47 protein-coding genes, 1 tRNA gene, 1 other RNA gene and 3 pseudogenes are annotated in these 57,671 nt (G+C 49.2%); 43 read left to right on the top strand and 9 right to left on the bottom strand.

The features are described from left to right. Nucleotides 1-65: 65 nt before the first annotated feature. Nucleotides 66-136 (bottom strand) — tRNA-Cys (locus tag DHL47_RS04945). Between the two features lie 294 nt (nt 137-430). Between DHL47_RS04945 and rpsB the strand changes: the two genes are divergently transcribed. Continuing rightward, entirely contained in the window at nt 431-1,213 is a 783-nt protein-coding gene (rpsB, locus tag DHL47_RS04940) for a 30S ribosomal protein S2 (protein ID WP_128834942.1), read from the top strand. A 145-nt stretch (nt 1,214-1,358) separates the two neighbouring features. Then, a complete protein-coding gene (gene tsf / locus DHL47_RS04935) occupies nt 1,359-2,402 on the top strand; it encodes a translation elongation factor Ts (RefSeq protein ID WP_128834940.1) in 1,044 nt (347 codons plus the stop codon). Nucleotides 2,403-2,997: 595 nt separating this feature from the next. Here tsf and DHL47_RS04930 read toward each other — a convergent pair. Next, complete coding sequence (locus tag DHL47_RS04930; protein WP_209551098.1) at nt 2,998-3,348, bottom strand: hypothetical protein; 351 nt, start codon at nt 3,346-3,348, stop codon at nt 2,998-3,000. A 615-nt stretch (nt 3,349-3,963) separates the two neighbouring features. On the opposite strand from DHL47_RS04930, the gene DHL47_RS04925 reads away from it, so the two are divergent. The 9 genes and pseudogenes from DHL47_RS04925 to DHL47_RS04885 all read left to right on the top strand — a co-directional run bounded on the left by DHL47_RS04925 (nt 3,964) and on the right by DHL47_RS04885 (nt 12,825). Next, on the top strand, nt 3,964-4,422 hold the full coding sequence (locus tag DHL47_RS04925) for a CtsR family transcriptional regulator (protein WP_128834936.1): 459 nt from the start codon (nt 3,964-3,966) through the stop codon (nt 4,420-4,422). A 6-nt stretch (nt 4,423-4,428) separates the two neighbouring features. Further along, on the top strand, nt 4,429-6,858 hold the full coding sequence (locus DHL47_RS04920; RefSeq protein WP_209551097.1) for an ATP-dependent Clp protease ATP-binding subunit: 2,430 nt from the start codon (nt 4,429-4,431) through the stop codon (nt 6,856-6,858). 29 nt (nt 6,859-6,887) lie between these two features. After that, nucleotides 6,888-7,328 (top strand): annotated as a pseudogene (locus tag DHL47_RS04915) (GNAT family N-acetyltransferase). Between the two features lie 103 nt (nt 7,329-7,431). Continuing rightward, entirely contained in the window at nt 7,432-7,914 is a 483-nt protein-coding gene (locus DHL47_RS04910) for an ECF transporter S component (RefSeq protein WP_128834930.1), read from the top strand. Next, nucleotides 7,898-8,302: a DUF4430 domain-containing protein gene (locus DHL47_RS04905; protein WP_209551096.1), complete on the top strand. Its 405-nt coding sequence runs from the start codon at nt 7,898-7,900 to the stop codon at nt 8,300-8,302. The genes DHL47_RS04910 and DHL47_RS04905 overlap by 17 nt, the downstream gene beginning before the upstream one ends. A gap of 765 nt (nt 8,303-9,067) precedes the next feature. After that, on the top strand, nt 9,068-10,126 hold the full coding sequence (locus tag DHL47_RS04900; RefSeq protein WP_209551095.1) for an AAA family ATPase: 1,059 nt from the start codon (nt 9,068-9,070) through the stop codon (nt 10,124-10,126). 20 nt (nt 10,127-10,146) lie between these two features. Beyond that, a complete protein-coding gene (gene pnuC, locus DHL47_RS04895; RefSeq protein WP_209551094.1) occupies nt 10,147-10,971 on the top strand; it encodes a nicotinamide riboside transporter PnuC in 825 nt (274 codons plus the stop codon). A 19-nt stretch (nt 10,972-10,990) separates the two neighbouring features. Continuing rightward, nucleotides 10,991-11,788, top strand: a complete 798-nt coding sequence (locus tag DHL47_RS04890; RefSeq protein WP_128834922.1) for an NUDIX domain-containing protein — start codon at nt 10,991-10,993, stop codon at nt 11,786-11,788. 347 nt (nt 11,789-12,135) lie between these two features. Next, on the top strand, nt 12,136-12,825 hold the full coding sequence (locus tag DHL47_RS04885) for a DUF6287 domain-containing protein (RefSeq protein ID WP_209551093.1): 690 nt from the start codon (nt 12,136-12,138) through the stop codon (nt 12,823-12,825). A gap of 435 nt (nt 12,826-13,260) precedes the next feature. On the opposite strand, the gene dusB is transcribed toward DHL47_RS04885, so the two are convergent. From dusB to DHL47_RS04870, 3 genes are all read right to left on the bottom strand, one after another. Next, nucleotides 13,261-14,238 (bottom strand): tRNA dihydrouridine synthase DusB, encoded by a 978-nt coding sequence (gene dusB / locus DHL47_RS04880; RefSeq protein WP_164828339.1) that lies wholly within the window; start codon nt 14,236-14,238, stop codon nt 13,261-13,263. Continuing rightward, nucleotides 14,225-15,097, bottom strand: a complete 873-nt coding sequence (hslO, locus tag DHL47_RS04875) for an Hsp33 family molecular chaperone HslO (RefSeq protein WP_209551092.1) — start codon at nt 15,095-15,097, stop codon at nt 14,225-14,227. The genes dusB and hslO overlap by 14 nt, the downstream gene beginning before the upstream one ends. Nucleotides 15,098-15,582: 485 nt before the next feature. Then, complete coding sequence (locus DHL47_RS04870) at nt 15,583-16,533, bottom strand: helix-turn-helix transcriptional regulator (RefSeq protein WP_209551091.1); 951 nt, start codon at nt 16,531-16,533, stop codon at nt 15,583-15,585. Nucleotides 16,534-16,765: 232 nt separating this feature from the next. Between DHL47_RS04870 and ptcA the strand changes: the two genes are divergently transcribed. From ptcA to DHL47_RS04830, 9 genes and pseudogenes are all read left to right on the top strand, one after another. Then, nucleotides 16,766-17,779 carry a putrescine carbamoyltransferase gene (gene ptcA, locus DHL47_RS04865; RefSeq protein ID WP_128834914.1) on the top strand — a complete coding sequence of 338 codons (1,014 nt, stop codon included), beginning with the start codon at nt 16,766-16,768 and terminating at the stop codon, nt 17,777-17,779. Between the two features lie 562 nt (nt 17,780-18,341). Then, nucleotides 18,342-19,700: an APC family permease gene (locus tag DHL47_RS04860; protein ID WP_209551090.1), complete on the top strand. Its 1,359-nt coding sequence runs from the start codon at nt 18,342-18,344 to the stop codon at nt 19,698-19,700. Between the two features lie 15 nt (nt 19,701-19,715). Further along, the gene (gene aguA / locus DHL47_RS04855) at nt 19,716-20,825 is read left to right on the top strand and encodes an agmatine deiminase (protein WP_209551089.1); all 1,110 of its coding nucleotides are present in this window, start codon (nt 19,716-19,718) and stop codon (nt 20,823-20,825) included. 1,138 nt (nt 20,826-21,963) lie between these two features. Then, nucleotides 21,964-22,782, top strand: coding sequence for an ADP-ribosylglycohydrolase family protein (locus tag DHL47_RS04850; protein WP_209551123.1), 819 nt, complete (start codon nt 21,964-21,966; stop codon nt 22,780-22,782). A 226-nt stretch (nt 22,783-23,008) separates the two neighbouring features. Then, nucleotides 23,009-23,408: pseudogene (locus tag DHL47_RS13340) on the top strand (SDR family oxidoreductase); the annotation flags it as partial. A gap of 9 nt (nt 23,409-23,417) precedes the next feature. Further along, nucleotides 23,418-23,810, top strand: a complete 393-nt coding sequence (gene nmlR, locus DHL47_RS04845) for a stress response transcriptional regulator NmlR (RefSeq protein WP_209551088.1) — start codon at nt 23,418-23,420, stop codon at nt 23,808-23,810. Then, the gene (locus tag DHL47_RS04840; protein ID WP_128834906.1) at nt 23,810-24,235 is read left to right on the top strand and encodes a cupin domain-containing protein; all 426 of its coding nucleotides are present in this window, start codon (nt 23,810-23,812) and stop codon (nt 24,233-24,235) included. Before nmlR ends, DHL47_RS04840 begins: the two co-directional genes overlap by 1 nt. Before the next feature lie 11 nt (nt 24,236-24,246). Further along, nucleotides 24,247-24,564, top strand: coding sequence for a carboxymuconolactone decarboxylase family protein (locus DHL47_RS04835; protein ID WP_128834904.1), 318 nt, complete (start codon nt 24,247-24,249; stop codon nt 24,562-24,564). Between the two features lie 23 nt (nt 24,565-24,587). Next, nucleotides 24,588-25,574: an aldo/keto reductase gene (locus DHL47_RS04830; protein WP_128834902.1), complete on the top strand. Its 987-nt coding sequence runs from the start codon at nt 24,588-24,590 to the stop codon at nt 25,572-25,574. Between the two features lie 306 nt (nt 25,575-25,880). Here DHL47_RS04830 and gshAB read toward each other — a convergent pair whose 3' ends face one another. Beyond that, complete coding sequence (gene gshAB / locus DHL47_RS04825; protein ID WP_209551087.1) at nt 25,881-28,133, bottom strand: bifunctional glutamate--cysteine ligase GshA/glutathione synthetase GshB; 2,253 nt, start codon at nt 28,131-28,133, stop codon at nt 25,881-25,883. Between the two features lie 373 nt (nt 28,134-28,506). On the opposite strand from gshAB, the gene DHL47_RS04820 reads away from it, so the two are divergent. The 14 genes and pseudogenes from DHL47_RS04820 (at nt 28,507) to DHL47_RS04755 (ending at nt 42,769) form a co-directional block, all read left to right on the top strand. Continuing rightward, a complete protein-coding gene (locus DHL47_RS04820) occupies nt 28,507-29,799 on the top strand; it encodes an adenylosuccinate synthase (protein ID WP_128834900.1) in 1,293 nt (430 codons plus the stop codon). 443 nt (nt 29,800-30,242) lie between these two features. Further along, nucleotides 30,243-30,716 (top strand): tRNA adenosine(34) deaminase TadA, encoded by a 474-nt coding sequence (tadA, locus tag DHL47_RS04815; RefSeq protein ID WP_209551086.1) that lies wholly within the window; start codon nt 30,243-30,245, stop codon nt 30,714-30,716. 36 nt (nt 30,717-30,752) lie between these two features. Further along, nucleotides 30,753-30,838: signal recognition particle sRNA small type (gene ffs, locus DHL47_RS04810), an RNA gene on the top strand. A 367-nt stretch (nt 30,839-31,205) separates the two neighbouring features. After that, nucleotides 31,206-32,555, top strand: coding sequence for a glucose-6-phosphate isomerase (locus tag DHL47_RS04805; RefSeq protein ID WP_128834898.1), 1,350 nt, complete (start codon nt 31,206-31,208; stop codon nt 32,553-32,555). A 137-nt stretch (nt 32,556-32,692) separates the two neighbouring features. Beyond that, entirely contained in the window at nt 32,693-33,544 is an 852-nt protein-coding gene (locus tag DHL47_RS04800; RefSeq protein ID WP_209551085.1) for a hypothetical protein, read from the top strand. Between the two features lie 87 nt (nt 33,545-33,631). Beyond that, a complete protein-coding gene (locus DHL47_RS04795; protein ID WP_245335550.1) occupies nt 33,632-34,537 on the top strand; it encodes a hypothetical protein in 906 nt (301 codons plus the stop codon). Between the two features lie 19 nt (nt 34,538-34,556). Further along, a complete protein-coding gene (locus DHL47_RS04790; RefSeq protein WP_209551084.1) occupies nt 34,557-35,582 on the top strand; it encodes a hypothetical protein in 1,026 nt (341 codons plus the stop codon). A 141-nt stretch (nt 35,583-35,723) separates the two neighbouring features. Beyond that, nucleotides 35,724-37,256, top strand: coding sequence for a glycerol kinase GlpK (gene glpK, locus DHL47_RS04785; protein ID WP_209551083.1), 1,533 nt, complete (start codon nt 35,724-35,726; stop codon nt 37,254-37,256). Nucleotides 37,257-38,064: 808 nt separating this feature from the next. Beyond that, nucleotides 38,065-38,991, top strand: coding sequence for a DMT family transporter (locus DHL47_RS04780; RefSeq protein ID WP_209551082.1), 927 nt, complete (start codon nt 38,065-38,067; stop codon nt 38,989-38,991). Beyond that, nucleotides 38,991-39,511, top strand: a pseudogene (locus DHL47_RS04775) (hypothetical protein); the annotation flags it as partial. The gene DHL47_RS04780 and the pseudogene DHL47_RS04775, both read left to right, overlap by 1 nt. Before the next feature lie 92 nt (nt 39,512-39,603). Next, a complete protein-coding gene (dapD, locus tag DHL47_RS04770; RefSeq protein WP_128834887.1) occupies nt 39,604-40,302 on the top strand; it encodes a 2,3,4,5-tetrahydropyridine-2,6-dicarboxylate N-acetyltransferase in 699 nt (232 codons plus the stop codon). Between the two features lie 110 nt (nt 40,303-40,412). Next, entirely contained in the window at nt 40,413-41,546 is a 1,134-nt protein-coding gene (locus DHL47_RS04765) for an N-acetyldiaminopimelate deacetylase (protein ID WP_209551081.1), read from the top strand. Between the two features lie 19 nt (nt 41,547-41,565). After that, nucleotides 41,566-42,105, top strand: coding sequence for a 5-formyltetrahydrofolate cyclo-ligase (locus tag DHL47_RS04760; RefSeq protein WP_128835346.1), 540 nt, complete (start codon nt 41,566-41,568; stop codon nt 42,103-42,105). Continuing rightward, a complete protein-coding gene (locus tag DHL47_RS04755) occupies nt 42,086-42,769 on the top strand; it encodes a rhomboid family intramembrane serine protease (RefSeq protein WP_209551080.1) in 684 nt (227 codons plus the stop codon). Before DHL47_RS04760 ends, DHL47_RS04755 begins: the two co-directional genes overlap by 20 nt. 263 nt (nt 42,770-43,032) lie before the next feature. Here DHL47_RS04755 and galU read toward each other — a convergent pair whose 3' ends face one another. Next, nucleotides 43,033-43,962, bottom strand: coding sequence for a UTP--glucose-1-phosphate uridylyltransferase GalU (gene galU / locus DHL47_RS04750; protein ID WP_209551079.1), 930 nt, complete (start codon nt 43,960-43,962; stop codon nt 43,033-43,035). A gap of 21 nt (nt 43,963-43,983) precedes the next feature. Beyond that, nucleotides 43,984-45,000: an NAD(P)H-dependent glycerol-3-phosphate dehydrogenase gene (locus DHL47_RS04745; RefSeq protein WP_128834881.1), complete on the bottom strand. Its 1,017-nt coding sequence runs from the start codon at nt 44,998-45,000 to the stop codon at nt 43,984-43,986. 744 nt (nt 45,001-45,744) lie between these two features. Between DHL47_RS04745 and DHL47_RS04740 the strand changes: the two genes are divergently transcribed. Next, on the top strand, nt 45,745-47,451 hold the full coding sequence (locus DHL47_RS04740) for an ABC transporter ATP-binding protein (RefSeq protein ID WP_209551078.1): 1,707 nt from the start codon (nt 45,745-45,747) through the stop codon (nt 47,449-47,451). A 1-nt stretch (nt 47,452) separates the two neighbouring features. Further along, entirely contained in the window at nt 47,453-49,228 is a 1,776-nt protein-coding gene (locus tag DHL47_RS04735; protein WP_128834877.1) for an ABC transporter ATP-binding protein, read from the top strand. Nucleotides 49,229-49,285: 57 nt separating this feature from the next. Here the strand turns inward: DHL47_RS04735 and DHL47_RS04730 are convergent, their stop codons facing one another. After that, nucleotides 49,286-51,253, bottom strand: a complete 1,968-nt coding sequence (locus DHL47_RS04730; RefSeq protein WP_128834875.1) for a peptide ABC transporter substrate-binding protein — start codon at nt 51,251-51,253, stop codon at nt 49,286-49,288. 219 nt (nt 51,254-51,472) lie between these two features. On the opposite strand from DHL47_RS04730, the gene DHL47_RS04725 reads away from it, so the two are divergent. The 7 genes from DHL47_RS04725 to DHL47_RS04695 all read left to right on the top strand — a co-directional run bounded on the left by DHL47_RS04725 (nt 51,473) and on the right by DHL47_RS04695 (nt 57,582). Further along, entirely contained in the window at nt 51,473-52,162 is a 690-nt protein-coding gene (locus DHL47_RS04725; protein WP_128834873.1) for a gamma-glutamyl-gamma-aminobutyrate hydrolase family protein, read from the top strand. A gap of 396 nt (nt 52,163-52,558) precedes the next feature. Beyond that, nucleotides 52,559-53,590 (top strand): S66 family peptidase, encoded by a 1,032-nt coding sequence (locus DHL47_RS04720; RefSeq protein ID WP_209551077.1) that lies wholly within the window; start codon nt 52,559-52,561, stop codon nt 53,588-53,590. 114 nt (nt 53,591-53,704) lie between these two features. After that, nucleotides 53,705-54,148, top strand: coding sequence for a dUTP diphosphatase (locus tag DHL47_RS04715; protein ID WP_209551076.1), 444 nt, complete (start codon nt 53,705-53,707; stop codon nt 54,146-54,148). Nucleotide 54,149: 1 nt separating this feature from the next. After that, the gene (locus tag DHL47_RS04710) at nt 54,150-54,665 is read left to right on the top strand and encodes a histidine phosphatase family protein (protein WP_125342408.1); all 516 of its coding nucleotides are present in this window, start codon (nt 54,150-54,152) and stop codon (nt 54,663-54,665) included. Nucleotides 54,666-54,717: 52 nt separating this feature from the next. Then, the gene (locus DHL47_RS04705; protein WP_209551075.1) at nt 54,718-55,350 is read left to right on the top strand and encodes a methyltransferase domain-containing protein; all 633 of its coding nucleotides are present in this window, start codon (nt 54,718-54,720) and stop codon (nt 55,348-55,350) included. Nucleotides 55,351-55,355: 5 nt separating this feature from the next. Further along, nucleotides 55,356-56,723: a DNA repair protein RadA gene (gene radA / locus DHL47_RS04700; RefSeq protein WP_209551121.1), complete on the top strand. Its 1,368-nt coding sequence runs from the start codon at nt 55,356-55,358 to the stop codon at nt 56,721-56,723. Between the two features lie 142 nt (nt 56,724-56,865). Continuing rightward, the gene (locus tag DHL47_RS04695) at nt 56,866-57,582 is read left to right on the top strand and encodes a TIGR00266 family protein (RefSeq protein WP_209551074.1); all 717 of its coding nucleotides are present in this window, start codon (nt 56,866-56,868) and stop codon (nt 57,580-57,582) included. Nucleotides 57,583-57,671 lie beyond the last annotated feature (89 nt).

Here is a 57,671-nt window from a genome sequence, read left to right as displayed (position 1 = left end):
TTGCTGAAAACAATAGAAAATGAAAGAAAAAGCCCTTTACTGGACTTTTAGAAATACATTTATGAAGGCGGTAGACGGATTTGAACCGACGATCAAGCTTTTGCAGAGCCGTGCCTTACCACTTGGCTATACCGCCGCAACTCTTATTATTCTACCGCAAATCCTCTTTTTCGTCAAGAGGCTGAACCTTTTCTATCTGAGAAAGGCTGGGCCGAAATACCGAACAAGGCTGACAGTACAGCGCTGCCGTTCCTGCAAGAGCGAGAAAGTTCTGTTAAAGTGCTTGTCAAAGGGCTGGGTTTTTGCTATAATAGTGGTTGCCGTGCAAACGGCAAAATACTCATTTTAGATGAATTGTGGGGCTGTTGCCTACGGGTGGTCCTGCAAGCTGAAGTCTGAAAGAGGAAAAAACATAAAGGAGAATTTACTCATGGCAGTAATTTCAATGAAACAACTTCTTGAGGCTGGTGTTCACTTTGGTCACCAAACTCGCCGCTGGAACCCTAAGATGGCTAAGTACATCTTCACTGAGCGTAACGGCATCCATGTGATTGACCTGCAGCAAACTGTAAAATATGCTGATCAGGCTTACGACTTCATGCGTGATGCTGCGGCAAACGATGCAGTCATTCTGTTTGTCGGTACTAAGAAACAGGCTGCTGACGCTGTGAAAGAAGAAGCAGAGCGCTCAGGACAGTACTACATCAACCACCGTTGGCTGGGCGGAACCCTTACAAACTGGGCAACAATCCAAAAACGTGTGGCGCGTTTGAAAGAAATCAAACGCATGGAAGCAGAAGGAATCTTCGACGTTCTTCCTAAGAAGGAAGTAGCGCTTCTGAACAAACAGCGTGCCCGTCTTGAAAAATTCTTGGGCGGTATCGAAGAAATGCCTCGAATCCCAGATGTGATGTATGTGGTTGACCCGCACAAAGAGCAGATTGCTGTGAAGGAAGCTAAGAAATTGGGCATCCCAGTGGTTGCGATGGTGGATACCAATACAGACCCAGATGATATTGATGTTATTATTCCAGCCAACGATGATGCAATCCGCGCTGTTAAACTGATCACCGCTAAAATGGCTGACGCTGTTATCGAAGGCCGTCAGGGTGAGGACAGTGTTGAAGCAGTAGAAGCAGAATTGGCTGCAGCCGAAACAGAAGCAGATTCTATCGAAGAAATCGTTGAAGTTGTGGAAGGCGACAACGCTTAATCAGTAATCAGTATAAAAACCTGAAGGGGCGGGGCTCAGCCCTGTCCCTTTATTGTAAAAATAATCAGTCTAAACCGGAGCGGGAGTCTCAGTGATTTGCAGTGAATCGGGCTCAAGCTCTTCGTATCTTAAAGGAGAAACAAAAATGGCAGAAATTACAGCTAAGCTGGTCAAAGAATTGCGTGAAAAATCCGGTGCCGGCGTTATGGACGCGAAGAAGGCATTGGTCGAAGTGGACGGCGACATCGAAAAAGCGATTGAATTGCTGCGCGAAAAAGGCATGGCTAAGGCAGCGAAGAAGGCTGACCGTGTAGCAGCTGAAGGTTTGACCGGTGTTTATGTGAACGGCAATGTGGCAGCAGTTGTGGAAGTCAATGCTGAAACAGACTTCGTTGCGAAAAATGCTCAGTTCGTTGACCTGGTCAATGCGACTGCAAAAGTCATCGCAGAAGGCAAGCCAGCCAACAATGAAGAAGCGCTTGCCCTGACGATGCCTTCAGGCGAAACGCTGGAAGCAGCTTATGTCAGCGCAACTGCAACGATTGGTGAAAAAATCTCTTTCCGTCGCTTTGCCTTGATTGAAAAGACAGACGCTCAGCATTTTGGTGCTTACCAGCACAATGGCGGCCGCATCGGTGTTATCTCTGTTGTAGATGGCGGTGACGATGCGCTTGCTAAGCAAATCTCAATGCACATTGCAGCTATGAAGCCGACTGTGCTGTCCTACAAAGAGCTGGATGCACAGTTTGTCAAAGATGAATTGGCACAGCTTAACCACGTAATCGATCAAGACAATGAAAGCCGTGCGATGGTCGGCAAGCCAGCTCTTCCGCACCTCAAGTTTGGCTCTAAAGCTCAGCTGACCGATGAAGTGGTTGCGCAAGCTGAAGAAGACATCAAGGCAGAATTGGCTGCAGAAGGCAAGCCAGAAAAAATCTGGGACAAGATTATTCCAGGTAAGATGGATCGCTTCTTCTTGGACAATACCAAGGTCGACCAAGCTTACACTCTTCTTGCTCAAGTTTATATCATGGACGACAGCAAGACTGTTGAAGCCTACCTTGAATCTGTAAATGCTTCTGTTGTTGCTTTTGCCCGCTTTGAAGTTGGCGAAGGTATCGAAAAAGCAGCGAACGACTTTGAAAATGAAGTTGCGGCAACTATGGCAGCAGCACTTGGAAAAGACTAATACTCTTCGAAAGTCCAAAGCAGCCAGCCTTTGTTTTGCCTTGCTTCAGCAGCATGAGAGGCTGAGACAGCCTCTCTGTTAAAAGCAGGCTAAAAGACTGCATAGGATTTTCAGCAGGACTGAGATTGGATTCTCAGTCTTTTTTGCTATCGTTTTTAGGCAGCAAAACCCCTTCAGAATCGGTTGAACTCTGAAGGGGTGGGGAGTAGGCTGCTGTTTTTATGCTCTTTTTGCTCAAATGGCGGTGGGATAGCCTCTTTGAGGTTACAGATAAAAAAGGCAATTCCTGTCCGTCGTGCAGTCCGGAAGGACTGTTGGAGCAAGGCGACGCTGACGCAGTTTGAAGAGCTTTTCAAAGAGTATAAGCTTGCATGCCGTTCGCTTCGGCTTGCTTCAAGAGTCTGTGCTCAGAAGCTAGCGAGTGAGGCGGATTTGGGGACACTCGTCAGTCCGAGCGAAGCATTCGAAAGCGAGGCAGGGAGGCTGTAGACAGAGCAGACGCAGTCTGCCTCAAATGCCCCCTGTTCCTGCTGCTGACTTGGTCAGTCTAATCTGCGGCTTCAAAGTGTGCTTCGCTGTTTTCTGCCTCGTGGTGTTACTTGGCTGCTTTTTTGCTTTCTTCCTTATGGGCGATGAAAGCGTTGGTAAATATGAGAATGGCAAACAAGAAGAGAAGAATGGTGGTTTCGGAATAGGTCAAGCTGATTTGGTAGGTCTTGGTAATAAACAAGACGGGCAGGGTAACAGCTACAATGATGAGGAAGGTATACCACTTGGCTCGGCTGCTGACCGGCTGCTGCTCAAAGAGCAGAGGTATGTAGAGACAGGCGATGATGATGCCGATAGGCACATCGACATAGTCAGCAGAGAAGATCGTAAAGATACACAATGCCATAAAGAGACATTTGAGTACATGGCGGGTATATTTGAGCCAATCCATTTTCATTGGATTATCCTCCTTTGTTTCATTTGCGGCCGGCTTCTTTCTTCCGGTTTCGCTTTATTTTATCCTCTTTGAAAGCTAGGGGGCTGGCTATTGGCCAGCTGGCTTCTGCCTGCTCATTCGGGCCTGCAATTGGCACGGCTGCAGGAAGGACCTGAGCGGCAGCTTTTCATGGGTTTTTTAGTTCGTTTCCACCTATATTATAACGCTTTAACCGCAGAAAGCAAGCGGTTACACTCGCTTTTCTGCCGGACGGACAGCTTTTTCACTAGTTTGAATTGTCAGACTTTTCAGCTATCCCTTTTCCTTTCAAAATAGCGGCTTTTTCGGTATAATAAAAGTCAAAGATAGTCAATGTTAGAGAGACAGTCTTAGGAGCGGCGGATGTTGCCTCTCATACTCCTTCTGTTTTAAATCCACACGTTGTTCGGCTCGACTGACCCCAGTCCAGCAGGCACTTCCTGCCGGAAGCTTCATCTGCCAGCTCACAGCAGTGCTTTTGCTGCTTCCTCTCGGCAGCTTCATCCGCAGTCTCACATCCTCCACTGGAGCTTTTGGGGGCCTCGCTGCCTAGTGTGAATTCAAAATCGTTTGAGTATCAGGATAGAAAGGAAAGCCATGGGTGCGAAAAATACATCAGACAGTATCGAGGAATATATCAAGGCTATTCTGGCGCAGGCTGGTATGGTTGAGCTCAAGCGCAGCGAGTTGGCCGATGTTTTTCAGGTGGTTCCCAGTCAGATTAACTATGTCATTAAGACCCGCTTTACAGAGAGCCGGGGCTATATGGTCGAAAGCAAGCGCGGGGGCGGCGGTTATATCCGGATTGGCAAGATAGAGTTTTCCGACCGGCATCAGATGCTCTGCGATTTGTTTGACAATGTGGGGGAATGCATCAGCCAGCAGGTTTTTACGGATGTTATCCAGCTGCTCTTTGATGAGCAGATTTTAAGGGAGCGTGAGGGCAATCTCCTGCTGGCGGCGGCAGCGGACTCTGTGCTGGGAGAGGAAGCACCAGCCATTCGAGCGCGGATGCTGAAGAAGATTTTGCAACAATTAGACAGAAAAGGAATGTAAGCATTAATGAAATATTCAAAAGCTTTAATAGAAAGTTTAGAGGCTGCTCAGCTCTTGGCAGGCCATTTTGAAACGGATTATCTGGAATCTTGGCATCTGCTGATTGCCTTGGCTAATAATCCTTACAGCGTCGCGGGTTCAGTACTTAATGAATTCCCGATTGAGATTGATGATTTTGAGGAAGCGGCTTTTCATATCACCGGTCAGACCTATCAGCCGGAGGGGCATTTTGAGCTCCTGCCTTTCTCTTACCGGCTGGAAGCACTCTTTGAAGAAGCTGGCAAGATTGCAGAGGCTGTTCATGCTAAGAGTGTTGGCACTGAGCATGTTCTGTTGGCTATGATATTTGACCGGGGAACGCTGGCAGCGCGCATCTTGGAATTTACCGGCTTTAGCTATGAGGACAAGGGTGAAAGTCCTAGAATTAGCGATATCCGCAAAATACTGGAACAGCGGGCTGGATGGGGCAAGGAAGAAATCAAGGCTATCCGCAGTCTCAATAAGGGCATGATGGCAGCTAAGCAGACCATGGCCAATATGATGGGCATGCCGCCTTCGACCAGCGGCGGCTTGGAAGACTATACCCGCGACCTGACAGAGCTGGCCAGAAACGGTCTTTTAGAGCCTGTGGTCGGCCGGGACCAGGAAATTTCCCGCATGATCCAGATCCTCAGCCGCAAGACCAAGAATAATCCGGTCTTGGTCGGTGATGCCGGTGTAGGGAAGACTGCTCTGGCTTTGGGATTGGCACAGCGCGTGGCAGCTGGCCAGGTGCCGGCTGAAATTGCTAAGATGCGGGTGCTGGAGCTGGATTTGATGAACGTGGTGGCTGGGACGCGTTTTCGCGGCGATTTTGAGGAGCGCATGAACAATATCATCAATGATATTGAAGAGGACGGCCATGTCATTCTCTTTATTGATGAGCTGCACACCATCATGGGCTCCGGCAGCGGGATTGACTCAACGCTGGACGCGGCCAATATTCTCAAGCCAGCACTGGCCCGCGGCAGTCTCCGAACAGTAGGGGCAACGACTCAGGAGGAATATCAGAAGCACATCGAGAAGGATGCGGCTCTGTCCCGGCGTTTTGCCAAGGTTAGCATCGAAGAGCCCAATGTGGCTGACAGCATTGCTATTTTACAGGGGCTTAAGAAAAGCTATGAGGAACACCACAAGGTGCTGATCAGCGATCAGGCTATTGAGACGGCGGTGAAATTTGCCCACCGCTATCTGACCAGCAAGCACCTGCCTGACTCAGCCATTGATCTTTTGGACGAAGCCAGTGCGACGGTGCAGAATGAAAGTCCGCAGCAGCATGAGCGGATGGATTTGACACCTGTGGATCAAGCCTTGGCAGCCGGCGATTTTAAAAAGCTTGCCGGACTGCTTGAAGAGGAGCAGCAGCCGGCCGTTTATGAGCTTCGGGTGGAGGAAGATGATATTTTAAGGACGCTCAGCCATCTGTCCGGCATTCCGGTGCAAAAGCTGACACAGACGGATGCTAAGAAATATCTGAATTTGGAAAAAGAACTGCACAAGCGCGTGATTGGTCAGAATGAGGCTATTTCGGCAATCAGCCGGGCTATCCGCCGCAATCAGTCCGGTATCCGCAGCAGCAGGCGGCCGATTGGCTCCTTTATGTTTCTGGGTCCGACCGGGGTCGGCAAGACCGAATTGGCCAAGGCATTGGCAGAAACGCTCTTTGACGATGAGTCTGCTCTGATCCGCTTTGACATGAGCGAATATATGGAGAAATTCGCAGCCAGCCGTCTCAACGGGGCTCCTCCGGGCTATGTCGGCTATGAAGAAGGAGGGGAGCTGACTGAGAAAGTCCGCAACAAACCTTATTCGGTTCTGCTTTTTGATGAAGTAGAAAAAGCCCATCCGGATATTTTCAATGTCCTTCTGCAGGTGCTGGATGATGGTGTGCTGACTGACAGCAAGGGCCGCAAAGTGGACTTCTCCAATACCATTATCATTATGACCAGCAATCTGGGAGCAACCAGTCTGCGTGATGATAAGACGGTCGGCTTTGGAGCCCGTGATCTTCGTCTGGACCATGCGGGGCTGGAAAAACGCATGCTGGAAGAGCTGAAAAAAACCTATCGTCCGGAATTTATCAACCGGATAGATGAAAAGGTGGTTTTCCACAGTCTGTCCAGCCAAGATATGCAGGAAGTGGTCAAGGTCATGGTCAAGCCGCTTATCGCCAGTCTGGCAGAGAAAGGCATTGCACTGAAGTTTCAGGCCAGCGCGCTGAAACTCTTGGCGCAAGAGGGCTATGACATAGAAATGGGCGCTCGGCCGCTGCGCCGGACTCTGCAGACTCAGGTCGAGGACAAGCTGTCTGAGCTGCTGCTGACAGGAGAGCTGACAGCCGGTCAGACCCTCAAGGTTGGTGTCAAGGCCGGCCAGCTCAAGTTTGAAGTGGAGTAAAATTCCAGCTGAATTGAAAGGGTGAAAGAATGAAAATTCGTAGGATGACAGGGGCTGACTATCCAGCGCTTTGTCAGCTGTGGCTGTCCTGTGCCGGGATGGGGCTCAATAATCTGGATGATTCTGAGGAAGGGATAGTTCGCTTTTTGCAGCGAAATCCGGATACCTGCTTGGTAGCAGTGGAGGGATACCGGCTTATCGGTGCCATTCTGGTTGGAACGGATGGCCGCCGGGCTTAGATTTATCACACAGCGGTTGCCCCTGACTGTCGTAGAAGGGGAATCGCTAAGGCACTTGTAGAGCAAGCCTTGGAAGCGGTAAAAAGCCTTGGGCTCCACAAAGTATCGTTGGTCGTCTTTGAAGGCAATGCCGCTGGCAATCAATTCTGGGAAGCGCTGGGATTCGGGCTGAGAGAGGATTTGCTCTACCGTGACAAACCGCTCAGGGACATGGTGCGGATAGATACTTGATAAGCAGAAAGAGCCGAGACTGCCCGGCTCTTTTTGGAAACTTGCTTATATTATAAAAAATATGTTATACTAATAGGGTATACATTTTAGAAAGGAAGCAGCCGTGTCTGTCCGTCAACTTACCCGTATCGCTCTGTTGGCAGCCCTCTGTGTCGTCCTTCGCTACGCTTTTGCCGGTCTGCCCAATATCAAGCCCATCTCAGCCCTTTATTTTTTGCTGGTGGATGCTGAAGATTTGAAGAGTTCGCTTTTGGTCATGTCCATCAGCATCTTTGTTTCTTCTTTTCTTTTGGGAATGGGACCTTGGGTGCTTTTTCAAATTGTGACCTTTGCGGCGGTTATTTGCCTATGGTACCTGCTGTACAGACACTTTAGATTGTTTGGCCAGAGCGTCTTGGCCATGCTTTTAGCCTTTGGCTACGGAATCTTGATTGACAGTATAATGGCTGCTCTGTATCAAATGCCTTGGTGGACTTATGTGGCGGCAGGGGCAGGTTTTAACTTAGCGCATGCCCTGTCGACTCTGCTCTTTTATCCGATTCTTTACCCTATTTTAAGGAGGCTCTATCATGAAAAAACTTTTTAGTTTCGTTACGCTGCTCTTGGCTCTTGCAATGGCAGGCTGCAGCGGCGGTTCCTCAAATACCGACCAGAGCAGTTCAGGCTCAGCCCAGTCTTCGGCCAAAAACGAGCTGTCTATCACGGTCAGTGTTGCCCCGGACGGTCAGGAAAAGTCAGAAAAAACGGTGAAAGTTGAAGAAGGGCAAACAGCCATGGATGCTTTGAAAAAAGCTTACCGAGTGGAGGAAAAAGATGGCTTTATTACCTCTATTGACGGCCGGGCTCAGGATGAAGCTAAAAGCCTCTATTGGATGTTCAAGGTCAATGGCGAAATGGCACCGAAAGCGGCCAATCAAATCACCCTGAAAGACGGCGACAAACTGGAATTTTATCAGGAAGTCTACCAACAATAAAGCTGTTGCATTCTTTCTGTTTTCAATCCAAACAGCTCCTGCAGGAGTTCGAGACATTCCCATAGGATTGCTCGTGACAGGATGGACTTGTTTCCTTCCCCTCCTGTCTGTGTCTGCCTAGTGTGAATTCTCATTGTTTGCTCCTCTTTGAAAATCGAAGATGCTGGTGTTCAAGCGCTTTGATGAAGACAAACTGACACAAACGGGTTTACTTTGCCTGCCAGCTTCACTAGTCCAGAGGGCTGTTGAAGCAGCATCGGTTTACCTGTTTATCTTTGATTTTCTTTGAGTAGAAATATTCGCTCATATCGCAAGGTATGAGTTTTTTTGTGCAGTCGCTCTTCTTTTGAAGCGGTCGGATTTGGGAGAAAGGGGATATAGTCTTTTCGTTTGCTTTTAGTAGTGAAACTGTCTGGGGGACAGCTTCATACCGCGTCAAGATTTTTTTACCAAGACAAAGCGAGGCTGAAGGACTTTCGTCCCAGCCTCACTCCCCCGGACTTAACGAAAGTCAGGAACTGTCTTCCTCTTATCCCCAGCCTCCAACAGTCCTTCCGGACTGTTTTGACACAAACTGCGTTTGTTTTATCTCCAACCTCTCACAGTCCCCCGGACTGTGAGAGCAAGGCGAGCTAACAAAGTAATAAAAAACAGACTAAACAACGATATTTATAAAAAAATATAAAAAACTCTTGACAAAAAGAAAATATAGTTTATAATAAAAACATAAATAAAAAATATAGAAAACAATAAAAAGGTAATGTCATGAAAGAAAGAACTGCGATTGTCTTTGGCACCTTTGCTCCGCTTCATCAGGGGCATATTGATCTGATTCAGAAAGCCAAGCGCCGATATGACCGGGTGAAAGTGGTTGTCTCTGGCTATGAAGGCGATCGGGGGCAGGAAGTCGGCCTGTCTCTGCAGAAACGCTTCCGTTATATCCGTGAGACCTTCTCGGATGATGAGCTGACGCAGGTTTACAAGCTGGACGAGACAGCCTTGCCCCGCTATCCTCTGGGCTGGGACGAGTGGCTGAGCGCTCTGCTGGAGCTAATCGATTATCAGCCGGAGCGGGAGGAGCTGATTTTCTTTGTCGGAGAGGCTGACTATCAGGCTGAGCTGGCTAAACGGGGCTTTGACAGCAGTCTGCAAGGCCGCCAATTCGGGATTTCGGCCAGCATGATCCGGGAAAATCCCAGCAAGTACTGGAAGTATATCGCCCAGCCCTTCCGCAGGCAGTTTACCAAGAAAGTGCTGATTATCGGCAGCGCCAGCAATGGTAAAACGACACTGGCTAAAGATTTGGCTCGCTTCTACGATGCGCCGGTCAGTCTGGAATACGCCCGCGAATACCAGATTCAAAACAATGTCCGCGATGATGAGCTGACTCCCAAGGACTATTATTACCTGCTGCTGGGGCAGTATGCTCAGACTTCGCGCCTGATTGACAGCAGCGCCAATCGCGGTCTGGTAGTAGCTGATACGAATTCGCTGGTGACCAAGGGGTATTATGATTATTATCTGAAGGAGAGTCCGGCTCAAGATGATGAGACAGCTACCTTTGACAATCTCTTTTCCAGCATTCTGGCGAAGGAAAAATGGGATTTGGTACTCTTTGTTCAGCCGGTCGGCTCCTATGTCAATGACGGCTTCCGCGATATGAGCATGGCAGATGAAGCTATCCGTCAGGATTTTTCGGCCTATCTGGACCGGCTTAGACAGCGCTTTCTGCCGCATATTCCGATGGTGTATCTGGCCAGCGATTATCTGGACAACTATCAGGCAGCCAAAGAGGCAATTGATAGCATTTATCAAGCAGATTAGAAAAGAAAGTGGTAAAATAGATGGTAGTAAGAAATATAAACATGCAAAAACTCTCGCCTGCTCAGCTTCGTGCAGCCTTCAAGCAAAAACTGCAGACTTTTGTCCGCAACTTCAGCAATGTCTGGGCGGCAGCCAAGGAGCAGGGGCTGGGCGGAATTGCCAAGCTCATTTGGCAGGATTTGTTTGTCGGGCGCAGTCTTTTTCAGTGGGCCTACCTGCTGCTGCTTTCCAGCGTGCCGTTCATTCTGGAATTTACCAACGGAGAGGCGCAGCATGACTGGCTGGGACTCTTTGCTTCCTGGACGGGGATTGTCTGTGTCATTCTGGTTGCTGAGGGACGGGCCAGCAATTATCTTTTCGGGGCTGTCAATTCGGCGATTTACCTGCTCCTGTCATTTCAGGCCAGCTTTTACGGAGAAGTGCTGACAACGGTTTATTTCTTTGTGATGCAGCCAATCGGCCTGTATACTTGGCTGTCCAACCGGGTCAATGAGCAGGAGAAAACGGAGTCTTCGCATTTTGAGGCTAAGAAGCTGAACTGGAAGGGCTGGCTCAAATATCTGGCTCTGACGGCGCTCATCTGGATTGGCATGGGTTTTGCTTACAAGAGCATTCACAGTCACCGGCCCTTCCGTGACAGCGTGACAGATGCTACCAATGGGATTGGCCAGCTCCTCATGACAGGGCTTTATCGAGAGCAGTGGATTTTCTGGATTGCGACCAATCTCTTCAGTATCTACCTCTGGTGGGGCAGCAACCTCCATATCCAGGCCATGTACTGGGTCTACACGCTCAACAGTCTGGTGGGCTGGTATCAGTGGAGCAGGGCTGTAAGGAAGAAATAATATTTGAAAGGGAACATTTATGAGCAAACTTACGATTCCTGAGGGAATGTCGGAAAAGGAATATTATGAAACGCTGGCTGACGAGTCAGCCTTTTTGGCTTGGTACAAGTCGCAGGACCTGCCCAAATATGAGACGCCCAGTGTGACTGCCGATATGGTGGCCTATTGCTTTGCGGAGGGCCGCATCAGACTGCTGGTCATCAAACGCCGGGCTCATCCCTATCAAAATAAATACGCCTTGGTCGGCGGCTTTGTGGACAGACAGGAGGATGCCTATCAGGCTTGCATCCGTGAGGTGAAGGAAGAAGTGGGGCTGACGATACCGCTGGAAAAGGTGGAACAACTCCTGACGGTCTCCACGCCGGGCCGTGATCCGCGCGGCTGGGTGATTACCATTGCCCATCTGGTATATCTGCCGGCTCAGGTTATGGATCAGGCGGCAGCCGGCGACGATGCTAAGCAGGTCATGTTTTTGGATGTAGACTTTAAGACGGCGACTTTCAGGGACGGCAGCCGGGTATTGACTGAGGATGATTTTGCCTTTGATCATTACCAAATCCTGCTGGAATCCATCAAACGTATACAGGGACGGCTGGACTGGAATCCGACCTTTCTCCATCTGCTGGAGCAACCTTTTACGGTCTATGAGGGGACCGAGCTGGTCAATCTGATCTCACCGCGCCGGCCGATTGTCAGCAATAATTTTCTGGTGAAATTCGGCCATTATCTGGAAGAAGCAGGTGTCAAGCGGGTTCCTAAGAAAAAACCAAGAAAGGTTTACCGTCTGAAAGGAGACCCCCATGGGCAGGAACGATAAAGCTGCTGAATCCGCCCTGCTGTTTTCATGATTTTTTCTGTTTATACACTTCAAAAATCACCACCAATCTTTGTTTAGCTCCAACAGTCGACTGTTGGAGGCTGTAGATAAAACAAACGGAGTTTGTGTCAAAGATTCTAACTCAAGTTAAAGGAGGCTGAGATACTTCTTATACAGTATCTTCCAAAAGATGCATCCCTCTGTGGGTGAGGGCGCAGCCATCATGGGAGTCTGTCCCAGCCTCTTTTTTTTTTGAAAAAATCGCCGATAAATGGTTGACATATTGAATTCAGAGTATTACAATTATATTACAAAAAGATTTCTTTATATTACAAAGGAGAAATACCATGAAAACAAAGACTTATGTTACCCTGATGACTGCAGCCGCATTGGCTTCTCTCTTGCTTTTAGGAGCCTGTGGCAAAAAAGAAGAAAGCAAGACAGCGGATAGTTCCAGCAAGACGGTCCAGACGGCATCCAGCTCTAAAGCAGCGGGCTCTAGTAAAGCCAGCAGTTCGGCTAAAGCCGGCAGCAGCACTGTTTCAGAAAATACAGGCAGCCAGTCTGTGCAGTCAGAAAGCCCTGCAGACCAAGGCCAGTCAGCAGTGGAAGCGGCTCAGCCTCAGCCAGCGCAAAGTCAGCAGTCAGAAAATCCTCAAAGCCGCCAGCAAAGCCAGCAGCAGGCACAGTCCGCTCAGCCGGCGGAAAGCAATCGTCAGCTTCAGAACAAGCAGGCAGCCGGCAATGCACGTTACAAAGGGGTGCTGACGATGGTAGACGGCGACTTTTCAGCAGCTGCCGGATCATGGCAAGACGGGTCTGGCAATACGATGACGGTGTCAGCTGACGGACAGTTTACCCTTCAGTCTGCCAATGGAACGACACAAAATTACTATGTCGCGTCCTACTCTTACACTCTTGATGACGGTAAATACAATGCCCAGCTGGGCGGCGGCCAAGGAGGTAAGAGTCCTGCTGTGCAGATTACGACTGGGGCAGACGGTTCTGTGACGAGCCTTGTCTTTGCTCAGCCTTGATATAGCCGTTTAGTTTATCTTTTATTGCTTTGTTAACTCTGCCTTGCTATACCCCAGCACAGCCTGCGAATCGTTGCCTAGTACTAAAAGCAAACTGAAGGTTTATAAAGACAAAAGAGGCCGGGACAATAGTCCTTAGCCTCTTATTATAGTTCGTATTAAAATCATGACGCAGTAGCCGATTGAACTCTTCGTTCGCTTTTCAAGCTCGGAAGAGCTCCTAATCGGCCTTGCGGGGCTGGGACGACGAAATCGAGACTACGTCTACCGATTTCTGTCCCACCGCCTTTTATTCTACGATAATTTTGGTTTTCTTGTTTGGATACTTCCTAGCGGTCTTTCATCTACAGCTACACATCATTGCTTGAGCAGTCTGTGGCTAGATTCCTAGTTGGCCTGATGATTTTCATTGAGTATGAAAGATGAGAGTGCCTGTTAGACTTGGATCTGCAGGAGTTCTTCAATTTCGGTCAGGCTTTGAGCCTGAGAAATCGTGCCGCGGAGTTTAGCAGCGCCTGCCGTCCCGCGCAGATAATGCGGTGCTAGTCCGCGGAATTCGCGGATAGCGATATATTCGCCTTTGAGGCTGACCAGCCGAGACAGATGGTCATAGGCGATTTTCATCTTGTCCTCAAAGCTGAGGTCGGGAAGAATCTCCCCAGTCTCAAAGTAGTGGTTGATCTGGCTGAAAATGTAGGGATTGCCCATAGCGGCGCGGCCGACCATGACAGCGTCAGCACCGACTTCCTCTATGCGCTGCTTGGCATCCTGAACGCTGCGGATATCGCCGTTGGCGATAAAGGGAATCTTGGTCAGGGCTTGGGCGACTGCATGCAGGGTTTCCAGGTCGGCATGGCCGGTGTACATCTGCTCGCGCGTGCGGCCGTGCATGGCCAGGGCGGAAACACCGGCTGCTTCAGCGGCCAGAGCGTTTTCCACAGCCAGAGAGCTGTCAGACCAGCCGGTCCGCATCTTGACAGTCAGGGGAATATCCAGTACCGACTGGACCTTGTGGATAATCTTATAAATTTTATCCGGGTCTTTGAGCCATTTAGCCCCGGCTTCGTTTTTGACGATTTTATTAACCGGGCAGCCCATATTGATGTCTACCATGTCGGTTCGGGTATTTTTCTGGATAAATTCTGCTGCGCGGGCCAGACTGTCTTCGTCACTTCCGAAAAGCTGAATGGACACCGGATTTTCGCCTTCCTCAATGTGCAGCATGTGCAGGGTCTTGTCGTTATTGTACTGAATGCCCTTGTCAGATACCATTTCCATCACCACCAGTCCGGCTCCCAGCTCTTTAGCAATGGTCCGAAAGGCCGAATTGGTCACCCCGGCCATAGGAGCCAGAACGGTGCGGTTGGGAATCTTGACATTCCCAATCATAAAAGGTGTGTTAAGATTTGTCACGAATCAGTTCCTCCAAGTCCTTTTGGTCAAAATGGTAATGGGTCTGGCAGAATTGGCAGGTAATTTCTGCCCCTTGGTCTTCCTCCCGCATCTCTTCTAGATCTGCCTGAGGGAGGCTGGCCAGAGCGTTTAAGAAGCGTTCTTTACTGCAGTCGCACTGGAAGCGGAGATCTTCCTCAGACAGGCGCTTGTAAGGCTCCTCTCCGTAGATGGCAGCCAAGAGAGCTTCGATGTGGTCATCGGATTCGAGCAGTGCTGAAATGGCCGGCATTTCCTGGATGCGCTTCTCAAAGCGAGCGATGTCTGCTTCCTTAGCACCGGGCAGGACCTGAAGCAGGAAGCCGCCGGCTACTTTGACCTTGTCCTCCTTGTCCAGCAGGACATTGAGCCCGACAGCGGATGGGGTCTGCTGGCTTTCGGTCAGATAGTAGGCTAGATCTTCGCCGATTTCCCCGGAAATCAGCGGGGTCATAGAATGATAAGGGCGGCCGGTACCATAGTCGGTAATGACTAGGAATTCTCCGCTGCCTACAAACGGTCCGACCAGCACTTCGCCGGTGGCTGTTTTTTTGATGTCGACGCCGGGATTTTGCACATAGCCCTTGACATTGCCTGCTGTATCGGCAACGGTGATGACAGCCCCCAGTGAGCTGCTTCCCAGAATCTTGACGGTTATGCGGGTCTGGCCTTTTTCGTTGGCAGCAAGTATCTGGCTGGCAATGAGGGTCCGGCCCAAAGCGACGGTAGAGCTGGCCTGTGTCTGGTGCTTTTCCTGAGCAGTCCGCACCGTTTCTGTGCTGTCCAGCACATAGGCCCGAAAGGCTCCGTTTTCTGCTATTGTTTTGATAATCTTGTCCATACCTATTATTTTAACACAAAAAGGGCGGCAAGCGTAGACCTGTGCTTCAAACCTCAGGACAAAGGCGTGAAAGATGTTTAATCAGAAACTCATGCTTTCTGGATTTCAGCATTCGTTTTTTTGGAAATGAACTCCTCTTTTTATGGTTTTTCCTGCAGTCTCACTTGTCATCAATACAGCTTTTTCAGTTCCGATGGTCGGATAACTGCTTCGGGCACCTGTCCTGTTCAGCCGCTGCGTCTTGTATCGTCATTTCGTTTATCTTTTATGATGTCGTTAACTCGCGCCTTGCCCTACTTTTGAGACTTCCTCACGGTCTTTTATCCGCAACCTAAAAGCAAACTGAAAGACTATAAATCAGACGATAGAAGTATACGAAGCTGGGGGCTTCCCAGCCTCGTTTTCTTTTTGAATGCGGATTTTCATTTGGGGGAGCAAAAGGCGAGCTGGCGAAAAGGAGCAGATTCCGGTTTTTCGAAAGCCTATTAGGAATGGGCTTGCCGATAGTGATGATAGAGGGAAAAAAGCTCTTCTCTTTTTCGGACATCCGTTTTGATGTAGATATTATGGATATGCGTTTTGACCGTTCCGACGGAGAGGTAGAGCTCTTCGGCGATTTCCTGATTGTGCTTTTGCGCAAGGAGCAGCTGGCAGATTTCCTGTTCGCGCTCGGTCAGTCGGTAATTCTGAAAGAAGCTGGTCATAAAGGAGGAGTCCCTGTCTTTTAAGGAATGAGGCGAGCCGGACAGGAGCGGAGAGTCTTTTAGGAAGTAGCGGAGAGCCAGCATGCTCAGACTGATAGAGAAGATATTTTCTGAAAAACTGCGGTTGATAATGTGACTGTGGAGCAGACTGTAGCTGTCCACATGAAAGATGATAAAGGTGTCTTCAGCAAGTATGAGCAGGCTGAAGATGAAAGTTAGGCTGCCGATGATTTTCAGGTATTTCCTGCGGACAGCACTGACTGCTTCTTGTCTGGAACGGTGCCAAGCCCGGATGCCAAGGCAGCCTAGCCAGAGCTGATTGGGCAGGTAATAAAGATAGGTGCGCCAAGAGGAGCTTTGGTCGATGGGAAGCAGCATAAAGAGGAATATAGCGGCCAGCAGCAGGTATTCCCAGCCTTTAATCTTGCTCTTGCTGATAAAATGGAAGAGCCAGAGCTGGCAGAAGTTGCCGGCTAAAAAAATACTGGTTTTGATAAAGGAAGTTCCCTGAAAAGTCTGGTTATAGCCGGAAGCAAAGCTGGCAATCAGCTCAGTCATGGAAATAACAGAGTTGTCCAGAATGAAAACAGCAAAATAAAGGGAGAGTATCAGAAAGAAAGCTTTCATTTTTTTGTTATCTGCCTTGAAGTAATTGACCAAGGAGATAGCCAGGGTAGTAGAATAAAGAATAAGGAGCAGCGTGTTGTAAATATAAACAATGGCAGGGTCCATAATGTCCTCCTTTGTAAAAAGACTATACAAATATTATAACATTCTGCTAAACCTTTTTGATGACGCTGCTGTAACAAAGGTCTAAACCTTGGGTTTATTTTTTGAAAATCCTTGATTTCACAGGGGTTTAGCTCCCTAAACCCGGCCGTTTGCGTTTACATCCCGGGGTTGATAGTCAACTTTTGCTAAAATCGCTATGATAGTCTTATAAAACATTCAGGAGGGCTCAGCTATGAGTGAAAAATTAGACTATATCACAACGGAAGATTTTTCCAAGGAAGAATTGCTTCATTTGGTTGATTTATCCTTGAAAATCAAGGCCTGCATCAAAAACGGTTATTATCCGCCCTTGCTGAAAGATAAAACTTTGGGGATGATCTTTCAGCAGTCTTCAACCCGGACCCGGGTTTCCTTTGAAACAGCCATGACCCAGCTGGGCGGGCATGCTCAGTATCTGGCACCTGGTCAGATTCAGCTGGGCGGTCATGAAACAATTGAAGATACGGCGACGGTGCTTTCCCGTTTGGATGACATTCTCATGGCACGGGTAGAGCGGCATCAGAGCGTGGTGGACTTGGCACGGTATGCGTCCATTCCGGTCATCAATGGCATGTCAGACTACAATCATCCAACTCAGGAATTGGGAGATCTCTGCACGATGGCAGAGCATCTGCCGGCGGGCAAGAAGCTGGAGGACTGCAAGGTTGTCTTTGTCGGTGATGCGACTCAGGTCTGTTTTTCTCTCGGTCTGATTGCGGCCAAAATAGGGATGGAATTTGTTCACTATGGCCCGGAAGGTTTCCAGCTCAATGATATGCACAAAGCAAAATTGGAGGCTATTTGTCAAGTGTCCGGCGGCAGCTACACTGTGACGGATGATGAGGAAGCGATTGTCGGAGCAGACTTCCTCTATACTGATGTTTGGTATGGCCTCTATGAAGCGGAGCTGTCGGAAGAAGAACGAATGGGGATTTTTTATCCTAAATACCAAGTGGACAGCCAGATGCTGGACAAGGCTGGCCGTGATTGCAAATTTATGCACTGTCTGCCGGCGACCCGCAATGAAGAAGTGACTGACGAAGTCATTGACGGGCCTCGCTCTATCTGCTTTGATGAAGCAGAAAACCGGCTGACCTCTATTCGGGGGCTGCTGGTCTATCTTTTGAGAGATTATGCGGCTAAGCATCCTTATGATCTGGCCAAGCAGGCAGCAGCAAAAGCGGATTTGGAAGCCTTTTTGAACTGAGATTCAATAAAAATCGCAGTCAGTGCTGGAAGTGAGATGCTCAAAAATGCCAGTGGAGGCTTTGGGGCTGCGGATAGACTTCCGTAAGGCAGCAAGCAAAAGCACTGCATTGAGGCAGCTGAATGCGTCTGTCCTGCTCTCTCTGATTCTCAAAGAGTATGAACTAGGCTTTTGATGCAATCTGCATTTGCTCTATCTGCAGTTTCCCTGCCTCGCTTCCGGGTTTCCGGGCTCATTCTGCAAAGGTCCCCCGGACCTGCCTCGCTTTCTTGTTTTTAGGCTCGGGCTGAAAAGGTCCCCCGGACCTGCCTCGCTTTCTTGTTTCTAGGCTCGGGCTGAAAAGGTCCCCCGGACCTGCCTCGCTTTCTTGTTTTTAGGCTCGGGCTGAAAAGGTCCCCCAGACCTGCCTCGCTTTCTTGTTTTTAGGCTCGGGCTGAAAAGGTCCCCCGGACCTTTTCACTCCCTCAGATTGTTGGAGCAAGACAGGGTTAGCAGTGAAAGGAGCGGGCTTTCGTCAGACTGGGCCCGCTAAGGTCCGCCTATCTTCAGAAAGGGGAAGATCATGGAAGGAAAGAAAAAATTTAGTTTGTTCAGTGCGGTGCTGTCCGTTATCTGTGTAGTATTTGTGGCAGAAGCCGCCGCGCCGGTTGCGGCCATTGGCAATTCCCAGTTTTTCTGGTGGCTGTTTCTCCTGCTGGCTTTTCTGCTTCCCTATGGGCTGATTTCTTCAGAGCTAGGAACTGCCTACATCGGAGATGGAGGGATTTACGACTGGGTGACCAAGGCCTTTGGCCACCGTTGGGGAGCTCGGGTATCTTGGTATTACTGGATTAATTTTCCGCTCTGGCTGGCTTCGCTGGCGGTCATGACGCCGGGCCTGATGGAGACCATCACAGGCTTCAAATTGGCCCCTTGGGCTGGCATTGCCATTGAGTTAGTCTTTATTTGGCTGATTATTTGGATTAGTTTTTATCCGGTCAGCGACAGCATTTGGATTCTCAATGGAGCGGCGGTCATTAAGATGCTGCTGGCTCTTCTGGTCGGCGGTCTGGGTCTTTATGTTGCCTTCACTAAAGGCATGGCTAATGATATGAGCTTCTCTTCGCTGCTGCCCAGCTTTGACTTGAACAGCCTGTCCTATGTCTCGGTCATTATCTTCAACTTGCTGGGCTTTGAGGTCATCTGCACCTTTGCCGGTGACATGGAAAATCCCAAGAAGCAGATTCCTCAGTCGATTATTGCAGCAGGACTGGTGATTGCAGCTATCTATATCTTTTCAGCCTTTGGGATTGGCGTGGCCATACCGGTCCATAAGATTTCAACCAGCAGCGGCATGATGGACAGCTTTAAACTGCTGACGGGGACTGGTACCGGATGGTTTATCATTGCTATGGCCTTTCTCTTCCTGCTGACTCTCTTTGGCAATATGATTTCCTGGTCGCTGGGCGTCAATAACACGGCTTCTTATGCGGCCGAAAACGGCGATATGCCTAAATTTTTTGCTAGGAGGAGCAAGAGCAAGGATATGCCGGTAGGGGCTGCTGTAGCCAATGGTCTGGTAGCCAGTCTGGTGGTGGTGCTGGCTCCTATTCTGCCGAATCAGGACTTGTTTTGGGCTTTCTTCTCCCTCAATCTGGTCATGTTTCTCCTGTCTTATGTTCCGGTTTTTCCGGCCTTTTACAGGCTGAGAAAGATAGATCCTGACACACCGCGGCCTTTTAAGGTCGGCGGGAAAGATGGCTTTCTGAAATTAATGGTCATCCTGCCTATGATTCTGATTGTCATCTCTCTGATTTTCACCGCTCTGCCGCTGGCATTTGATGCTGAGACACTGACAGCCAAGCTTCCGATTACGATTGGCTCCCTTATCTTTATTGGCCTTGGCGAGCTGATTATCCTGGTCAAAAAAATCAAAGATTAGAAATGAGGTCAAAAAATGGCAAAACGTATCAATGATTCTACTCCTAAGCAAGACGGATTCCGCATGCCGGGAGAATTTGAAAGGCAAGAGCAGATTTGGATGCTTTGGCCTTGGCGCAATGACAACTGGCGTCTGGGAGCGAAACCGGCCCAGCAGGCTTTTCTCCAAGTAGCACAGGCTATCAGTGAGTTTGAACCAGTCTCCCTCTGTGTGCCGCCTACTCAGTATGAAAATGCGCTGGCGCGTGTGGCAGCGCTGGGCAGAGACAATATTCGCGTTATTGAAATGACCAGCGATGACTCTTGGATTCGGGACTGCGGGCCGACTTTTCTGGTCAATGATCAGGGGGATCTCCGGGCAGTAGATTGGGAATTCAATGCTTGGGGCGGTTTGGCTGACGGGCTGTATTTCCCTTGGGATCAGGATGCGCTGGTTGCCCGCAAGGTCTGCGAAATCGAGGGCGTGGACTCTTACAAGACGGCGGATTTCGTGCTGGAAGGCGGATCTATCCATGTGGATGGAGAAGGAACGGTTCTGGTGACGGAGATGTGTCTCCTGCACCCCAGCCGCAATCCGCATTTGTCTAAGGCAGAGATTGAGGAAAAGCTCAAAGATTATCTCAATGCTGAAAAGGTCATCTGGGTCAAGGACGGTATTGACCCTTATGAGACCAATGGGCATATTGACGATGTTGCCTGTTTTGTTCGGCCGGGAGAAGCCGCCTGCATTTATACAGAAGACAGGAGCCATCCTTTCTACAAGGAAGCTCAGGCTGCCTATCATTTTCTGACAGAGCAGACGGATGCCAAGGGGCGTCGGCTGAAAGTTCATAAGCTCTGTGTGACCAAGGAGCCTTGCTATCTCAGGGCAGCAGACAGCATTGATTACGCCGAGGGCAGCATTCCTCGGGAAGAGGGAGAAATCGCCATTGCTTCCTATCTTAATTTTCTGATTGTCAACGGGGCTGTTATTCTGCCTCAGTATGGTGATGAGCATGATGCTCTGGCTGTGGAGCAGGTTCAGGCCATGTTTCCTGACAGAAAGATTGTCGGCGTGCAGACGGCTGAAATTGCATACGGCGGCGGCAATATCCACTGTATTACCCAGCAGCAGCCAGCGGTTTAAAGCTCCTTCGGGACAAGGCCGGGATAAGATGTCTCGGCCTTGCCATATTTTATCATCATTTCGTTTATCTTTTATGATGTCGTTAACTCGCGCCTTGCCCTACTTTTGAGAATTCCTCACGGTCTCTTATCCGCAACCTATCATTTTCTTATTTCAAAATGATAGGCTGAAACTGTCCCCCAGACAGTTTCACTGCTAAAAGCAAACTGAAAGACTATACTCAAGCTTTTTGAAAAATGAAGATGGCGGGTCTGATATGGGATCTTTCAAAAGACAGATCCTCTGTGGGTGAGGTCGCAGCCATCATGGGCGTCTGTCCCACCGCCATCGGTTTGAGGCCGGTACAGTCTCCAGCTGGCTTTCCAGTGTGCTTTTTGATTTTCGTTGAGCAGAACATAGAGAGATGGTTCGCCTGCTGGTTCTTGAGCAGAACATGGTATAATAGACTTGTTCGGAGACCGGCTGTCTTTTTGATGCCTTACCTTAAGCAGTGGCCTGCAAGCAATTGGCTCTATTATCGTCATTTCGTTTATCTTTTAAGACGTCGTTAGCTCGCCTTGCTTTAACAGTCCGGGGGACTGTGAGAGGTTGGGGATGAGGAAAACAGAGTTTTCCTCAATGCAGGAGCTTTTTGGAGTCTAAAAGACGAACAGTCTTGACACATCCTAACGGATATTTCATCCATAACCTCAAAGCAGTGCTTTGAGCAATCAGCTACCGCGTCAAAAGTTTTTTACCAAAACAAAGTGAGACTGAAGGACTTTCGTCCCACCCTCAGCCCGAACCTAGAAACAAGATAGTGGGGTAGAAAGGTTGTGGATAAGGCAAGCGAAGCTTGCATCAGCCGTACCCCACTACAGCCTGCGGCTTGTTACCTACTATTAAAAGCAAACTAAAAGACGATATTCATTGCGAAAGGGAAAAACTCAACTCTGTTCGTTTTTTATTCATTCTATTCTGGCTTTCCATCTTTTTTCTCAAGTGATGGCGGACTGGTAGAGCGGGCCGAAGCGAACGATGTGCGGGTTTCAATAGAAAGAGCAGCAGATTCTGCCTTTTGCGCCTCACGGCTAAGGTAAGTCAAAAGAAGAATCGTCATCTCTTTCCGAACAAGACTGTAAAACGAGGGAGGCGTATGATGAATCAATATTTAAAAGCAGCGGTTTATGGCCTGGCTGTGGCAGATGCTCTGGGGGTGCCTTATGAGTTTCGGGAGCGAGGCAGTTTTACGGCGGACGCTATGGTTGGCTACGGCAGCCACCAGCAGCCGGCTGGCACTTGGTCGGATGATACCAGTCTTGTCCTAGCGACCTGTGCATCTATCAGGGATCGAGGAGTCATTGACCCAGCGGACATGCAGCGGCGTTTCAGGAGCTGGCTGTTTGAGGGGGCCTATACAGCAGATGGCCAGACCTTTGATGTGGGCCATGCAACTCGTCAGGCTCTGATGCTAGGCTACGGCCTGTCTGATGTGTTTTCCAACGGCAACGGCTCTCTGATGCGAATCCTGCCCTTGGCATTTACAGCAGCTGATAGGGCTGACATTCAGGCGGTTTCCAGCATTACCCATGCCCATGCTCTTTCGATAGAAGCCTGCCAGATTTATATAGACATTGCCAGACAGCTGCTGGCTGGTCGGCACTTGCCCCAAATTTTGACTGGTCTGCAAGTCAGTTCGGCTTTCAGCCGCTTAAAAGAGCTGGCCCGGCTGCCGCAGACTGCTATTCGCTCCAGCGGCTATGTAGTGGACACTCTAGAGGCGGCTCTTTGGTGCCTGCTGCAGACTACGGCTTACTCGGAAGCAGTCCTGAAAGCGGTCAATCTGGGCGATGATACCGACACGGTAGCCTCTGTGACCGGCGGCTTAGCCGGTCTTATCTACGGTCTGGAGGCTATTCCGCAGGTTTGGCTCCAGCAGCTGCGCAACAGAGAATTGCTGGACAGCTGCTTGTTTTAGCATTTCTCTCATTCTGAGAAGCGACGTGGTTTGAAGGGATTTTCGAAGAGTATGAAGCATCAAAGATGACTGAATCAACTGTGAGGGGTGGGAAGACGAACTCTTTTATTTGGCGTTCTTTCCCGCTCCTTTATTTTGCAGACGATTTTTTTCTAAAAGGGCTTGACTTGGAGTCCACTCCAAGGTTTATAATGGATTTATACAGATTGCAACAAAGGAGGTCCAGATGACACCGGCAGATGAATTGCTGGGCTTGGATTTTCTGCATATTGATAAGATTGAAAATAGTCTCCACGCATATCAGCCGGCTAAGCGCGCCAATGAAAAGCGGACCATGTATGAGGCGGTTGAATGAGGCAAAATAGGAGCTCGGATCAATGACATTGCACCGGGCATTGTCGTTACGCCGCTGGCTGTTGATGAGTTGAGCGGCATTCGCGGAGATTTTTTATAAAAATATATTTGCAGAGTCGCCCGCAGGACGTCCGGGAACGACAGACGAAATTGCCAATCTGGCGGAACTGCTGCTTGGCGAGCGCGGCCCATGTATAATGGACTCTACCTTTTTGATCGATGGCGTCGCGACAGCTTCGTATTTTTACGGACCGCTGCAGCCAGAAAAATAGGAGGAAAAGATGAACATAAAAAAAGTAAGTGAACGAACCGGTATCAGTGCGGACACGATTCGCTATTATGAGCGGATTGGACTGATTCCGCCGGTGACGCGAAATGCTGCAGGAATCCGGGATTTCAGCCAGCACGAGATCGAGGTGCTGGAGTTTGTCCGCCTTTTTAAAACAGCCGGCATGTCTGTTGAAAGCCTGATTGACTATATCAAGCTTCTGGACAAGGGGGATGAGAGCATTCCGGCCAGACTGTCTATCCTGCAGGATGAAAAGGATAAGCTGGAGGGACGGCTGGGAACCCTGCAGGCTGCTCTCAATCGGCTGAACTATAAGATTGAGAATTATGAAAATAAGGTGGTTCCCAGAGAGCGAGAATTATTTACAGAAAGAGAGGCAGACTAATGGCGCAGTTTGAAGAAGTGCAACAGGGGATTATTTTTCCGGTTGGAGAGGAAAATGAGGCTTACCAGGATGTCTTTACGGGCCGGTCTTATCTGGCTGTATTAGCCCAAGCGCCCGGCGGCCGTACAGGAGTTGCCAATGTGACCTTTGAGCCGGGCTGCCGCAATCATTGGCATGTTCATACAGAGGGCTATCAGATCCTTCTGGTTTTAGGCGGACAGGGGCTTTACCAAGAGGAGGGAAAAGCTGCGCGGCTGCTGCAGGCCGGGGATGTTGTGGTGACGGATAAAGGAGTCAAGCACTGGCACGGTGCTGTTAAAGATGCTTGGTTTGAGCATATTGCTATCACTGCTGGAGCCAGTGAGTTCTTTGAAGCAGTGACAGATGACATTTATGAGTCGGCTCATAGAGATCATGGTTTATAAGGAGACAGGAAATGGCAGAAAAACAAACAGCCGGTCGTGATTTGTTGGGAGAATTTGCTCCTGCATTTGCAGCCTTGAATGACGATGTGCTTTTTGGGCAGGTCTGGTCCAGAGAGGCAGAATTGTCCCCTAAAATCCGCTCCATTGTCACCGTCACGGTGCTGATGACGGCGGGCAATTTTGAGCAGCTGGCATTTCATTTGACGAAGGCCAAAGAAAATGGAGTCAGCAAAGACGAAATCGCAGAAATTATCACCCATGCTGCCTTTTATATGGGCTGGCCCAAGGCTTGGTCGGCTTTGACCAAGGCAAAGGAAATCTGGGAATAGCACAGGCTAATGGAGGAATCATCATGGAATATACAAGATTAGGCCAAACCGGCCTCGACGTTTCGAAAATCTGTCTGGGCTGTATGAGTTTCGGCGATGCCAGCCGAGGGTTTCACTCAGGCTGGCTCTTGGATGAGGAAAAAAGCCGGCAGATTATTAAAAAAGCGCTGGATATGGGCGTGAACTTCTTTGATACGGCCAATGTCTACGCGGCCGGCAGCAGTGAGGAGTACCTCGGGCGGGCTATCCGTGACTTTGCCGACCGGGAGGAGGTCGTTATTGCCACCAAGCTTTTCTTTGGTGACGGTCAGCACGAAGGCCGAAATACGAGGGGACTGTCCCGCAAGGCAATTTTCAGTCAGGTCAATGCCAGTCTGGAACGGCTGGGGCTGGACTATATCGACCTGCTCTATATTCACCGCTGGGATTACCAGACGCCGATTGAGGAAACAATGGCTGCCCTCCATGACTTGGTCCGCTCTGGCAGGGTCCGCTATTTAGGAGCTTCTGCCATGTATGCCTGGCAGTTCCAAAAGGCTCAGTATGCCGCTGAAAAGAACGGCTGGACCAAATTTTCCGTCATGCAGAATCACTATAATCTTCTCTACCGGGAAGATGAGCGGGAAATGATTCCTTTCTGCAAAGACTCCGGTGTCGGTCTGGCTCCCTACAGTCCTTTTGCCGCTGGCCGGGTGGTCCGCGACTGGACGGCAGATACAGCCAGAAGCCGCACCGATGAAACAGCTAAGTCCAAGTATGACAGCACCGAGGAGCAGGACCGTCTGATTGTCGAGCGGGTCGCTCAAGTAGCCGAGCGCTGCGGCCGCACGCGGGCGCAGGTAGCCTTGGCTTGGCTCTGGCAAAAAGGGATTGATTCGCCCATTGTCGGTGTCACCAAGGAAAGGTATCTGGATGATTTCGCCGGGGCCTTTGACCTGACCCTGACAGCAGCAGACATGGCTTACTTGGATGAAGCCTATGTCCCCCATCGAATTGTAGGAGCACTGTAAAAAAACCGCATGCTCTTTGACAATCTCTTCAAACCGCTAGTTCCAACAGCCTTGGGGGCTAAAAATAGCAAAGCAGGGAAGGTTAGGAGAATCTTTTTAGCCTGATTCTAGTTTTCTGCCGCTCTTCCTTGAGTATACATGCAGACAAAAATCGCAGCCGTTTTGTGCTGCGATTTTTTAATAGAGAAAGTTCTGGATGGAACAGCTGGCTGTGAAAGAAAGGTCGGCTGGTTCGTTTATCTTTCTAGTTCGGTTTGGTTCCGCCGGGACGGTCGGTGCTTTGCTGCTTAGCACGAAAAGCCTAGATTACTCCAGCTCCGGAAAGAGTTTGGCCAGTATTTTCGGTGTGATGGGCTGACCCGGTCCCTGAGCGCAGTAGGTGTGCATATACATGGAGGGGTTAAAATTGAGCTCAATGCAGGTGCAGTTGGGCTTTTCCTGGGTAGAGGGAAGGGTGCAGTCCGGGATAATCAAATCTACACCGCAGACCCAGGCCCCTATGGCTTTGGCCATATCTGCGGCCAGCTGCTTGTAGGAAGGGTGCATGCTTTCGGTCACATCGATGGAATCTCCCCCAGTCGAGATATTGGAGTTGCGGCGCAGCTCCACCTTGACACCAGCTGGCAGGATATGGTCAGGTCCATAGCCCTGCTGGTCCAGCATGAGCAGTTCAATGTCTCCCAGTTCGATGATTTCTAAGGGAGAACGGTGGTCACGGCCGCGCAGGGGGTTGTCATTTTTAATAGCAACCAGCTCTCGCACCGTATGCCGACCGTCTCCGATTACGTTGGCTGCTACACGCAGAAGGACCGCTTCACAGCAGCCATCTAGGATAAAGAATCGATACTCGGTTCCTGGGATAAATTCCTCTACCAAAACGGCCCTGTCTTCTGCAAAGGCGATTTCCAGAGCTTTCCGGTAGCTTTCCCGGCTGGCCGGTTCTTGGAAGATAGAAATGCCTAGACCGAAGTTGGTGGACTTAGGTTTGACAACAATCTGCCGGCCTTTGATAAGCGGATAGTAGGCCAAGCCCTCCTCTATGCTGGAGAATTCCGCTCCGGCAGGCACTGGAAAATCAGCTGCTGCTAAGATTTTCTTGGTCACGGTTTTATTGGCCATAGCCAGCGGGATGACATAGTTATCTTTGGAAGTCATGTTGCCGTTTTTGACAAATTCTACATGATTTCCCCGCCAGAGTTTGAGGAATTGGTCATTTTCATCTAAAATCTCAACATTCAGCCCCTTCTGAATGGCGTCAAAGAGCAGCATTTGGGTGGATAGTTCCATGTTTTCATAGCCTTTAAGAGCATAAGGAGCTATCCAGGCATCATCGTGGAATTGCTCCGCTTTCGCCAAGCCAAACTCTTCTAAAGAATTATTTTTTATGTAAGGCAGAAGCCGGCCGGACAGGGTCTGCCTAGGGTCCAGCAGAGCTGCTTTGATGTTTTGGAGCAGCTGACTGTAGTAGACGGGGAGGTCAAAGTGGCAGATAAGAGCCTCCATGGCTTGGATAAGAGCAGAGCTGTCGGCCTCGTCCGGCAGAGGAGTCAGCGGATGGCTGCAGGCAACCCGTTGGTTGAGAGCGTGCGCAGCTTCTAAGCTTTCGTCTGCCTCCTTGACATCCTCCAGCCACAGCAGGGCTAGAAGAAAGAGATGGACACTATCCAGAGTTTCCTGACTGATTCCCAAAGCATCAAAGGGATTGAGATCAAAGCAGCGAAATTCCAGATAAGTCACACCCTTGTCCAGATAGCTGCGGTTGTGCTTCTGCCCGCGGAAACGGACAGCAGAGTAAAATTCCTTCTCCGCACTCAGGTCGCCTGCCTGAACATAGCCTTCAATATCCGCGGCATACTGTTCCAGAGAAGCGTAGGAAACATGGATGTGGGGATCATTGACATAGCCATAGTCGCTGTTGCGAAAAGAGCGAATGGGCTGGGGAATGTCCTGGTCATAGAAACCAGCCTCCGCTAAGGGGGCTGCTCCGTAGAGATAGGTCAGCAGCCAGCGGAAGCGCAGAAAGTTGCGGGCCAGCTTGAGATAGAGATCGTTTTTAAAATCTCGGAGGGAAGCATAGCCGCTGACGGCAAAGAGAGCCGCCACTAAGTCCTTGCCCAGCTCTATATTGTAATGAATGCCTGAGATCGCCTGCAGACGTTTGCCGTATTTGGCGGCCAGCCCTTCCCGGTAATGGTGTTCGTATTCATTTTCCAGCCGGGCGATGACAATCTCTTCCTCTGTCAGCCGGGGCGGCATGGAGAGCGGCCAGAGTCGCTCATTGGGGTCGATGGAGCGCTCGGCTACGTCTGTGATGGCTCCCAGCAGGCGCCGCGCTTCACTGGCTGAGTGGGCGACAGGGGTGATCAGCTCCAGCTGCTGCTCGCTGAAGTCAGTCTGGATGGTCGGGTGGTAGTTGCGGGAGCCCAAGATCTGCGGATGGTCTGTCTGAGCCAGACTTCCCTCTGCTGTCACCCGCAGGCTCTCTCTTTCAAGGCCGAAGGTTGCCTGCAGAATCGGACTTGCTGCATCTAGTTTTTCTAATAAATGGTCAATGGTCATCGGTTTTCTCCATCCCTGCTATGATAAAATTAGTCTATTACAAAAACAGCCAGAAAACAACTATCTGCTACGTTTTTAGGAAATTTCCGAACCTTTTCGGCCTATACTCTGCTTTGTTTCGGGAAAATAAGAGATTTGCAGCAATTAAACCCTTTTCAAAAAAGAAAAACCAAATCAAAAATCTGCCCAACCTTGAAAAAAAACTCATTTTTTCTTATAATGAAGTGTAAGATATACCGCAGGTGAGATTCCTGCCATAGATGCAAGAAAGGAAGAGCTGTTTCTTACTCTTTCTATTTGAATTCACTGCCTGAGCTGCAGCCTGCAGCCAGTCTGAATTTAAAATAGTCTGAGTAGAGGCTCAGACAAAGATATGACATCAGTAGTTGTTGTAGGAACCCAGTGGGGAGATGAAGGCAAGGGAAAGATTACCGATTTTCTCTCTGCCAATGCGGAAGTCATTGCCCGCTATCAAGGCGGAGACAATGCCGGCCACACCATTGTCATTGACGGCAAAAAGTACAAGCTGCACCTAATCCCGTCAGGGATTTTCTTCCCGGAAAAAATCTCTGTCATCGGAAACGGTATGGTTGTCAATCCTAAGTCTCTTGTAAAAGAGCTGGCTTATCTGCATGGAGAAGGCATTACCACCGATAATCTCCGTATTTCAGATAGGGCGCATGTCATTCTGCCTTATCATATTGAGCTGGACCGCCTGCAGGAAGAAGCCAAGGGCGAACATAAGATCGGTACCACCATCAAGGGGATTGGACCGGCTTACATGGACAAGGCTGCGCGTGTAGGGATTCGCATTGCTGATCTTTTGGATAGAGACATTTTCAGAGAGCGCTTGGAGCGCAATCTGGCTGAGAAAAACCGTCTCTTTGAAAAGCTCTATGACAGCCGGGCGATGAGTGTTGAGGATATTTTTGAGGAATATTACGCTTACGGTCAGCAGATTAAGCAGTATGTGACTGACACTTCCGTCATTCTCAATGATGCTTTGGACCATGGCAAGCGCGTGCTCTTTGAGGGGGCTCAAGGGGTCATGCTGGATATTGATCAAGGAACCTATCCTTTTGTAACGTCTTCTAATCCGGTAGCCGGCGGTGTGACCATTGGCTCCGGTGTCGGGCCCAGCAAGATTGACAAGGTTGTCGGCGTCTGCAAGGCCTACACCAGCCGGGTCGGCGATGGTCCCTTTCCGACGGAACTCTTTGACGAGATTGGCGACCGGATTCGCGATGTGGGTCATGAATATGGTACCACGACTGGCCGTCCGCGCCGGGTTGGCTGGTTTGACTCAGTGGTCATGCGCCATAGCCGCCGGGTATCAGGGATTACCAATCTCTCCCTCAATTCGATTGATGTTCTGACCGGTCTGGATACGGTGAAGATCTGTGTAGCTTATGACCTTGACGGTCAGCGCATCGATCATTATCCGGCGAGTCTGGAGCAGCTTAAACGCTGCAGGCCGATCTATGAAGAGCTGCCGGGCTGGCAGGAGGACATCACTGGTGTCCGCAGTTTAGAGGACCTTCCTGAAAATGCCCGCAACTATGTCCGCCGTGTCAGTGAGCTGGTCGGTGTCCGTATCTCAACTTTCTCAGTCGGTCCCGGTCGGGAACAGACCAATATCCTGGAAAGTGTTTGGTCCAGCCTGTAATAGATGAGTCTGATACCGTATAGCCCTTTCGTTTGCTTCTAGCAGTGAACTGGTCTGGGAGCATAAAAAGGTTCGGGGAACCCTTTTAGCCCTGTCCAGAAATTGAAAAGCAGGGAAAGTTCCAGCTATCGTCTGGAAATAAGAAAATGATAGGCAGCAAGGCGGTGGCTGGCAGACAGCATATGGGAGTCTGTCCTGCTGTCAGCCTTTGTCTTTGCAAGCCTTTAGCGTCTGGGCAAAATCAACCTTTTAAAAAAACGGCTCTTAAGTTTCTTTTAAGTCGGGTTCTTTATAATGAAATCATAAACAAAGATCTCCTAACTTTGTTTAGAAATCCTAAAACTTTTTCATAATAATCTCCTGAAGGCCACCCCAGCGGTGGCTTTTGTTTTGCCTGAAGGCATGTTATAATGGAGAGGAAGAGTGGAAAGGGAAAAGGGATCATGGACTACAGTCAGGAAGAAAAAGAATTTTTTATGAGGGAAGCTCTGAAAGAGGCAGAAATCGCTCTGGCACATGATGAAATTCCCATCGGCTGTGTCCTGGTCAGGGACGGCGATATTATCGGCCGCGGCCACAATGCCCGAGAGGAACTGCAGCGGGCGGTCATGCATGCGGAAATCATGGCCATTGAAGAGGCCAATCAGCATGAGCAGAGCTGGCGTCTGCTGGATACCACGCTCTTTGTCACCATTGAGCCCTGTGTCATGTGCAGCGGGGCTATCGGTCTGGCCCGAATCCCTCGGGTTGTCTATGGTGCCAAAAATCAGAAATTCGGTGCTGCCGGCAGCCTCTACGACATCTTGACTGATGAGCGGCTCAATCACCGGGTTGAGGTGGAAAGCGGGCTTTTAGAGGAAGACTGCGCTGCTGTGATGCAGAATTTTTTCAGAAACCGCCGGAAAAAAAGTGAGTAAATGTCTAGAGTTTTGAGAAAGTTTGTGTTATACTGATTAATGGAGCAACAGTTTTGCGTGAAGCGGGTCAGGGGAGGAATCCAGCAGCCCTAAGCGAAGTAAACTGTGTGCTCTTTTTCTATATCTCTTAGCGAGACTAACTCAAAGAGTGACGTCGAGCTTAGAGATATGGATGCCCAGCCGCTGGTCGGCGTGGGTACGGAGCTCTTGACGAATCCAGTCCCAAGGACGCAGATACGTTATAGTACAGCCTCCCAGCCTTCTCGGGAGTTTTTTCTTACTGTTTCCTGCGGAGTTGCAGAGAAAGAGAATGCTTTTTTACAGATTGGCAGCCGAATGCAAACGATTGCGTCTAAGCCTGCTCTGCTTTGAAGGCTGTCTTTAAAATAGAGCAGGGAGATAAATGTAAACGTTTTAAAATGGTAAAACTACTTGCGTATTTGTCTTTAAAGCGTTATCATAAAAGAGAAGAAATAATGGAGGATGAACATGACACATATTAAATTTGACTACTCCAAGGTGCTGGGCAAGTTTGTGGCACCTCATGAAGTAGAATACATGCAGTCTCAGGTGACTGCTGCTGATGAATTACTGCGCAAAGGAACCGGAGCGGGAGCAGATTTCCGCGGCTGGCTGGACCTTCCTGAAAATTATGATAAGGAAGAGTTTGCCCGTATCCTGCAGGCGGCGGAGCAAATCAAGTCAGACAGCGATGTCTTGGTCGTGATTGGTATCGGCGGATCTTATCTGGGAGCGAAAGCAGCCATTGACTTTTTGAATCATTCCTTTGTGAATCTGCAGAGCAAGGAAGAACGCAAGGCGCCGCAGATTCTGTATGCCGGCAACTCAATCTCGTCAACCTATTTGGCTGATTTGGTGGAATATGTGGCGGACAAGGACTTCTCTGTCAATGTGATTTCCAAGTCAGGAACGACGACAGAACCGGCTATTGCTTTTCGTGTCTTTAAGGAACTCTTGCTTAAGAAATATGGTCAGGAAGAAGCTAACAAGCGGATTTATGCAACGACAGACCGTGTCAAGGGGGCAGTTAAAGTGGAAGCTGATGCCAATGGCTGGGCTACCTTTGTTGTGCCGGATGATGTCGGCGGCCGTTTCTCAGTGCTGACAGCGGTAGGCCTCTTGCCAATCGCAGCTTCCGGTGCTGATATCACCAAGCTCATGGAAGGTGCCAACGCTGCCCGCAAGGCTTACACTTCTGACAAAATTTCGGATAATGAAGCCTATCAATATGCGGCTCTGCGCAATATCCTTTACCGCAAGGGCTATGCGACAGAGATTTTGGTCAACTACGAGCCGTCCCTGCAGTATTTCAGTGAATGGTGGAAGCAGCTGGCCGGTGAGTCAGAAGGCAAAGACCAAAAAGGGATTTACCCAACCTCAGCCAACTTTTCAACGGACCTGCACTCTCTGGGCCAATTTATCCAAGAAGGTGCCCGTATCATGTTTGAAACAGTTGTTCGTGTTGATAAACCGCGCAAGAATGTGCTGATTCCTGAACTGGCAGAGGACCTGGACGGTTTGGGCTACCTACAAGGAAAAGATGTAGATTTTGTCAACAAGAAGGCCACAGATGGCGTGCTGCTGGCCCATACAGACGGTGATGTGCCTAATATGTTCGTCACACTGCCAGAGCAGAATGCGTTCACGCTGGGCTATACGATCTACTTCTTTGAGCTGGCGATTGCCCTTTCAGGCTACCTGAATGGCATCAATCCATTTGACCAGCCTGGTGTAGAAGCCTACAAGAAGAATATGTTTGCCCTGCTTGGCAAACCGGGCTTTGAAGACCTGAGCAAAGAGCTGAATGCCCGCCTGTAATCATGCAAGACAAGACCTTCCTTCGGGGAGGTTTTTTGATTGGAAGAAAAATTTATGTTATAATACTGTAAAATTTGTCATCTTATTTCAATGTTTTTGCAATGTGGCAAATCAACAAAATTTACAAGGAGAAAACCATGTCAGAAAAAGACGGACAAGGTCAAGTGCAAGGGGGTTGGCAAGAGCATGAAACCAGCCAGCCATTGCAAGGGAATTTCCAGCAGATTCAGCCGCAAGGGCTGCCTGATAAGAAGGGCAATATCGGAACAGTCATAGGGGGTTCAGTTTTTGCTCTCATCATTGGCCTTTTGATCGGCAGCGGTTCAGCTTATTTGATCGGCAAGCAAGCGCAGACAGATAAGGACATCCAACGCATTAAACGCTTGACTAAGGCGCAGGAAGAAGCCAAGGAAAAAGACAAGGGATTTATTACGGATGGTCAGTCAGTGCAGTTCACATGGACCTTGAAAGATTTGGGGTTGTTGAGCTATACGAATGATGATGGCTTAGGCTTGACGGCAGATCAAATTGTTGCAGCATACGGGTTGGCCAGCTCAGCCGAATATGATGGCAATCAGCTGATACTCCGCTGGGCTTCTTCTGTCAGAGACAAGGAGCAAAATATCTATTTTCAATTCGACGAAGTAGATCAGAATTACTATCTGAGGCAGGTGACAGTGGGAGACTCTTTCAAGGAATATAGAAAAGAGAAGGAAACGACAGATTGGAGCGAGCTTTCCCAAGAAGATTTGGAGCGATTGCAGACAGGGGATAAGGAGACCGGGAAAGGAGGAACGGCCTTGTCAGAAGTTCTGCAGAAGCATCCGGTTCCATCAGAGATTGTCATCACAACCGAGCGCGATGTGGATAATAAGATTGTCTCCAACCGTTTGATGGCTGCGGCGACTTACAAGACGGAAGATGGCTATCAGCATCTGGTTTTCTTAGGACAGAGAGACGGGAGCTTTTTATATATCGGAGCTGATTAAGAATAGGTTTTCCGGTTACTGTTTCAAAGTCTCGCTGAGACCGTTTTTACTGCTACAATTTAAAAAATAAGTAAGGAGGAAGGAAGATTGACAGAAAAGCAATCACAGCATTCTTTTGATCCGTCAAAAAATGCTCAGTCGCAAGAGGGGGGACCGCATCATTTTCAATCTCCGCAAGACCATGTTTCAAGCCCGCAGGGACCAACTCCGCCTTTGGCCAAGAATAAGCTATGGAAGGGAATCCTGATAGGTGCAGTCCTGCTTTCTCTTTGCATTGGACTAATCGGCGGAGGAGTATGGGGCTATGGCATGGGAACAGCGGATGTTATCAAAGGAGAATATCCTGAGCTGCGGCCCTTGGCGGATGCTGGGCCGTCAAAGAGAGATCAATCAGACCAGTACATTGATCCAGATGAGGCTGCATTTAACTGGAATATTGACGATTTGGCAGATTTGCGGTTTAATACTGTGCAGACAGATGCTAATGGGACTCCTATAGAGGATATTCTGGATAAATACGGTAAGGCTTTAAAAGGGGATTTCTCTAACGATGAGATGGATTTAGAGTGGGGGACGCTCCAAAGCTATGATGAGGAAGAAGAATGGCCGATTTATTATACGGACCAATCTGTTTCTCTGGATTTTGATAAGAAAAAAGAGGCCTTCTATCTGAACAGCCTTCATATGTATGACATTCGTTTTGTAGGAAGCAGTCATAATGCTGAGGATGAAGCGATGGCGACGGATTATTTTGAAAAACTGAAAAAAGGCGATGCAAAGACTGGTAAAGACGGTGTTTCCTATAAGGATGTTTTTAAGGAATATGGCAGTCTGCAGAACATCTATATCTATGTCGATGAAGATTTTAAGGAGAAGACTAGCCGAACCATCATGGAGGCTGTGTATGCAGCTCCTAATGGCGGCAGCTATAAATTGACTTTCATTCAGCAGGAGGATGGGAACTATCTCTTGTCTGCTGCTCTTGCAAAATAAACAGCAAAAAGGAGAACCAATGACAGAACAAAACAAAGCACAAGAAGCATCACTGGATGGAGCGGCTCCAAATCCGCCGCAGCCCCAGATGTCAGAAACAGGGCAATTTTCAGCCGCTTCAGTAGGGAGTCAACCTCCTCAAGCAGCAGTTGGAGGGCCAGAGATGATGAATACGAATCAAGATTTTGGTGCTCAGCAGCCAACAGTTGAAGCGTTCTATACTCAAACGCCTCAGCAGAATGGTTGGCCGCAGGCGCCCTTTCAAGAGTCCCCGTCTCCAGGCTTCAATCCGGCTGGGCAAAACGATGCTGGTCTGCAGCAAACTGCCAATTTTTCTGACCAACTGGGCCAAAAACCGCAGAAAAACCAGACAGGGAAATGGATAGGATTTTTAGGAATCGGTCTGGCAGCAGGACTATTTCTAGGAGGTCTGGGCGGCTATTTCCTAAATGATTTTATGAGCGGCGGAAGTACACAGCTTGTGTCGACGAAAAATGTACGAAAAGGCCAGCAAACCAACTTTGCTGCCTATGTAGCCCAGTCTGAAGATGATGTATATGAATGGAAAATGAAAGATTTTGAAAAACTGAACTTCCATCATATAGATGATGATGGGCTGACTCCTGATCAGGTTATTGAACAATTTGGCTTGGCTAGCAATGTGACTTTTCAAGAAGAAGGGCTGTCTTTGTCTTGGCTGCCTGATTCTGGCTATACCAGCCTTACCTTTGTAAAAGACGAGGATGGTGTCTATCGTCTCAATGGCATGCATGCTATGCCCGGCAGTGATGATTATGATCGGAAAGTATCTGATCAGATTACAGAGAAGTTAAAGACAGGCGATAAGGAAACAGGCGAAGGGGGCTCTTCCTTTACGGAGCTAGTCAAAGAGTTTCCGGAATATAGAAGTATCTCAGTTTTTGGAGATGGTGAATTGGCGCCAGAGATGCAGATAAACTACGAAACTTCCTCCAGCAAGGAACTGAATCTGATTTTTATCCGTCAGGAAGACGGCCGGTATCTTTTGAGTAACATTTTGAAATAAGACACGGAAAGAGTGCTGAACGGACAAAGAATTTGGAGGTTGGCATTCTTTTTGTGATTTCCTCACAAAATGGTCAAAAAGCATAGAAAGAAAACGCTTTATTTTGTATAATAGAAACAAAGACAGAATGGAGGTTTTTTTATGCCGCAGGAAAACTATATCATGGCGATTGATCAGGGAACGACCAGTTCTAGAGCGATTATTTTTAATCATGCAGGTCAGCAGGTCTGCGCCAGTCAGAAGGAATTCAGGCAGATTTTTCCGGAGCCGGGCTGGGTGGAGCACAATGCCAATGAAATCTGGAATTCGGTGCAGTCAGTCATCGCCAATGTCTTTATCGAAAGCGGCATCAAGCCCAGTCAGATTGAGGCTATTGGGATTACCAATCAGCGGGAAACAGCAGTGGTCTGGGACAAGGAAAGCGGTCTTCCAATCTACAATGCGATCGTCTGGCAGTCACGGCAGACAGCGCCGCTGGCAGAGCAGCTGAAGAAAGAAGGCTATACGGAGCTCTTTCATCAGAAGACCGGTTTGGTCATTGATGCTTATTTTTCAGCGACCAAGGTCCGCTGGATTTTAGACCATGTGGAAGGCGCTCAGGAAAGGGCGGAGAAGGGGGAACTGCTCTTTGGTACCATTGATTCCTGGCTGGTTTGGAAGCTAACAGACGGCGCTGTTCATGTGACCGATTATTCCAATGCAGCCCGCACGATGCTTTATAACATCAGGGATTTAAAATGGGATGAGGAAATTTTAGACATTCTCCGGATACCTGCGGCCATGCTGCCGGAGGTCCGCTCCAATTCAGAAATCTACGGCTATACCAAGCCCTATCATTTCTACGGCGGGCAGGCAGCGATTGCGGGAATGGCTGGAGATCAGCAGGCCGCTCTTTTCGGCCAGCTGGCCTTTGAGCCGGGCATGGTCAAAAATACTTACGGAACAGGCTCTTTTATCATTATGAATACAGGAGCAGATGCCAGCCTGTCTCAGAATAACCTGCTGACAACGATTGGCTATGGCATTGACGGCAAGATTACCTATGCCTTGGAAGGCTCCATTTTCATCGCGGGCAGTGCTGTCCAGTGGCTGCGGGACGGTCTGCGCCTCTTGGACTCTGCGGCGGAATCTGAGAGCTATGCCCAGCATTCTCAAAATGCCGATGAAGTCTATGTAGTGCCTGCCTTCACAGGGCTGGGCGCTCCTTACTGGGATCAGGAGGCCAGAGGAGCGGTATTTGGTCTGACCCGGGGAACTTCCAAGGAAGATTTTATCAAGGCAACCCTGCAGTCTATTGCTTATCAGGTGCGGGATATTATTGATACTATGGAAAAGGACACCGGGACACCGATTCGGCTGTTAAAAGTGGACGGCGGAGCTGCCATGAATCACTATCTGATGCAGTTTCAGGCAGATATTTTGGGGATTGAGATTGCCCGAGCCCAGAATTTGGAAACAACTGCTCTGGGAGCGGCTTTTCTGGCGGGTCTTGCCGCTGGCTATTGGCAGGACTTGGAGGAGCTGAAAAGTCTCAATGCTGTCGGCCGGAGGTTCGAGCCGCAGATGGACGCTCAGCGCAGAGAAGAGCTCTACCAAGGCTGGCAGCGGGCTGTCGCTGCGGCTCAGTTTTTTGCGGCGCAGGCGTCCAAAGAGACCAATGAAGCAGAGGAGTGAAGAGAGGGGCAGAAGGACAGCCATCGTCATTTCGTTTATCTTTTATTCCGTCGTTAACTCGCCTTGCTCTCACAGTCCGGGGGACTGTGAGAGGTTGGGAATAAAACAAACGCAGTTTGTGTCAAAACAGTCCTAGGGAGTGAAAAGGTTTGGGGAACCTTTTCAGCCCGAACCTAGAAACGAGATAGTGAGGTAGAAAGGTTGTGGAGTAGGGCGGTGGGACAGAACTAAATTTTTTAAAAATTTAGTTCGTCGTCCCAGCCCCGCGAGGATGATTAGGAGCTTTTTGGAGTCTAAAAGACGAACGGTCTTGACACATCCTAACGGATGTTTCATCCATAACCTCAAAGCAGTGCTTTTGTTGCTTCCTCTCGGACGCTCTATCTATAACCTCAAAACCTCCACTGGAGCTTTTGAGCAATCAGCTACCGCGTTAAGAGTTTTTTACTAAAACAAAGCGAGACTGAAGGACTTTTATACAGTATCTTCCCAAAGATCCATCCCTCTGTGGGTGAGGACGCAGCCATCATGGGAGTCTGTCTCAGCCTCATCAGCAGCACTTTTGACACTTCCTCTCGGAAGCTTTATCCGCAACCTCAAAGCACTGCTTTGAGCAGCTCGCTGCCATCCTGTCTGCTCCTGCCTAGTTTGCTGATGATTTTCATTGAGCATTAAATCAATTCCGCCCCAAGAGCCTGCGGCTGGCTCAAGTCTAGTTTGCCGAAGTATACAAGCAAACTAAAAGACCAGAGCTGTTCTTTTTGTCAGGCGGGCTTGTCTTTCCTGAAATATATGTTACAATCAAGATATGAATCAGTATCAAAAGAAACTATTTAGCGGTATTTGCTATGCCTTGGCTTCTGGACTGGTCTGGGGAGCGTCAGGGATTTTTGGCGAATATTTTTTTAAATATTACAGCGTCACGACCGGCTGGATTACCTCCATGCGGCTGATTGTAGCCGGCCTTGTCTTTCTGCTGCTGGCTTTCAGACAGGCTGGCTGGCGGATTTTCGATATCTGGCGGGAAAGGAAAAATGTTCTTCCTTTTGCTTTTTATGCCTTGGCGGGTATTTTTTCGGTGCAGTTTTTCTTTTATCTCTGCATTCAGGAGTCTAATGCGGCCACGGCGACGATTTTGCAGTTTACCAGCCCGATTTTTATGCTGGGCTATCACTTCTTTTTCCTCAAGCAGCCAGTCAGCAAGACGGCTCTGCTCTATGTTTTCTTGGCGATGGCCGGCGTTTTTTTGATGACGACCAAGGGGGATATTTCACAAATCACCCTGACACCGCTGGCCCTGCTGGGCGGCTTCATGAGTGCTCTGGCTATGACTCTCAACGCGATTCTGCCGCGCTCCTTTGCTAAGAAATACGGCCTGATTCCGACTATTGGCTGGGGCATGTTTGCGGCTGGGCTGTTCAGCAATCTCTTTGCTCCGCTGCCGCTCCTCCCCTTTCAGCCAGACCTTAAGAGTCTCGCTATCTCGCTGATTATTGCTCTTTTTGGGACGGCTCTTGCCTTTTTGCTGTCTCTCAAGGCAGTCTCTCTGGTTTCCCCTTTGATTGTGACCGTTTTGGGTGCCAGTGAGCCCTTGTCATCCGCTGTTTTCAGCACCCTTTTTCTGGGCCTAAAGCTGGATCTGCCCTTGATTTTGGCAATGATTCTGGTGGTCATTCCGATGGTTTTCCTGTCTCTGGAAGAGGGGAAAAAGTCCGAGGACCAGCCAATCAGCTGATCCCCCAACTTCAGTTGCAGAAGAAAAGGGATGCGGACAAACGAAGCGGTGCAGGGCTCACGCCTAAAGATATTGTTGCTAAATTTGGCAAAGCTCATTCGGGCAATCTGGCTCCTTTCATGGGGCAAGCTGATGGGCGTGGGAGTCTTTTTTATTCCCGGGAAAATCCGCGGCAGCGTTCGTCCTTTTATTTAGAAAAAATAAGAAATGAATATCAACTATCCGGTCTTTATTCTTATAATCTTTTGACTTCGGAGCACGCTCAAAGCCAAAGGGCTTTAAAAGAGGAAGATTTTAATCATCTTATCCTTGGGAAGGAATTTCAGAATGAATCTGGCGCCAGCTATCCAGAAATTCTAGAGCAGTTTGGCTTGTCAAAATACATAGACATGGATTCTGGAGGTGAGAGCGGACAAAGATTAAACATTCTCTATAAATTGGAAAATGGAAAACATGTGAGTCTTTGGTTCACAGTACCTCCGCAGGCGATGACCGCCTCTGCTATAAAAATGTCTGCTGATAGATTGATTAGGGATCTTGCAGGAGGTTTTGCAATCTCCTTTTTTATGTTATAATACTTTCTAATCATATTTTACGAATGGAGGCAATCCTATGCCAGCAAGCAAAATGTCCGCTCAAGAAATTATCCAGTTTATCGCAGATGCCAAGAAAAAAACGGCCGTCAAGGTGACCTTTGAAGGAGAACTGCACGGTCCGATTCCTTGGTCTGTTGTGAAATTAGGCAATGTCCTCTTTGGCGATTGGGCCGAAATCAAGCCGCTTTTGGTCAACTTAGAAGAAAATAAAACCTATGTCGTAGAGCAGGATGCCCGCAATTCGGCTGTGCCGCTTCTGGATAAGCGAGAGCTCAATGCCCGGATTGAGCCGGGAGCCATTATCCGCGATCAGGTGGAGATTGGTGACAATGCTGTCATTATGATGGGCGCTGTGATCAATATCGGTGCAGAAATCGGAGCGGGGACCATGATTGATATGGGAGCTGTTCTGGGCGGCCGGGCCAGTGTCGGCCAAAACAGCCATATCGGCGCTGGGGCTGTGCTGGCTGGTGTGATTGAGCCTGCCAGTGCGGAGCCAGTACGGGTCGGAGACAATGTCCTCATCGGCGCCAATGCCGTTGTCATTGAAGGCGTGCAGATCGGCAATGGCTCTGTGGTGGCAGCGGGAGCGATTGTGACCCAGGATGTTCCGGAAAATGTTGTTGTTGCCGGTGTTCCGGCGCGTGTCATCAAGGAAATTGATGAAAAGACACAGCAGAAAACAGCCTTGGAAGATGCTCTGCGGACCCTGTAATATTCATTAAGACAAAAAATAGCCGCTTCTGCCAATCGTGCTTGCGGCTCAATTTTTTTGACTGTTCTGAGACTGGAAATAGTCGGACAAGACTTTGAAGGAAAGAAACCATGCTTGATTATGTAAACATTCGCCGCGATCTGCACCAGATACCGGAAATCGGTCTGGAAGAGTACAAGACCCATGCCTACCTGATGCGGGTTATTGACTGCCTGACGGCTGGTCTGGATTTTGTGGAGATTCGGACTTGGCGGACCGGTATCTTGGTCTTTGTCAAGGGAAGTGCGCCGGGCAAGACGATTGGCTGGCGGACAGATATAGACGGTCTGCCAATCAGCGAAGAGACGGGTCTGGACTTTGCCAGCACCCACGAAGGGCGGATGCATGCCTGCGGGCACGATCTGCACATGACGGTTGCTCTGGGCCTGCTGGAGCAGAGCCTGCAGGAACGCCCTGTTCACAATCTGCTTTTTCTCTTTCAGCCGGCGGAGGAAAATGAGGCCGGCGGCATGCTCCTGTATGAGGCTGGGGCCTTTGGCGACTGGCTGCCGGATGAATTTTACGGCCTCCATGTCCGGCCCGATCTGCAGGTGGGGCAGTTTGCCACCAATACTGGTACCCTTTTTGCCGGGACCTGCGAAGTCAAGCTGACCTTTAAGGGCAGGGGAGGGCATGCTGCTTTCCCGCATGAGGCCAACGATGCTTTGGTAGCAGCCAGCTATTTTATCACGCAGGTGCAGACCATTGTCAGCCGCAATGTGGATCCTATCGAGGGGGCAGTAGTGACCTTTGGCGCGCTCCATGCCGGCAGGACCAACAATGTCATCGCAGAGACGGCTTTTCTGCACGGGACTATTCGGACCCTGACTCAGGAAATGAATCAGCTGACCCAGCAGCGTCTGAAAGAGATGGCTGAGGGAATTGCCCAAAGTTTTGGCTTGGAACTGGATTTGGAGCTGAAACAGGGGGGCTATCTGCCGGTGGAAAATGACCCCGAATTGGCTGCAGAGATGATGGAGTTCTTCCGTCAGGAAGCAGGGATTGACCTGATTGACATTGAGCCGGCTATGACCGGAGAGGACTTTGGCTATCTGCTCAGCAAGGTCAGGGGCGTCATGTTTTGGCTGGGAGTGGACAGTCCCTATGCTCTTCATCATCCCAAGATGAGCCCTGACGAAGCAGTCCTGCCTTTAGCTATTGAAAAAATCGGGAAGTTCTTAAACTATAAAAGCAACCAAAGATAAGGAAATGGTGGATGAGCGCATGAAGAAAGAGCTGAGACAAGCTGTACTGAGCCAGATGAAAACATTCGCAGGAAGAGAGAAAGAACAGGCAGACAGCTGGCTGACCCAGCAGCTGCTTCAGTCAGCCGCTTATCAAGAGGCTCAGGTCCTTGCGACCTATCTCTCCATGCCGCACGAGGCTGCGACTTCAGCTTTTATCAAGCAGTCCCAGCTGGACGGCAAGCGGGTCTTAGTGCCCAAGACCTATGGCCAAGGGCGGATGGTCTTCGTGGACTATGATGAGACCCGCCTGCAGAAAAGCTCTTTCGGCCTTTTGGAGCCGATAAGTGAAGATGCTGTGGCTAAGGCGAAGATCGATTTGATCCATGTCCCGGGGGTGGCCTTTAATGAAGCCGGTTTTCGCATTGGCTATGGCGGCGGCTATTATGATCGCTATCTGGCGGACTTTCAGGGACGGACGATCAGCAGCATGTATGATTTTCAGCTGACTGATTTTGAGCCGGATTCCCATGACATAGCGGTAAAGGAGCTGGTGGTTTATGAAGTACATCTACGATAAAAAATATCCTGTAACAAGCGGGCTGTTAATCCTGACAGGGCTTGTCTTTGCGGCCATGTTTTTGCTCAAGGGCTTTGGCTATGACAGCCCCCAGACGGTGTATGAGTTTGGCGCGGTTCATGCATTGTCTATCATCCAAGACCCCAGTCAGCTTTGGCGCCTTCTTGCTGCAATCTTTGTCCATATCGGCCTGGAGCATTTTGCGATTAATGCGGTCACCCTCTATTTTATCGGCCGCCAGACAGAGGAAATTTTTGGTTCCCGCAATTTTTTCCTGCTCTACCTTTTATCCGGTCTAATGGGCAATCTCTTTGTCTTTTTTTTCAGTCCTGACAGTCTGTCGGCGGGGGCTTCCACCTCGCTTTTTGGGCTGTTTGCTGCCATTGTAACGCTGCGCTATGTGGTGAGAAATCCTTATATTCAGCAGCTGGGGCAGACCTATCTGACCTTAATCGTCATCAATGTCATCTTTAGCTTTCTGCCGGGCATCAGTCTGGCCGGGCATTTAGGCGGCCTGATTGGCGGTGCCCTCTGCGCCGTTATTTTCCCGGTCCGCGGCGAAAAAGGTGCCTTTAAAAAATCCCAGCGCTGGCTGGCCCTGCTGGCCTATCTGGTGCTAGCCGGCCTGCTGCTGATTCTCGGTCTCAGCCGTTCCCTCTTCTAAACGATACTCTTTGCTGCTCCATGAAATCATCAGCAGCTTCCCCGCCTCCCTATTTCGTTTCTGGGTTCGGGCTAAAAAGGTCCCCCGGACCTTCCCTGCTTTTCAAATTCTGGGCAGGGGCTAAAAATGTCCCCCGGACCTTCCCTGCTTTTCAAATTCCGGGCAGGGGCTGACGTGGTTTAAAGAGTTTTTTGAAGAGGATGAGTATGGATTTTTGCTAAGCCGTCTCCATGTCGTTGCCAATAGAAAAGAGCTGAGGTGTTTCAGCTCTTTTCTATTGCAGGATTATATTCTTTTGTTTTTTTATTTTCTAGTTTTTTGCCTAAGTCAATAATGTATTGCTTAAGATCGTCTTTGACCTGCGGGTGCTTGAGGGCGTAGTCGATAGAGGTCTTCATAAAGCCGAATTTATCCCCGACATCATAGCGGTCGCCTTTGAACTCACGCGCGAAAACTCGCTGGGTTTTGTTAAGAGTATCGATGGCATCGGTCAGCTGAATTTCGTTGCCGGCACCGGGTTTTTGATTTTCCAGAATTTCAAAAATTTCCGGTGTCAGCAGGTAGCGGCCGATAATGGCCAAATCGCTCGGTGCGTCTTCAGGGTTTGGTTTTTCCACAAACTTCTCAACGCTGTAAAGGCCGTTAACTCCTTCGCCCTGAGGTGCAATCACCCCATAAGCAGATACTTCATCGTGGGGCACCTTCATCACCGCGATGGTAGAAGCATGGGTTGCATCGTAGTCGTTCATGAGCTGCTTGGTCAGCGGGACGGCCTTGTCATTGGTGATATCCATGAGATCATCGCCCAGCATGACGATAAAAGGCTCATTGCCGACAAAGGCCTTGGCCTGAAGCACAGCATCGCCCAGACCGCGCGGATGGCTCTGGCGGATGAAATGCAGGCCGATACCAGTCGTCTCGTCTACCAGCTTGAGCAAGTCATTCTTGCCTTTTTCCTTGAGGTTGTACTCCAGCTCAAAGTTTGAATCAAAGTGATCCTCGATGGAACGTTTGGACTTACCAGTAACGACCAAGATGTCGTCAATGCCGGCTTTGAGGGCTTCTTCAACGATGAACTGAATCGTCGGTTTATCCACGATAGGCAGCATCTCCTTAGCAAGAGCCTTGGTAGCAGGCAGGAAGCGGGTGCCGAGGCCGGCAGCCGGAATAACGGCTTTTTTAACTTTTGACATAAGTCATTCCTTTCTTTGGACTCAAGTCCATTCATTTTCAGCCTTAAATTCATTGTTCATGATTTCGTAAATGGCTTCTTTTGTATCATAGTTTTGGTAAATTACCTTGTAGATAGCTTGGGTGATGGGCATATAGACATCCAGCTCCTGAGCCAGCTCATAGGCCGCCTTGGTGGTGGAAATCCCTTCAATGACCATGCCCATGTTGGCTTCGATGTCAGCCAGCTTTTCGCCGCGTCCCAGAGCATCGCCGGCCCGCCAGTTGCGGGAATGGACAGAAGTCCCGGTGACAATCAGATCGCCGACACCGGACAGTCCGCTGTAAGTCAGGGGGCTGGCACCCAGCTTGACACCGAGCCGGGTGATTTCAGCCAGACCGCGAGTGATGATGGCAGCTTTAGCGTTGTCGCCGTAGCCCAGACCGTGCAGGGCACCGGCCCCGACGGCAATGATGTTTTTCAGAGCCCCGGCTGTCTCGACCCCGATGACATCGGTATTGGTATAGAGCCGGAAATAGTGATTGCTGAAGAGCTCCTGTACATACTTAGCGGTTTCTAAATCCTTTGAAGCTGCTGTAATCAGGGTGATGTCGCGGACGATGGTCTCCTCAGCATGGCTGGGACCGGACACCACGACGATTTCGCTGCGCAGCTCAGCCGGAATTTCCTCCTCCAGAATAGTGGAAATCCGTTCATGTGTATTGGGCTCCAAACCCTTTGAAGCGTGCATAACCCTGACCTTGTGGTCCAGAGTCTGAGCGACCTGCTGGGCCACCAGCCGGGTCACCTTGGTCGGCACGACAAAGAGCACGGCGTCTGCACCGTCAAGAGCTTCTGCCAAATCATGGTAGGCCTTGATATTCTCATCCAGTACAGCTTCTTTGAAATAGCGCTGATTGGTATGCCGGTCGTTGATTTCATCAATCTGATCAGCAATATTTCCCCAGATGCGGACTTCATGGCCATTGTCATTCAGTACCTGTGACAGAGCCGTTCCCCAGGAGCCGGGCCCGATAACAGCAACTCGTTGTTTATCCATATTGCTACTTTCCATTTCTAACTAGAATCATTACTTCTATTTTAACATATAAAGTAAGAAAAATCGTTTTCAAGAGTCAAATAGCAGAAATTTCTTGCACCTTTATCTAAGGGGTGGTCTGTTCTGTATCGTCAGCTTGACTTTGTTCTTATTTATGTTAAAGTAAAGAGACTAAGATTTAAAGCAGACTGTTTCGGAATTCCGAAACTGACAAGCATAGAGACGGGCCGGCCCTCAAAGAAAACCATAGGCAAATCAGGAAAGAGCAGACCTGGTGGCAGTCCTGCTTATCAGCTTAGGGGAAATTCCATGGGACTTTCTCCCTTCCTGCGCGAATCGGACTTCAAAAGGTTTGGGGAATCCTTTTGATGTGGTAGACAGCGCTTCTGCTGGGAAGGGCCGTCTTTGCTTTTCGCAGAGTCTAGCTATAACAATCCGTGTTCGCAGATATAGTCTTTTAGTAGTGAAACTGTCCGGGGGACAGTTTCAGCCTATCGCTTAAAATATAGGACGATAGGGCAGCGAGTTGCTCAAAACCTCCAGTGGAGGTTTTGAGGTGGCAGATAAGGCTTCCGCTAGGAAGTCTCAGCCATCATGGGAGTCTGTCCCAGACTCCAACAGTCCTTCTGGACTGTTGGAGCAAGGCGAGCTAACAAAGCAATAAACGATAAACTAAATGACGATAAAGCCCCCTTCAGAGCCCCTCCTTGCAAACACAGGTTTTAAAAACGATGAGGAGAAATCATGTTAAAGAAACTTTTTTTTAGGTATAAATGGCTCATGCTGGCCTCATTTCTGATGACCAGCACCATGGTAGCCAGCTCCCTCCTGCAGCCCCTCTACCTGCAGGATGTCCTGAATGCCCTGCTAGCCAGCAATCATCAGGAAATCAGCCGTATCGGTGTCTGGCTGATTGGGATTGCCGTTTTGGGCCTCTTGGCCGGCGGTATCAATGTGACCCTTGCAGCCTATATCGCTCAAGCGGTGTCGTCTGATTTGCGTGAGGCAACCTTCCGTAAGATTCAGACTTTTTCTTATGCCAATATTGAGCAGTTCAATGCCGGCAATCTGGTTGTCCGCATGACCAATGATATCAATCAGATCCAAAATATGGTCATGATGCTCTTTCAGATTTTGCTCCGCCTGCCCATTCTCTTTCTGGGCTCTTTCGTCCTGGCAGTCATGACCCTGCCGGCTCTGTGGTGGATTATTGTCCTGCTGGTTGTCATTATCTTTCTGCTGACGGCTGCAATGATGGGGCAAATGGGTCCCCGATTTGCCATTTTCCAGACTCTGGTTGATAAGATTAATGGCATTGCCAAGGAAAATCTCCGGGGCGTGCGCGTGGTCAAGTCTTTTGTGCAGGAAAAGCATCAGTTTGAGAAGTTTACGGGGGTCTCAGATGACCTTTTGGGGCAGAATCTCTATATCGGCTATGTCTTTTCGGTCATTGAGCCTATGATGATGCTCTTTGGCTATGGGGCAGTTTTTCTGTCCATCTGGGTGCTGGCCGGCATGGTGGAGAGCGACCCCGGCGTAGTCGGAGCCATTGCTTCGTTCATCTCCTACCTCGGTCAGATTATCTTTACCATTATTATGGTTGGCTTTTTGGGCAATACGGTAACCCGGGCTATCATCTCTTTCCGGCGGATCAGGGAAGTCTTGGCAACGGATCCGGCCATGACTTTTCAGGACGTGCCGGACGAGGAGCTGGCTGGCAGCCTGTCCTTTGAACATGTCACTTTCAGCTATCCCAATGACGATGAGCCCATGCTCAAGGACATCAGCTTTGAGATTGCAGCCGGACAGATGGTCGGAGTGGTCGGAGCGACCGGAGCAGGCAAGTCTACTTTGGCCCAGCTCATTCCGCGTTTGTTCGACCCTCAGGAAGGCACGATCAGGCTGGGAGGAAAAGACCTGCGGGAGCTCAGTCAGGGAACGCTGCGCAGAAATATTTCCATCGTCCTGCAGCGGGCCATTCTCTTTAGCGGAACCATTGCCGACAATATCCGGCAGGGCAAGGCAGATGCCACCGTTCCTGAAATGGAGCGGGCGGCCCGCATTGCTCAGGCCAGCGAATTTATCAGCCGCATGGAAGACAGCTACCACAGTCAGGTAGAGGAGCGCGGCAGCAATTTCTCAGGCGGGCAGAAGCAGCGGATGTCCATTGCCCGCGGTATTGTCAGCAATCCTAAGCTGTTGATTTTAGATGATTCGACCTCGGCTCTGGATGCCAAATCTGAAAAGCTGGTACAGGAAGCACTGAACAAAGACCTTAAGGGGACGACGACGATTATTATTGCTCAAAAGATCAGCTCGGTGGTTCATGCTGATCAGATCTTGGTGCTGGATCAAGGCCGTTTAATCGGCCAAGGCACTCACTCTGAATTAGTCGCTCATAACGCTGTTTACCGTGAAATCTACGAAACCCAGAAAGGAAAGGAGGACTAAGATGAAAACAGCAGCATTTTTCTGGTCATATTTCAGAAAGTACAAGCTTTCATTTGCAGTGGTCATCATGGCCATTATCCTGTCAACGGTCCTGCAGGCCCTCTTTCCGATTTATATGGGTCAGGCTGTGACTGAGCTGGTCAAGGCAGGCACGGCTTATGCCGAGGGAACAGCGGCTGACAGTCCGGCTCTTTTTGCCGGCTTCATGGCTGTTATGTGGAATCTGGGACTGGCGGTTATCTTCTATGCTCTGGGCAATCTGCTGTACATGAGTCTCATGAGCAGGGTCATTGCCCACTCGACTAATGACATGCGCAAAGGGCTTTTTGCCAAGCTGTCCAAGATGACGGTGGCTTTCTTTGACAGCCATCAGGACGGAGATATTCTGTCACGCTTCACCAGCGATCTGGACAATATCCTTCAGGCCCTCAATGAAAGTCTGATTCAGGTCATGAGCAATGCCGCTCTGTATCTGGGACTGATTGCCGTCATGTTTCTGCGCAATACGACCCTGGCCTGGGTGACTGTCGCCAGCACCCCAGTGGCATTTCTGGTCCTTTGGATTATTGTGCGGCTGGCCCGCAAATACACCGATCTCCAGCAAAAGGAAGTCGGCCGTCTCAATGCTTATATGGATGAGACCATTTCCGGCCAGAAGGCCGTCATCGTCCAAGGACTGCAGGAGGAAGTGATTCAGGGCTTTATCCAGCAGAACGATAAAGTTCGCTCAGCGACATTCAAGGGCCGGGCCTTTTCAGGCATGCTCTTTCCTATCATGAACGGCATGAGCTTGATCAATACAGCCATTGTTATCTTTCTGGGTTCGGCTCTGGTCCTGAACGACCCTTCCCTCGAAACCTCAGTGGCTCTTGGCTTGGTCGTTACCTTTGCCCAGTTTTCCCGGGAATACTATCAGCCTATCATTCAGGTGGCAGCCAGCTGGGGCAGCCTGCAGCTGGCCTTTACCGGCGCCGACCGTATTCAGGAAATGTTTGACGCTCCTGAGGAAGTGCGCCCAGAGCCGGCTCCGGCCTTTACCGAGCTGCGCGAAAGTGTAGAGATCAGCCATGTGGACTTCTCTTATGTGGAGGGCAAGCCCGTCCTGCGCGATGTCAGCATTTCAGCGCCCAAGGGCAAGATGACGGCGATTGTGGGGCCGACTGGATCGGGCAAGAGCACCATTATGAATCTGGTCAACCGTTTCTATGACGTCGATGGCGGGCGCATTGCCTTTGACGGCCGGGATATTCGCGACTATGAACTGGACAGCCTGCGCCGAGGAGTCGGGATTGTTCTGCAGGAGTCAGTCCTTTTCAGCGGTACCATTCGCGATAATATCCGCTTCGGTGTGCCGGATGCCAGCCAGGAGCTGGTGGAAGCCGCCGCGCGTGCGACCCATATCCACGACTATATCGAGAGTCTGCCTGACCAATACGATACCTTGGTGGATGACGATCAAAATATCTTTTCAACCGGCCAGAAGCAGCTGATTTCCATCGCCCGCACCCTGATGACGGATCCGCAGGTGCTGATCCTGGATGAAGCGACCTCCAATGTCGATACCGTGACCGAAAGCAAGATTCAGCATGCCATGGAGGCCATTGTAGCCGGCCGTACCAGCTTTGTCATTGCCCACCGACTCAAGACCATTCTCAATGCCGACCAAATCATTGTCCTTAAGGACGGTCAGGTCATTGAGCAGGGCACCCACAAAGAACTGCTGCAGCTAGACGGCTTCTATGCCGAACTGTATCATAATCAGTTTGTGTTTGAATAAATGGAAAAACCACCCTGCAATCAGCTGCGGGGTGGTTTTGGCGCTTCATCAAGCCCTTTATTTTACGTGTTTTTCCAAGTCTGCTTGGGCTTTTTTATTGGATTCTTCTTTTTCCTTGAGCCATTTTTTATGGGCTTTTTCGTAGTCTTTGGTAGTGATGGTCTCGTCGCCGATTTCGGTATATTTCTTGTAAGCAGAATCTTTTGTACCGGTTTGGGCGTAGGAAGTTGTATATGGGACGACGCGGGAAATAAACGGTGCTGCGCCTTTGCTGGTCATGGTTGGGATGATCAGAGCGCTGTCTGTCAGCCAAGCCTGTGCTGCAGCATATTTTTCATAGCGTTTGCTGATGTCCTGAGTTTCCTTGCCGGCTTCTTCGACCAGTTTGTCATATTCATCCAGTCCTACTGCCTTGGCCGCCGCATTATCAGCTCCTTCAAAGCCAAGGAAGGTCTTGGTTTGAGAGTCAGAGCCCGGAAGCAGAATATCCAGATAGGTTGAAGGGTCTTGGTAGTCCGGATCCCAGCCGACCATTCCGTTCAGATCCCAATCCTGCTGGCTGGCAGATTCTGCATTGTAGGTAACGCCTAGGGCCTCGTCTTCGCTCATCATCTGCAGGTCAATTGAAATATTGTCCTTGCCCAGCGTGTTCTCCAGAGACTGCTTGAGAGACTGCATGCGGTTGACATGGTTGGTAGAATTTTGAGCGACCGGAACATCCAGATGGATTGGGAACTCTACGCCTTCTGCCTGAAGGGCTTCTTTGGCTTTGGCAAATTCAGCCTTGGCCTTTTCAGTGCTGTAAAAGCCGTCCTGACCATCTGAAAGCTTGCTGCCTTTCCATTCGTCGCCGTAGCCGGTCAGGGCTTCTTCGACTAAGGTTCCAAATTCCTTGCCGTTAGCCTGAACGAAAGTCGGCGGCACAAAGAGGTTGCGGATGGCCGGCTTAGCAGCTGCTTCGCCATTGACCTGAGCAGAGAAAGTCTCGCGGTTGAAGGCGAAAACCATAGCCTGACGGAAGTCCTTATTGAGCAGGGCTTTTTTGGCTGCTTCTTTTTGGCTGTCGCTGGTTTTGGATGTATGCTCGTAGGCCTGACGGTCGATATTGACACTGATCAGACCAACCCCAGGACCGGCTTCTGTCATGAAGATATTGTCCTTGTATTTCTTTTCAATAGCAGAATAGCTGGAAGTCGCTGGATAGAGCCGGGCCTGACTGTAGCCGCCGTCTCCGAAAACGCGGGCCAGAGAATCCTGGTCCGAACCGTCATAGTAGGCAAATTTGAGGCCGTCAATCTTGACCTTATCCTTGTCCCAGTAGTTAGGGTTTTTCTCAAACTCGACAGATGACTTAGAGGTGATGGACTTCATGATAAACGGTCCGTTGTAAAGGATCGAGTCGGGCTTGTTTGCCTGTCCGAAGCCGTCCCCTTCTTTTTTCAGGAAATCCTCATTGACCGGCATCAGAACGCCTGCTGTGGTCTTAGAGTTCCAGTAGGTTTCAGGCTGATTGAGGGTGTACTCTACTGTGTAGTCGTCAAGTGCCTTGACACCGACGGCGGAAAAGTCTTTGTTACTGCCGTTTACGTAGTCATTCAGGCCTTTGATGGAGTTTTGGATCAGCAAGAGAGCGTCGGACTTGGCATCTGCGGCATGCTTGATTCCTGTGACAAAGTCCTGTGCTTTAACATCGGCGTATTCTTCGCCGTCAGCAGTGTACCATTTGGCATCCTTGCGCAGCTTGTAAGTGTAGACCAGACCGTCTTTGGAAACGGTCCAGTCTTCTGCCAGTGAAGGAGCGAGATTGCCGTATTTATCGTTTTCCAGCAGGCCGTCAACGCCGTTGGTCGTCAGTTCGTGAGTAGAGACCTTAGCAGACTGAATATAGTCCAAAGTCGTTGGGTCAGCGGTAAAGACATAGCTGTAGATCTTGCTGCTAGACTGGGAATTGCTGGAGCAGGCTGCCAGAATGCCGAAAGAAAGCAGAGTGACACCTGCGGCAAGAAAGAGTTTTCTTTTTTTCATAGGGACCTCCAAATGATGATTTTTACATTACTTAACTTATTATAACAATTTCTGACGAAAAGTAAATAATTTTCTGACAATTTTTTCAAAAATGTAAGCGGTTCAATATTTGGTTTTCCTCTATAAAAATTTTTTATCACCCGCTTAAAAAAATTCTATTGGACGGCTTTTCCAAGGAGTGGTAAGATATACTATATCAAGATAAGGGGGAATCACAGTATGTGCAGAACGATTGTTGGCATTTCAGCAAATCTTTGTCCGGTTGATGAGGGTGGAAAAAATATCCATTCATCCGTGTCCTGCAAATTTGCAGAGAGCATCCGTATGGTCGGCGGTCTGCCTATGGTGATTCCTGTCGGAGACAAGAGTCTGGTCAGAGATTATGTCGAAACCATTGATAAGCTGATTTTGACCGGCGGGCAGAATGTGCATCCGCAGTTCTACGGAGAGAAAAAGACCATTGACAGCGAGGATTATCATATCGCCCGCGATGAGTTTGAACTGGCCCTTCTGGAAGAAGCTCTGCGTCAGGATAAGCCGGTTATGGCTATCTGCCGCGGTCTGCAGCTGGTCAATGTTGCCTTTGGCGGCACGCTCCATCAGCATATTGACAATCATTGGCAGGGACTGCCCTTTGGAACGTCCCACTCCATTCGCACAGAGAAGGGCAGTGTTGTGGAACGTCTCTTTGGTCGGGCCAGTCAGATTAATTCTGTCCATCGGCAGAGCATTAAGGATTTGGCGCCTAATTTCCGGGCGACAGCCTTTGACCCCAGAGACAATACCATCGAAGCCATTGAGTCCGTCGACAGCCACCGCATCATCGGTCTTCAGTGGCATCCGGAATTCCTCATCCATGAAGAAAAGGGGAATTTAGAGCTTTTCAGCTACCTTTTGCAGGAATTATAAAAAAAGGATTTACTTTTAGGAAATTTTAAGGTTAGGGAGCTATAATGTAAAACATAAACAAAGACCTCCTAACTTTGTTTAGAAATCCTAAAACTTTTCTTTTTCATAATAATCTCCCTATAAGAACCGCCCAATCGGCGGTTTTTTTCTGCTCTTACAGCAAATGGCCTTTATTTTGACAAGTTTGTAAATACCATCAGCTGTAAACCCTTTGAGGCTGTCCCACCGCCCTTGTCTGCCACCTCAAAGCAGTGTTTCATGCTCGGTCTGAGTTTGATTTTCATGGAATATCAGCGCTGTTTCGAGAGAGAAAAATCAGAACCAAATTGACTGGTCTGCCAGTGAAAAATTATGCTATAATATTGCAAATGATAAAGAAAGGCGGAGTAAAAGGATATGATCAAGACGGTTGGAATTGTCAGTTTATCAAGCGGGTTGATTGGTGAGGATTTTGTCCAGCATGAGGTGGAGCTGGGAGTCAGGCGTTTGAAAGAGTTAGGCCTTGAGGTGAAGTTCTTGGAGCATGCACGAAAAGGGCTGGATTATCTAGAGAAGCACCCTGAGGCCAGAGCGCAGGATTTGATGGAGGCTTTTCAGGATTCCTCCATAGACATGATTTTATGTGCTATCGGCGGAGATGACACTTATCGTTTATTGCCTTATTTGTTTGAAGAGGACCAGTTAAAAAAAGCGGTCAATCAGAAACCGTTTCTGGGTTTTTCGGATACCACCATCAATCATCTGATGCTGCATAAGCTGGGAATCAAAACCTTTTATGGGCAGTCTTTTCTTGCTGATATTTGTGAATTAGATCAGGAGATGCTGCCTTACTCTCTTTCTTATTTTCAAGAATTGATTGAGACAGGAGGTATTTCAGAAATGAGGCCCAGCAAAGTCTGGTATGACGAAAGAACTGATTTCAGTGAAAAAGCCTTGGGAACACAGCGGATTGATCATGAAAATCAAGGCTTTGAACTGCTAAAAGGCAATCCGGTATTTCAAGGGGAGATTTTAGGAGGCTGTCTGGAATCTCTTTATGACATTTTTATCAATTCCAGATACGCCGATACGGTTGAAGTGTGCGCAAAGTATAAACTCTTTCCAAGCATTTCGGAGTGGCAGGGGAAAATCCTTTTGTTAGAAACCAGCGAAGAAAAGCCAAGCCCGGCTTTATTTAGAAACATGCTGCAAACGTTAAAAACAACGGGAATTTTTACTGTTTTAAGCGGAGTGCTTGTGGGAAAACCAATGGATGAAACTTATTATGACGAATATAAGCAAATTCTGCTTGAAGTGGTGGATGGAGAACTCCCGATTGTTTATAATATCAATGTGGGGCATGCCACTCCAAGAGCGATTGTTCCTTTTGGAGTAAAAGCCAAAGTCAATGTGGATGAGCAGATTATTCGGTTTGATTATTTTTCATGAAACACATATGATGAAAACCCTATTTCTAAAAAGCAAACTGGAACTGGTTTGCTTTTTGCTTGTTCTTTGCGAATTTAGTATAATAGGAACAGAAAATGCAGAAAAGAGACAATCATGAAAATTCGCGGATTCGAGCTGGTTTCCAGCTTTACAAATGAAGATTTGCTGCCCAAGCGGGAGACGGCTCATGCAGCAGGCTATGACTTGAAAGTAGCCGAGCACACGGTCATCGCGCCGGGCGAGATTAAGCTGGTACCGACTGGCGTCAAGGCTTATATGCAGGCAGGAGAGGTCCTCTATCTCTACGACCGCTCGTCCAATCCCCGCAAGAAAGGCCTGGTTCTCATTAATTCGGTCGGGGTGATTGACGGTGACTACTATGGAAATCCGGGCAATGAAGGCCATATCTTTGCCCAGATGAAGAATATCACGGATCAGGAAGTCGTTCTTGAAGTTGGCGAACGTGTAGTTCAGGCTGTCTTCGCACCTTTCTTAATTGCGGATGGAGATGAGGCAGAAGGCGTGCGGACCGGCGGATTTGGGTCGACAGGACATTAGCATGAAAATCATTTTTATCCGTCACGGAGAGCCAGATTATTCACTTTTGGAAGAGGCCGGCTATACTGGATTTGGACTAGATTTGGCTCCCTTGTCAGCTGCTGGTCGTAGGATGGCGACAGAGGCCGCTGCTAATCCTTTGCTGGAACAGGCGGAAATTCTGATTTCATCTTCTGTGACGCGAGCTTTGGAGACGGCTTCCTATTTGATTCGAGACCGCCAACTGCCGCTTTTTGTGGAGCCTTTGCTGCATGAATGGCAGGTATATGAGAGTGGGATAGAAAAGTTTGAGCAGGCTCGGGAGTTGTTTTTTGAAAATAATGGTTGTCTCCCTGCAAGAAGTCCTGTCCAGTATGAAACGGCTGAGCAGATGAAAGCCCGCTTTTTCAGTGCCTTAAGCAAATACAGAGACTACGAGACGGTAGCTCTTGTAGCCCATCGCATGCTCATCCGCCAGTTTGTAGCTGATCAGCAGATTGATTTTTGCCAGTTTGTTGAATATGAACTGAAGTTTTAATGTTTCGTTGTAAAAAGAATCTTAACAAAAGGATTTAGAGATAAAAGAAAATATGAAAGAATTTAAGAACAAGGACTATGCAACAGAAATTCGTCAGAAAATTCCAGGCTATGATGTGATGCTATATGTGATTTTCCGAGGAGTATTGCTCAGGTTAGCACCCAGTTTAAAAGTCGATAAAGTGTTAGCTTTGGCAAGCCAGACGGATGAGTTGAATGCTTTGGCATCCTTATTTCCTAAGGCAGGGGTGACCGTTGTGGAGCCAAGTGAGGCGATGCTACAAGAGCTTAAAAGACAGGTTCATCTGCCTCAAGCGGAGTATCTTAATAGTCGGTTTGAAGAAGCAGTGCTGCCTTCTGCTTATCAGATTTGTTCTTGCTTGCTAGTATTGCAGTTTGTTGAAAATCCCAGCTTATTTCTTCGAAAAATTTATGACTCTTTAAGTGAAGATGGCCTTCTGATTCTTAGCTTTTTTTCCAACCAGCAACTGGGCTATTGGAAAACACTTGCTTCAGAGCTAGGAGCCGATCAGCAACAAATTCAGCGTACTTATGAGAATCAAGCCAGTTTGATGAATTCCCTCTCTCCTCAAGAAGTTGCAGACCTGCTGGAAGAGGCTGGCTTTACTAATATAGAGCAGGTGTGTCAGGTCTTATCTACTTTTGTTTGGATTATTAGAAAATAAGGAGAATCACCATCGCTAAGAAAAAAACGACCTTTGTCTGTCAAAATTGTGAATATCATTCGCCCAAGTATCTAGGCCGCTGTCCTAACTGCGGCTCTTGGTCTTCTTTTGTGGAGGAGGTAGAGGCTGCTGAGGTCAAGCATGCCCGTGTGTCCTTGACGGGTGAAAAGACCCGGCCCATGAAGCTGGCTGAGGTCACTTCGATTGATGTTCATCGGACCAAGACCGACATGGACGAGTTCAATCGGGTGCTGGGCGGCGGTGTCGTGCCGGGCAGTCTGGTCCTGATCGGCGGGGATCCCGGGATTGGCAAGTCTACCCTGCTTCTGCAGGTATCTACCCAGCTTTCTCATCAGGGCACCGTCCTTTATGTCAGTGGGGAGGAATCAGCCGAGCAGATTAAGCTGCGGGCGGAACGCTTGGGGGACATTGACAGCGAGTTTTACCTCTACGCTGAGACCAATATGCAGCAGATTCGCACCGAAATCGAGAAGATTAAGCCAGACTTTCTGATTATCGACTCCATTCAGACGGTCATGTCGCCGGAGATTTCCAGCGTGCAGGGGTCTGTCTCTCAGGTCCGCGAGGTAACGGCCGAGCTCATGCAGCTGGCCAAGACCAATAACATCGCGACCTTTATCGTGGGCCACATGACCAAGGAAGGCACTCTGGCTGGTCCCCGAACGCTGGAGCATATGGTGGACACGGTCCTCTACTTTGAAGGCGAGCGTCAGCACACTTTCCGTATTTTACGAGCGGTCAAGAACCGTTTTGGCTCGACCAATGAAATCGGCATTTTTGAAATGCAGTCCGGCGGTCTAGTCGAGGTTATCAATCCCAGTGAGGTTTTCTTGGAAGAACGGCTGGATGGCGCGACGGGGTCTTCCATCGTGGTGACTATGGAAGGGACGCGGCCGATTTTGGCTGAGGTGCAGGCTTTGGTAACGCCGACCATGTTTGGCAACGCCAAGCGCACCACGACGGGGCTGGACTTTAACCGGGCCAGCCTGATCATGGCGGTGCTGGAAAAGCGGGCGGGCCTGCTCCTGCAAAATCAAGACGCCTACCTCAAATCAGCCGGCGGCGTCAAACTGGATGAGCCAGCTATTGACCTGGCTGTAGCGGTGGCTATTGCTTCCAGCTACAAGGACCTGCCGACCAGTCCTCAGGAATGCTTTATCGGCGAAATCGGCCTGACGGGTGAAATCCGTCGGGTCAACCGCATCGAGCAGCGCATCAACGAAGCGGCCAAACTGGGCTTTACCAAGATTTATGCTCCGAAGAACTCTCTGAACGGCCTCAAGATTCCCAAAAATATCGAGGTGGTCGGCGTAGCGACCATTGGAGAGGTTCTCAAAAAGGTCTTTGGCTGATAGCTTGTCCTTGTCAGCCTTGTCAAGCTCTTTTGTGCATGCTATAATAGTGCTAGGAAAAACAGAGTTTGTCTGAAGCAGCCTGAGGTGTCTGGTTTAGACAGGGATTCTCTAGCTTAGTTTTAGGAGGTTTACAAAAGAGATGGCAGATAATCGCATGAATTTTTCCATAACCAGCAACAGCCAATTTCCCTTGGCGGAGATTGCCTTAGACTGTTCGGAGTCCGTCCATATCCAGAGCGGCAGTATGATTTACCATACGCCCAATGTTGTTCTCAATACCAAGCTCAATGCGGAAGCGAATTCAGGCTTGGGAAAGTTTGTCAAGGCAGTAGGCCGGTCCCTGTCGTCCGGCGAGGGGGTTTTTGTCACCCAGGCGGTGGCTCAGAGCAATAACGGCCGGCTGGCCTTGGCGCCTAATATGCCGGGGCAGATTGTGCCGCTTTATCTGGGAGAGAAGCAGTATCGCCTCAATGATGGTGCCTTTCTGGCTCTGGATGGTTCGGCATCTTATGTCATGGAGCGTCAGAGTCTGGGTCGGGCTCTCTTTGGCGGTCAGGGCGGTCTCTTTGTCATGACGACTCAGGGGCAGGGCACGCTCTTGGTCAATTCCTTTGGGTCTATCCAAAAGGTAGAGCTCAAGGATGATCGGATTACCATTGACAATGCCCATGTAGTAGCCTGGAGCAAGGAGCTGGACTACGATATTCATTTAGAAAATGGCTTCTGGCAGTCAATCGGCACCGGTGAAGGTGTGGTCAATACTTTCGCCGGAACGGGTGAAATTTACATTCAGAGCCTCAACATTGAGACCTTTGCCAATGTTCTGCGGCCGCATCTACATATTGATAATTCTTGAAAATTTCTAGGAGGGCGGTGGGACAGAACTAAATTTTTAAAAATTTAGTTCCCTTCACTCTTTTGTTTCTAAGCTCAGGCTGAAAAGGT

Source organism: Streptococcus panodentis, assembly GCF_017884005.1.
In the GTDB taxonomy this organism is placed as follows: domain Bacteria; phylum Bacillota; class Bacilli; order Lactobacillales; family Streptococcaceae; genus Streptococcus; species Streptococcus panodentis.
The sequence above is the reverse complement of the archived record's forward strand: the minus strand, read 5'-3'. Positions and strand labels throughout refer to the sequence as shown.

Excerpts from the sequence above, each read along its gene's own strand:
- aguA (WP_209551089.1), top strand. The coding sequence starts at position 19,716 with ATGGCAAAACGTATCAATGATTCTACTCCTAAGCAAGACGGATTCCGC.
- DHL47_RS04735 (WP_128834877.1), top strand. The coding sequence starts at position 47,453 with ATGAAAACAGCAGCATTTTTCTGGTCATATTTCAGAAAGTACAAGCTT.
- DHL47_RS04925 (WP_128834936.1), top strand. The coding sequence starts at position 3,964 with ATGGGTGCGAAAAATACATCAGACAGTATCGAGGAATATATCAAGGCT.
- DHL47_RS04835 (WP_128834904.1), top strand. The coding sequence starts at position 24,247 with ATGGCAGAAAAACAAACAGCCGGTCGTGATTTGTTGGGAGAATTTGCT.
- DHL47_RS04725 (WP_128834873.1), top strand. The coding sequence starts at position 51,473 with ATGTGCAGAACGATTGTTGGCATTTCAGCAAATCTTTGTCCGGTTGAT.
- glpK (WP_209551083.1), top strand. The coding sequence starts at position 35,724 with ATGCCGCAGGAAAACTATATCATGGCGATTGATCAGGGAACGACCAGT.
- ptcA (WP_128834914.1), top strand. The coding sequence starts at position 16,766 with ATGAGTGAAAAATTAGACTATATCACAACGGAAGATTTTTCCAAGGAA.
- DHL47_RS04765 (WP_209551081.1), top strand. The coding sequence starts at position 40,413 with ATGCTTGATTATGTAAACATTCGCCGCGATCTGCACCAGATACCGGAA.
- DHL47_RS04790 (WP_209551084.1), top strand. The coding sequence starts at position 34,557 with ATGACAGAACAAAACAAAGCACAAGAAGCATCACTGGATGGAGCGGCT.
- pnuC (WP_209551094.1), top strand. The coding sequence starts at position 10,147 with ATGGTAGTAAGAAATATAAACATGCAAAAACTCTCGCCTGCTCAGCTT.
- DHL47_RS04800 (WP_209551085.1), top strand. The coding sequence starts at position 32,693 with ATGTCAGAAAAAGACGGACAAGGTCAAGTGCAAGGGGGTTGGCAAGAG.
- nmlR (WP_209551088.1), top strand. The coding sequence starts at position 23,418 with ATGAACATAAAAAAAGTAAGTGAACGAACCGGTATCAGTGCGGACACG.
- DHL47_RS04715 (WP_209551076.1), top strand. The coding sequence starts at position 53,705 with ATGAAAATTCGCGGATTCGAGCTGGTTTCCAGCTTTACAAATGAAGAT.
- tadA (WP_209551086.1), top strand. The coding sequence starts at position 30,243 with ATGGACTACAGTCAGGAAGAAAAAGAATTTTTTATGAGGGAAGCTCTG.
- DHL47_RS04830 (WP_128834902.1), top strand. The coding sequence starts at position 24,588 with ATGGAATATACAAGATTAGGCCAAACCGGCCTCGACGTTTCGAAAATC.
- DHL47_RS04740 (WP_209551078.1), top strand. The coding sequence starts at position 45,745 with ATGTTAAAGAAACTTTTTTTTAGGTATAAATGGCTCATGCTGGCCTCA.
- dapD (WP_128834887.1), top strand. The coding sequence starts at position 39,604 with ATGCCAGCAAGCAAAATGTCCGCTCAAGAAATTATCCAGTTTATCGCA.
- DHL47_RS04755 (WP_209551080.1), top strand. The coding sequence starts at position 42,086 with ATGAAGTACATCTACGATAAAAAATATCCTGTAACAAGCGGGCTGTTA.
- DHL47_RS04890 (WP_128834922.1), top strand. The coding sequence starts at position 10,991 with ATGAGCAAACTTACGATTCCTGAGGGAATGTCGGAAAAGGAATATTAT.
- DHL47_RS04920 (WP_209551097.1), top strand. The coding sequence starts at position 4,429 with ATGAAATATTCAAAAGCTTTAATAGAAAGTTTAGAGGCTGCTCAGCTC.
- DHL47_RS04820 (WP_128834900.1), top strand. The coding sequence starts at position 28,507 with ATGACATCAGTAGTTGTTGTAGGAACCCAGTGGGGAGATGAAGGCAAG.
- DHL47_RS04805 (WP_128834898.1), top strand. The coding sequence starts at position 31,206 with ATGACACATATTAAATTTGACTACTCCAAGGTGCTGGGCAAGTTTGTG.
- DHL47_RS04840 (WP_128834906.1), top strand. The coding sequence starts at position 23,810 with ATGGCGCAGTTTGAAGAAGTGCAACAGGGGATTATTTTTCCGGTTGGA.
- DHL47_RS04900 (WP_209551095.1), top strand. The coding sequence starts at position 9,068 with ATGAAAGAAAGAACTGCGATTGTCTTTGGCACCTTTGCTCCGCTTCAT.
- DHL47_RS04695 (WP_209551074.1), top strand. The coding sequence starts at position 56,866 with ATGGCAGATAATCGCATGAATTTTTCCATAACCAGCAACAGCCAATTT.
- DHL47_RS04710 (WP_125342408.1), top strand. The coding sequence starts at position 54,150 with ATGAAAATCATTTTTATCCGTCACGGAGAGCCAGATTATTCACTTTTG.
- DHL47_RS04870 (WP_209551091.1), bottom strand. The coding sequence starts at position 16,533 with ATGGACCCTGCCATTGTTTATATTTACAACACGCTGCTCCTTATTCTT.
- gshAB (WP_209551087.1), bottom strand. The coding sequence starts at position 28,133 with ATGACCATTGACCATTTATTAGAAAAACTAGATGCAGCAAGTCCGATT.
- DHL47_RS04885 (WP_209551093.1), top strand. The coding sequence starts at position 12,136 with ATGAAAACAAAGACTTATGTTACCCTGATGACTGCAGCCGCATTGGCT.
- DHL47_RS04730 (WP_128834875.1), bottom strand. The coding sequence starts at position 51,253 with ATGAAAAAAAGAAAACTCTTTCTTGCCGCAGGTGTCACTCTGCTTTCT.
- DHL47_RS04745 (WP_128834881.1), bottom strand. The coding sequence starts at position 45,000 with ATGGATAAACAACGAGTTGCTGTTATCGGGCCCGGCTCCTGGGGAACG.
- DHL47_RS04905 (WP_209551096.1), top strand. The coding sequence starts at position 7,898 with ATGAAAAAACTTTTTAGTTTCGTTACGCTGCTCTTGGCTCTTGCAATG.
- hslO (WP_209551092.1), bottom strand. The coding sequence starts at position 15,097 with ATGGACAAGATTATCAAAACAATAGCAGAAAACGGAGCCTTTCGGGCC.
- rpsB (WP_128834942.1), top strand. The coding sequence starts at position 431 with ATGGCAGTAATTTCAATGAAACAACTTCTTGAGGCTGGTGTTCACTTT.
- DHL47_RS04705 (WP_209551075.1), top strand. The coding sequence starts at position 54,718 with ATGAAAGAATTTAAGAACAAGGACTATGCAACAGAAATTCGTCAGAAA.
- DHL47_RS04850 (WP_209551123.1), top strand. The coding sequence starts at position 21,964 with ATGAATCAATATTTAAAAGCAGCGGTTTATGGCCTGGCTGTGGCAGAT.
- galU (WP_209551079.1), bottom strand. The coding sequence starts at position 43,962 with ATGTCAAAAGTTAAAAAAGCCGTTATTCCGGCTGCCGGCCTCGGCACC.
- tsf (WP_128834940.1), top strand. The coding sequence starts at position 1,359 with ATGGCAGAAATTACAGCTAAGCTGGTCAAAGAATTGCGTGAAAAATCC.
- DHL47_RS04860 (WP_209551090.1), top strand. The coding sequence starts at position 18,342 with ATGGAAGGAAAGAAAAAATTTAGTTTGTTCAGTGCGGTGCTGTCCGTT.
- DHL47_RS04720 (WP_209551077.1), top strand. The coding sequence starts at position 52,559 with ATGATCAAGACGGTTGGAATTGTCAGTTTATCAAGCGGGTTGATTGGT.
- DHL47_RS04930 (WP_209551098.1), bottom strand. The coding sequence starts at position 3,348 with ATGAAAATGGATTGGCTCAAATATACCCGCCATGTACTCAAATGTCTC.
- DHL47_RS04780 (WP_209551082.1), top strand. The coding sequence starts at position 38,065 with ATGAATCAGTATCAAAAGAAACTATTTAGCGGTATTTGCTATGCCTTG.
- DHL47_RS04760 (WP_128835346.1), top strand. The coding sequence starts at position 41,566 with ATGAAGAAAGAGCTGAGACAAGCTGTACTGAGCCAGATGAAAACATTC.